Origin of the sequence: Allocatelliglobosispora scoriae (genome assembly GCF_014204945.1) — a bacterium.
In the GTDB taxonomy this organism is placed as follows: Bacteria; Actinomycetota; Actinomycetes; order Mycobacteriales; family Micromonosporaceae; genus Allocatelliglobosispora; species Allocatelliglobosispora scoriae.
The window spans coordinates 3,039,407-3,094,318 of the sequence record NZ_JACHMN010000003.1; the positions used below are offsets into that span (position 1 = coordinate 3,039,407).

Here is a 54,912-nt window from a genome sequence, read left to right on the forward strand (position 1 = left end):
ATCACCGCCCGCGACCGGCACCTGCTGCAACTGCTCGACGACCACCAGGTCCTCACCACCCCGCAGATCCACACCCTGCTCTTCGGCGCCCGCCGCACCTGCCAGGAACGCCTCGGCGAGCTCCACACCCTCGGCCTCATCGACCGGTTCCGGTTCCCCCGGCCCGGCGGCGGCAGCCAACCCTGGCACTGGACCCTCGGCCACCACGGCCACCGCTTCCAGGCCGCCGCCCACGGACTGCCCGAACCCACCGCCCGCGCCACCCGCGACCGCACCCACCGCCTGTCGGCCAACCCGCGCCTGAACCACCTCACCGCCACCAACGACTTCTTCGTCCGTCTCGCCGCCCACACCCGCACCGACCCCGCCCGGCAGCTCACCCGGTGGTGGTCCGAACGCACCGCCACCGAACGCTTCCTCGGCGTCCGCCCCGACGGCCACGGCATCTGGACCACCCCGGACACCAGCACCGGGTTCTTCCTCGAATGCGACCTCGGTACCGAGACGCTGCACCGCGTCGCCGCGAAACTCGACGGGTACGCCCGGCTCGCCGCCGGCGGCGGCCCCCGCTACCCGGTGCTGTTCTGGCTGGGCAACCCCGGCCGGGAGGAGCACCTCCATCCGCTGCTGCGCGGTCACGTCGTCGTCTCCGCGACGTCGGGCCACGACAGTGACCCGTCCGGATCGGTCTGGTTGCCCGCCGGCGGCTGGCACCGGGTCCATCTGGGCCAGCTGCCGAGCTCGCACGGCCCTGACAACGCCGTCAACCCGAACTGGCGCAACGGCGTACTGGACCTCGCCGGAGATCATCAGTGGGTTGCGAGAACGTCCATGTGATCTGCACGCCAGAGCGGGATCGTCGACGCCTGCTGCGGTCGGACACGATCGTGCCGCCTTCTGCGCTGTCCGCTGACGCCGCCGACGAGCGCGCCGCCCGGGGGGCGGCCCCGCGCGTTTCCGTCCGTCAGAACCTGGGGACGCGATGACCGGCTCACGCTGACCTCCCGGCGGGCGGGTGGCCGGTATCGGTCTCGACGGCGAGCCGGGATCCGCGGGATCGGAGCGGAGGAGATGGACAGGAGTCGGGAAACGATGGGTGGCGACCCGCTCAGGTTCGGTACCGGTCGCCGTGGCCGTGTTCGTCCCTGCGGGGGGCGCACATCGGCTCGACCGTCCGGAGTGCGTGGACCCGGCCGGGGGGCCGGGTCCGGCGCAGGGCCGACCGGCTCGAGCGACAGGGATTCTGAACGTCGGCTTCCAGCGCGAGGTGTATCTTGATCGACAACGTCCCGCCGATAAGGAACAGGTGGGAAGAGTCCGAGAGGGTCATGGCCAATCCGGGGTTCCGGTTCGCAGGCCCGGATGTCAAGATCAAAGACATATCCCGTGGATTGATGACGAACGTCGTCCCGATCTCGGTGTCTGGTACACGAGGCGCGGGGAAGTCGGACTTCTTCGACGCGCTGGTCGGAGCCGGGCCGACGGATTCCGGAATGAGCCGGGAGCTCGAATCGCACGATATCGAAGTCTCGCGCGGGGGGCGCAAGGTCACCTGCACCATCGTGGTCCCCCCGGCCCAGGACGGGCAGATCAAGAAGAAGGCCTTCGAGGGGTTCTTCGAGCACCAGCACTTCCCGAGGGGCGCGATCCATGTCGTCTCCGGCGGCTACGACCGAGTCTGGCGCGACGAAGAGCAACTCCCGCTGCTGGAGGAGCTGCGGTATGAAACGGCCCGCGAGGAGGACCGGGTCGCCGCCCTGCTCGGGCAGACCATGGCCGGAGAAGAGATCACCCAGGTCCTGATCGACAAGCACATGCCGACACCCGGTCAGCTACTGCGCAAGGTGATGCGCGTGGCCGAACTGCAGGAGTTCAAGGACGTCTGCCGGGCGCTGGCGAGCGCCTGGCGTCAGGCGGAGACCGACGAGAAGCTGTGGCTCATCATCGTGGTGACCAAGGCGGACCTGTGGTGGCAGGACCACCTCGACGAGATCAAGTCCTACTACCTGCCTCCGGCGACGGGCCCGGGGTCGCCGTTCACGGGGGCGCTGAGGGCGCTGGGGCAGGCGGTGGGAACGAAGCTGGTCAACGTCGCCGTCCTTCCGTTCGCCAGCAACAACAGCACCTTCTCGTTCGGTGACCTGATCGCTGACTCCACCGAACCTCACGTTCAGGCGTCCTGCCTGGATGACGAGTCCATCACCGCATTGCAGCAGGCCCTTCGGCACACGTTAGGGGAATTCAATGGGGTCTGAAGAAGCCGAAGAACTGGCAGCTCCGATGTCGACCGCCGACTTCTACGACACGCTTCAGCGAATCGAGTCCGTCCACCTGACCGTCGAGTCTGCGAACGAGCGGCTGCATCGATATGTCGTCGGGCAGGTGGTGGCAGGTGTCGTACTCGTCGTTGCCGCGGCGTCCGTCGTCGCTGCGGGGGCACCCGCCGCCGGTGCTGCCGCCGTCGGCCTGCTGGCCCTGGGCGGCGGGGCGGTGATCGCGATCGGCACCAGCCGGCTGCTGATCCGCCCGGTCCGCACCCAGGCGCGCAGAGACGAGGCCATGGTGGTGGAGGCCGCCAACATGCTCCGCGAGATCCTGCCGCATCTCGCCAGGCGGGAGCAGTGGGGTCCGGTCAGCTACCGGCTGGCCGAGACCAGAATCGCACGTTTTCAATTCTTCCTGGAGGACCGATGAGCGACGCCGAGCCGCTGAAGCAGAAGCGACCCACCTGGACATGGATGGAGCGCGCCCTGACGCTGGCCGCGATCGCCGAGCTGGCCTACTCCGTCACGACCTTCGTGGGCAAGGGCTCGATCCGCCTGTCGGAGTTCTTCGGAGATCACGCGGGTGTCGCCTACTCCGTCGCCGGCGTCTTCTGCGTGGTCGGCACGGTCGTGGCAGGTGTCGCCTACTGGAAGTACCGCAAGCCCTTCGTCCCGTTCGGGCCGGACCGCGGACGCCACCTGCGTCGCCTGGTCCTGTTCGGAATCTTCCTGATCGGGTCGTCGGTGCTGGCCGCCGCCCTGACCGCTGTCGCCGCCGGTTGACGGGATCCGCCGAAGAGTCGGGGCCGGCGCTGAACGGTGCCTGCCCCGGTCACATCGACCTTATCAGGGGTCGAGCAGCGCGGCCCGGCTGAGAGCACCTGCCTGTTCGGGTGCCCAGGCGTGTCGACGCTCGGCGGTCGCCGGACCTGTCGCTGCTTGCGGCGAGGGTCGCGCGCGCAGGTGTCGAGCGGACGCCACGGCGTGCGCAGTCATCGTCGACCTCGGTCGTATGGATTTCACGGCGCCGGCCGTCGGACCGGGACAGCGAGGGCTGCAGGCGTAGGTCGCCGGGGCCGATGAGCGCCGACTGGGCGGGGGCGGACATGGTGACCCGTCCGGCGCCGGGTCGACGCTCGGTTTCGTACGTGTCGCCGAGGAGCATGTCTTCGACAGCGGACTGATCTGCGCGCGCTACCGGACCCGCTGAGTACGTCGGCTGCTGCAGGACAGGCAGCCGGCTCGGCGCGCCATGGCGAACAATTGGCCTGACAGGGCCTGACACAGCGGACGTACGCCTGACAGCCCAGGTCATCGGCAGGGTCCGCCGCCTTCTGACAGGTGCCTCCTGTCAGGCGCGGTGTTTACGGTGACCGCACATCGCATCTCATCCGCCCTCGCCCGACCTGCCCGCCATCGCGGGACCACCCAGCCCACCGCACCGGTCGGCTCCTGGTCCGCCTCGGCCACAGCGCAGCGCTCGCGCGATCGGACCCCGCCTCACCGTCGAAGGAACCCCATGTCCTCACCTGTGCCTCAAGCCGTCATCATCTGCTTCCCCGCCGGCGCCGAACCCGGCCCCGCCGACGCCGTCGACCGGCTCCAGCGCCTCCTGCACTTCGGCGGGCACCTGCAGCCCCGGTTCCGGATCCGCCGTGCCGCCCTGACCGGCTGGGTCAGCCGCTGGTCAGCACGGCACCTTCTCGAGACCCGCCGCCGCAACGGGGCGGTCCGGTTCGCCGCCGGCGGCCGCGTCGGCCGTCTCGACCTCACCGCCACCGTCGCCGCCGCCCATGCGGAGGGAACCGCCGTCTGGCGGGAGTGGGACCGGACCGTCGCCAAGGGCACCCTCCGAGCGCGGGTGTGGCAGGAGTTCCTCGACCGGCACCTCGCCGACCCCAAGGCGCTCACCCGCACCGCGGCCAGGCGGGCGTTCGAAGCGCAGCCCCGCGTCGTCGCCATGATCGCCAGCCACGGCAACCCGGCCGCAGCCCTGCGGTTCGACCCTGACGAGCTCGAGGCGTTCCAGGCCGGCGAGCACGCTTTCGTGGCTGTGCGGTGGCAGCACGCCATCACCGGCGACGCCCTCATCACCGCCGACGGCCAGGTGCTCGCCCCGGTGACCGGTTCGCTCGCCGACCGGATCCGCTACCAGCAGCGTGCCGCCGCGTACATCCAGCAGGTGAAGTCCCGCGAGTACCTCGTGGCGGTGGCGACCTGACACCTTGTTCGTCTTCCGGATTCGGCGCGGTCGCCCCACCTGATGGGGCGACCGCGCCGCCACCGGCTGATGAAGGTCCGACCCGGAGCAGGAAGCGGGGCAGTGGCGCGCCGCCGCCGAGTGCCGGTTCGACCTCCTTGACGACCGCGACGTGATCACCGAGTCGTAGCCGGCCGGCCGCCAGCTCGAACGAGCGGCCGCCGCACCGACAACCCGCAGGCGTACGGCTGGCTTCGACCGCGCCTGCATATCCACGACGGACCGGACCTTCCCGAGGTCCGGCGATGACGCATGCCTGCAACCCGACCGGCCGAGCCCCACCGGCCCGGCCGAGCCACCAGGGAGACCCCCATGTTCCTCGCCGATCCCGCGCTGCGCGCGATCGCCGCAGCCACCAACGACGTCCTGCCCGAACACCTGTGGCGCCACGACACCGACGGCGGCGACTGGGCGGCCGAGTCCGCCGCCCGCCTGGACAACATCGCCACCGGCTTCAACACCAACGCCCGCCTCCTCAACACCGCCCTGGCGCAGGTCCGCGACGAGGCCGGCACCGCACTGCGCGACGCCGGCCCGCAGCACCCGCACCACATGGGCACCATCCTGCTGACCGCGGTGTCGCTGCTCGAACGCCACCAGGTGCTGCGCACCACCCTGGTCGAGGCCTACACCTACTGGCGCCGCCACCAACCGGACCCGCACGACCAGGCCGAACGCCACATCCTCGCCCAGCGGTATGTGCCTGACGCCGGCGTGCTCACCCTGCGCCGGCACGGCCGCGACACCTGGCACGTCATACCGGACCGCGCCGCCGCGATCCGCTGGGGTGTCCCGTTCGCCGACCAGCTCATCGGCGCCATCACCGAATCCGGCGACGGGTGGTACCCCGTCGCCTTCCTCCGACCGACCCGGCGGCACGCCCTGCCGCAGCCCGTCTCCCCGCTGCCCGCCGTCGACACCGACGCCGCCGCCTGCCGCTGCCTGCTGCGGTGGTGGCGGCTGCGCCTGAGCGCCCGATGGCTCGGCCGCAACCCCACCCAGCTCACCGATGCCGAGATCACCGACCTGACCGCCTGAGGAGAACCCGCCGTGCAGCACCACGACCAGATCGCCGCCATGATCACCGCGTACACCGGGCGCACCCCGGACCAGCACGCCCTCGAACCCACCCCGGCCGGCGCCGGAATCCACCCTGCCGCCCGCCGGACCGCGGACCTGCGCCGCGGACTGCAGCTCGCACTCGACATCAGCCGCGCCGTCCTCGAAGACGGCGGCGACTTCGGCGCTACGCCCGCCGCCGCCGCCGATCCCGACGGCTCCGTCGTCGACTACCACCTCACGGTGATCAAGTACTACCTCACCGCCGTCGAGGACCGTGCCCAGGCCTACCTGAACGCCAGCCGCGAGCTCAGCGCCCTGCTCCACGACGCCGACCGCATCCGCTACGCCGAGGACCACCCGCCGCGTGCCGCATACCGGCAGTACACCGCCGTCGGCGAGGACGTCCTCGTCACCGCGCCCCACAGCACGGCGTGCCTGACCCTCGGCGTCGCGGGCCGCCCCGTCTGGATCACCGTCCACACCGACACCGCCGAGCTCCTCGGCGTACCCGGCGACCTGCGCGAGCGGCTGCTGCCCCACCACGACGCAGGCGTCTACCTCGAGGCGGCCACCAACCGCCTCTACGTACTGCGCACCGACGACACCCCGACCTCGCACCAGACGATCGGCGGATAGCGGCACCGCCCCAGTCCGACACCCTCGGCAGCCATCGGCTACCAGAGTTCTCACCTGCTCCGGTACCGCACCGGACGACGCCCCGGACCGCACCCGGTGGGCCGCCGTCCGGCGGCCCACCGGGGCTTTTTCCGTTTCCGGAGGACACCATGAAACACGCCGCCACCGCAGTCGCCGTCACCATCGCCGCCTGCCTCGGCCTGCCCGTCCTGCTCGCGGGAGCGCTGCTCAGCGGCGGCACCGCCAGCGCCGGCTGCCCCGCCACCGCAACCGCCCCGACCAGCAGCCCCTGGGACACCGAGCAACTCGACAACGCGGCCACCATCGCCGACACCGGCGTGCTTAAGAACGTCCCCCGCTGGGGATGGACCATCGCCCTCGCCGTCGCCATGCAGGAGAGCCGCCTGCGCAACCGGCCCCACCTCGGCGACCGCAACGACCACGACTCCATCGGGCTGTTCCAGCAACGGCCAAGCCAGGGATGGGGGACCGCAGCCCAGCTCGCCGACCCCGCCTACCAGGCCGGGAAGTTCTACGACAAGCTCCTGGCCGTCCCCGGCTGGCAGCAGATGCCGCTCACCCGGGCGGCGCAGGCCGTACAGCGCTCGGCGTTCCCGGACGCCTACGCCAAGTGGGCCGACGACGCGACCCGGCTCCTGGAGGTGTTGACCGGCGGCAGCGAGAACTGCCTGACGGATGTCGCGCCGAGCCTGCCGGCGGGGTTCACGCTGCCGGTCGGCACACCGCCGCAGGTCGTCACCGCGATCTTCTGGGCGCTCGCGCAGCTCGGCACGCCGTACCAGTTCGGCGGGTCCTGCACCGCGCCCCGGTCCGGCGACCCCGACCGGCAGTGCGACTGCTCCTCACTGATGCAGCAGGCCTATGCCGCGGCTGGTGTCGCTCTGCACCGCACCACTGTCGGGCAGGTCCATGACGGTACTCGGATCGCTCGTCCGGACCAGCTTAAGCCGGGTGATCTGATCTTCGTTCCGGGCAGCCTCGGGACCGCGGACAACCCTCGCCATGTCGGGATGTACATCGGACAGGGCCTGCTTGTGCAGGCGCCCCGAAGCGGTGCCGTCGTGAAGATCAGCACGGTGTCGTCGTGGATCGGCAAGATCGCTGAGATCCGCCGGGTCGCGGCTTGAGACGCGGGCTCAAGCAAGGGGACCCTCGGGGCGGCCGTTCGCAATACCTCTGGTGCAGCGGCGCCTGGATCCATAAGGTTCGTAGCACGTGTGTTCGAATACGAGGGGGTCTTGTGGATAGTGGATTATTAGGCCGGAGCCCGTGGTCGGGCCGTCTTCGGCTCCTGAGTGGAGTCTTGGTCGCCGCGTTGGTGGCAGGGCTGGTGGGTTGGGTTCAGCCGGCTGCTGCCGCTGACCCGGCGGGGGGTGCGAGGGCTGTAGCACCGTCAGGCTCGCCCGCGCCGAAGGCGAAGTCGGTGCGGGAAGCGCCGGCGAAGGCGCCGACGGATGTCAACCGTTGGGTGCCGCCGAAGTCGGTGTGGCCGTCGGCCGGTGCCGCACGAGTTGACCTGGGTAAACCGAGGATCGGAACCCGACCCGGGCTGGTTACCCCCGCAGTCTCGGTCTCGGTAGGCGGTGTGCCGCTCGCTGTGAGGGCGGTGGAGAGCGCGGCCATGACAGAAGTCCAGTCGGGGCGGCTGTTGGCTGACGCGGTCGAGGGTTCGGATTTGCCGACCGAGGTGATGATCACGTCTGTCGATCATACGGTTGTGGAGGCTGCTGGGGCGGCTGCGGGGTTCGTGATCGAACGTACAGATGGCGGTTCGGAGCCTGCGACTTTGTCGGTCGAGGCCGAGTATGCGTTGTTCGCTCATGCTTCGGGTGCGGACTACGGTGCCCGGTTGCGGGCGGTGACGGCTCCGGCGTGCGCTCTGGAGACGCCGGATATGCCGGAGTGCACGGTCCGGGAGAAGCTGGCTGACAGCAATGACCAGGCCGGCCAGACGGTGACGTGGGAGGTGGAGGTCCCCGGTGATGCGGTGGCCGGTCGGCAGGGCGTCCAGTCGGAGGGCGAGGAGGGCACGGTCGTCCTTCTGGCGGCTGGTGCGTCCAGTGATACGGGGACGTTCACGAAGACTCCGCTGTCGCCGTCGATGTCGTGGCAGGCGGGTTCGTCGGGGGGCGGGTTCTCGACGTCGTATCCGTTGGCGGTGCCGCCGGTGGCGAGCGGGATGGCGCCGCTGGTGGCGTTCGAGTATTCGTCGTCGTCAGTGGATGGCCGGACGAATGCGGAGTCGGCGCAGACGTCGTGGATGGGTGAGGGCTGGTCGTATGAGCCGGGGTATATCGAGCGGTCGTACCGGTCGTGTGCGCAGGACAAGGCGACGACCCCGTACCACACCAACAACACTGGCGATGAGTGCTGGGTCGAGGCGAATGCGACGATCGCCTGGGGCGGCCGCGCCACGGAACTGGTCCTCGACGACGGCTCGAACACGTGGAGGCTCGCCGACGACGACGGGTCGAAGGTCACGAAGTACACGGGCCCGGGGAACTGGGGCAACGGCGCGGAGACCTGGAAGGTCACGGTACCGGACGGGACCGAGTACCACTTCGGGCTTAACCGGATCAAGTCGGGGTGGGTGACCGGGGATCCGGAGACGAACTCGACGTTCAACGTGCCGGTCTTCGCCAACCACTCCGGCGAGCCGTGCTTCTCCACGACGTTCGCGAACTCGTGGTGCACGATGACGTGGCGGTGGAACCTCGACTACGTCGTGGACCGCAGCGGCAACACCATGACGTATTACTACAAGAAGGAGACCCCGAAAACGGGGTGGCACGGTTCGGCGACGTCGCTGAAGAACTACGACCGGGCCGGGTACGTCGAGAAGATCGTGTACGGCACCCGCAAGGGCCAGGAGTACGTCGGCAGCCCGCCGGCCGTGGTCGAGTTCACCAACGCCGACCGGTGCCTGTCCTCGTGCTGGCTAGATTCGACCACCCCGGACGAGCCGCATTGGCCGGACACGCCCTGGGATCTGAACTGCCCCCAGGCCTGGACGTCGTGCACGGGGAACAAGTCGCCGTCGTACTGGAACTACAAACGCCTGTCCAAGGTCACCACCAAGGTCTTCGTCAGCGGCGCGTACAGCACTGTCGACGAGTGGGTCCTCGACCACGTGTTCCCCGCGACGGGGGAGCCGACGGTCGATCCGGCGCTGTGGCTGGACGACATCGTCCACACCGGCAAGGCCGTCACCCCGCCGATCACTTTGAACATGGTCCACTTCGGCGGGGCGACGATGGCCAACAGGGCCGGGTTCGAGGCTGTGAACACCGGGGTCAACGTCTACCGCGTCCGCCTGGGGTACATCACCAACGAGTACGGCGGGCAGACGAAGATCGCCTACGAGAACTCCGACTGCGGCTCGGGGATCGCCACCCCGAATCCGGCTGACAACCCCCGGCGGTGCTTCCCGCAGTACTACACCGACCCCGACGACGACAGCGACGCCGGGTGGACCTGGTGGAACAAGGTCCGCGTCACGTCCGTCACCGAGGACGACCTCGTCGGCGGGCAACCCGACGTCGTCACCAGCTACACCTACTCGATGGAAGGGTCGTCGGTCACCGCGCTGTGGCACCACACCGACAGCAACCGGTTCTCGACCCGGCTGAACAACCGGTCCTGGGCGGACTTCCGCGGCTGGCCGACGGTGACCACGGTCAAGGGCACCGGCACCGGGCACTCCACGAAGACCAAGCAGCTGTTCTTCCGCGGTATGCACGGCGACCGCACCGACTCCGGATGGGGCAACCGCACCGCGAACATCACCAACTCGGAGAACCAGCAGTACACCGACCTGTACTACCGGGCCGGGTTCCTCTACGAGGAAATAGTCGTCAACACCGACACCGCCGTGGCCGACAGCAAGAAGCTGCACTTCCCCTGGCAGTACCAGACCGGGTTCGACTCCCTCGGCGGCGGAATCATGCCGTCGGCGCTCGCGGCGAACGTGGTCAGGGAGAACACCACGATCTCCCGCACCCGGGTCACGTCCACGGGCAGCCCGGTGATGACCGACACGAAGACCACCACCACCTGGGACCCTGCCTTCGTCCGGGTCACCCAGATCACCAACAACGGGAAGGTGCTGTTCAACACCACCACCAACCCCTACGGCGACGACACCGGAACGTATGCCGGAGACGAGACCTGCACCAAGCTCGAATACGCCGCCACCACCGCAGCGTGGATGACCAACAGGGTCTCCGCCACCTTCATCAACTCCGGCCTCACCTGCACGGCGATGTCGCAGACCGCGACACTGGCCGCGACACGGACCTACTACGACAACGAAACGGTCAACGGAGCCCTGCCGACCACCGCCGCCCAGGTGCGGGGACTCCCGTCGAAGACCGAGGAACTCTCGGAGTGGACCCCTGCGGCTAGCTACACGGCCACCGGCCTCACCGCCTACGACGACCTGGGCCGCGCGACGTCGGTCACGGACACCACCAACCGGCTGACCACCACCACCTACACCCCGCAGCTCGGAAACCCGGTCACCAGCACCAAGATCACCCAGGTCGTCAACAACACGACCGGTGCCGGGCTCGACACCACCACGACCCTGGACCCGCTGCGGGGGCTGCCCTTGACGGTCACCGACGCCAACGGCAAGGTCACCACCGGCGAATACGACGCCCTCGGCAGGCTCACCAAGGTCCGGCATCCCGGCAACGCCTCAGCGTTCCCCGACGTGCAGTACACCTACCAGGTCCAGAACACGCTGCCGTCCTACATCAAAACCAGCACCCTCATCCCCAGCGGAGCCTCCGGCGACGCCCAACTCGACTCCTACGAACTGTTCGACGGCCTCGTCCGACCGCTGCAGACCCAGGCACCAGGCGCCAACGGATCCCGGGTCGTGACCTACAACAAGTACGACGCCCGCGGCGCGGTGACCGAGACCGGCCCCCAGCACCACAGCGCCGCCACGGCGTCCGGGACCCTGGTACCGCTGCAGACCAACAGCTCAATCGGGTACACGAAGCTGACCTACGACGGACTCGGCCGCAAAACCACCGAGCAGCTGTGGTCGGCGAACGGGGCGGGCCCCGGCCGAGGTGTCCCGGGTGACCTACAGCTACACCGGTGACAGCGTCACCGCCGACCACCCGACCGGCGGAACCGACATCACCACGGTCGCCGACGTCTTCGGACGCACCGTCCAGCTCAAGCAGTACACCCAGGGCAGCACCCCCACCGGCGCCGCGGACACCAGCTCCTTCAAGTACGACCGCCTCGGGCAACTCATCGAGGTCAAGGATTCGGCGTCACCCGTCAACACGTGGAAGTACACCTACGACCTGCAGGGCCGAAAGGTCAAGACGGAGGATCCCGACGCTGGCACGATGACGACCCACTACGACCCCCTCGGCCGCGCCGACTACACGATCAACGGCAACGACGACAAGACCATCACCACCTACGACGACTTCGGCCGGATCACCGCGACATACAAGGACACCCAGACAGCAGCCAACCAGCTCACCGCCTACACCTACGACCCCGTCGGCGCCCTCGGACAGCTGGCATCGGCCACCCGGTACACCGCGGGATCGACAGGGCCCGCCTACATCCAGCGGACAGCCCAGTTCGACGACGCCTACCGGCCGAAGAAGACCGAGACCGTCATCCCCGCCGGCACCACACCCGCCGAAGCGGCCCTCGCCGGGACCTACGTCACCACCGCCACCTACCGCAACAACGGGGCACCCGCCACCACCGTCTTCCCCTCCCTCAGCGCCCAGCCGACACAACCCCTGGGCGGCCTACCTGCAGAGACCCTGACCTACGGATACAACACCCTCGGCCAGCAGGCATCTGTCACCGGCAGCAGCGGGCAGGCATACGTCGCCGACACCGCCTACGAATTCGACGGACTTCTCCACCAGCAGATCCTCGGCAACTCCGGCAGCCCCAGCAAACAGGTCCGGCACACCCTCGACTACGTCCCGGGAACCCGGCGCCTCGCCACGTCCCTGGTCGAAACCGCACACCAGACCAACCCCGGAACCTGGACCAGTCGCACCACCGACGACTACACCTACGACCTCGCAGGCAACGTCGCCAGCATCGCCGGCAAGTCCGGCACCACCGCCGACCTCGAAGAGTGCTTCGGCTACGACAATCTCCGCAGGATGACCGCCGCCTGGACTCAGAGTTCTGGCAACTGCACCACACCACAGAAAACCGGTGCTGCGGCATACGCCTACTGGACCAACTGGAACTTCGGCGCCACCACCGGAAACCCCGCCGGATCCTCGGGCAACCGCAGTACCCAGACCAGCTACAACGCAGCCGGAACCCCCACCTCTACATCGACATACGACTACACCCTGCCGGGAATCGGCGGCCCCCACGCCGTCGACACCGTCACCACCAACGGCACCACCGCCACCTACACCTACGACAAAGCCGGCAACACCCTCACCCGCCCCGGCCAAACACTGAAATGGAACACCGAAGGCCGCCTCGAACGGCTCACCACAACCGCAGGCCAGACCAACTACATCTACAACGCTGACGGCACCCGGCTCCTGCGCACCGACCCCGACGGCACCGCGACCCTGACCCTGCCCGACGGCACCGAACTCTCCGCCACCACCACACCCACAACGATCACCGGCACCCGCTACATCGCCGGCGTCGCCGTTCGCACCGGCGCCACCACGCTCGCCTGGAACATCGCCGACCACCACGGCACCGGCCAGGTCACCATCGACCCCGCATACCTCACCGCCACCCGCCGCCGCAGCACCCCCTACGGCGAACCCAACCCCACCGGCACCCCCGTACCGGGCTTCGGTACCAAGGGCTTCGCCGGCGGCACCACCGACCCCACCGGACTCACCCACCTCGGCGCCCGCGAATACGACCCCACCATCGGCCGCTTCCTCAGCGTCGACCCCGCATTCGTCTCCGAAGACCCCCAGTCCTGGAACGGATACACCTACGCCAACAACACCCCCGTCACCCTCAGCGACCCCACCGGCCTAGCCCCTGTCGGGTGCTTCAACACCAACGGCTGCTCCTGGGTCCGCACTGCCAGCATCCAACCGAAACGCAGCGCAGCGCACGACATCCTCGGCGGCTTCGCCTGGCTGCCGATCATCGGCGACTTCGCCATGTACGGCGACGCCCTCCTCTACGAAGCCGAAGGCAACCAAGCAGCCGCCGACGAGCTCTACGACACCCTCGCCGTCATCGCCAACCTCACGGTCCTGGGGGCAGTCGTACCTCCAAGCGGACTAAAGTTCGGCCGACGCCTGTGGACCCTGGCCATTGAGAAGGCCGGCGTTATGGAAATTCATGCCGGGGTAGAGCTAGCCACCAAGTTCGCCGAGAAGAAGGTCCCCTACGGATCTACGGAACTCAGTAAGCTCGCTATTCAGTACCGCTTGGACAACCCTAGTGTCAAGTATGGCCAGAATGTTGCGGTCTTCGTAGTCAACGGACCCGGAGGCCAACGAGTCATCATCTCGCCCAATGTCCCTAAAGGCCCACACTCCGAATATCTCATCGACCAATACATGAAAGGTCTAACACTGCCAAAAGGAAAATCACTCGAGGTCGTTGCGGTCTACTCCGAGTGGGTGCCATGCAAGGGCGACTGCATGGCCATGGTGGAAGCATATGGGAGTGCGGTAGTGTCATGGTCATTCAAAGATGGGCAATCCGCGCGCACTCCGATCCGTGAAATGATTGAACGACTCAGATCAAGGAACAGGCCAACTGACCTATGAACTTCGACAGTCGCATACTCGCTGCGTTGACCGCTCCAATGGAGGAAGTCACCGAGGGTACAGAAGTAGAACGCGGACTTGCCGGCGTAACCGCTTCTCTAACCCACGCCGACAATGAATTCCTCACCACGTGGGGGCTACCCCGCTTCGACACCTTCCAGCCACTCGCGCCCGATGAGGTGACCATAGACAAATACGGATATTTCGCGCACGTCGCCAACCTGGGCACGGTCAGCAGTCCCATGTCCAAAATAGTCTTGTCCGACAAAGGAAAAGTACTTTCGTGCGACTTCGACCGTCCCGGCAATTTCAAGTACGTCAACACTTCCATGGTGCAATTTGCAACCACAATGTGGCGATACCACTACGTCAGCGAAATTCTGGTCGAAATGAATCAGGACGACGAGAATTTTTACCCTGGTCTGCAGCTCTTCTGGCAGTACTGCTGCGCGGTTGACCACATGGTTGACCTTGATTCCACCGTCTCGTACTGGCAAGGACGGGTTGAAACCCTCTAGCTAATCACAAGTCCGGCTCCGCCCAAATTTCTCAGCGGAGCCGGACTTGCTCCTACCGACGTGTGACCGCGACCAATTGCTAGCCTCCGCGCCGGAGGGTTGCCCACGTCATGTCATACCTCGGCAATAGCGGGACAGCGCGAGCGCCGGTCTGGCGCTCTCCCCGGGTCGCCGTCGCCGCCGAGGATTACCCAGGATTCCGGACAACCCCAAGGAACAGGCCGGCGGACCTATGATTTTCGATAAACGAATCATCACAACACTGACCGCGCCTCTGGAAGTAGTTACTAAAGGCAGGGACGCCGAACGCGGTCTCAGCGGTCGCATCTTAGGCCTTAATGAGACCGACAACGAATTCCTGTCGACCTGGGGACTGCCCCGCACCGAGATGTTCCACCCATTCCCTCCAAACGAAGTCGTCACAGACGACATGGACTACTTCACCCACTTCGGCAACTTCGGACCCGCAGATGAACCAACGACAAGAGCACAAGCCTTCAACGACGGCATGATCCTGTCGCGCACCTTCGACCAGCCAGTCCGCTACAAGATAGTCAACTCATCAATGATGCAATTCGGCACCACTATGTGGCGCTGGGTTAGCCTCAGTGAAATACTGATCGAGATGAGCGAGATGGACGAGGACTACTTCCCTGGATTGGCGCTGTTCTGGCAACACTGCCGTTCAGTCGACACTCGAATCGACCTGAACCCCGTCCTCTCGTACTGGCAGGCCCGGGTTCACAACCTATAAGGTAACTCCGGGATAGGTTGCTACATGAGATACTTCGGATCTCGTAGAACCGGCGAAATGCCGGCACCGCGAGATCCCAGGGAGACATTACGGGCCTGTCAAGTTAGCGGCTCTGGTGCGAATCGGTGATGACGGATCGGAGTCATATGGTTACGGGGATGATGTGGCAGGTCGGCCGCGCATACTACCCTTGAGTTGGCTCCTCGTTCGGCCTTTGGTTCCAGCCGTCAAGGTATACGAACCAGCATTGTGGCTGGTCAGTCGTTCAGGCAGCGGTCACTCAGCGTCACCACCGGAATCGCGACAGAGCCCACCGCAGTTCTTGTTCGAAACCTGGGGTGAAGCCTCTACAGCGGTCAGGTGTAGATCCTGTCGACTATCAGCCGTTCGAAGAGGTCACAGCCATCCGATTGGCAGAGTCCAACCGAGACCCGATCTTGATAGGCTGCATTGACTTCGTGATCAGCCAATCGCGTCGGCGACGGATCCAGAATGGACGCGCCGTTCGGCGGACTTCATCCGGGGTCGGCACGACCGAGCTATGTCGCGTCTTGGGCTCGAAACGGCTCCCGGTTCCCGTTGCCGGAGACGCAGCGACTGCACTTGATCAGCACCTGTGGCGCCGTTAGCCTCCCCTTTGTGGCGTACTTCGGCTCGATAGTCCTGACCCGGTCGAACAGGCGTGTGCCTGCCTTGCCTTCCGTCGGGCGCATCGGCTACCGGCACGTCCGGTTGCGCGAGCTCGGCGGAGGCTGGCAGGTGCTGGAGACGTCTGGCGCGAACGATCCGCCGGACCTCGTCGAAGCCGTTGCCGAACTGGCCGAGCTCTGGTCGGAACCGGTTCTCGCCGCATACGTCAACGCCGGCGACTGCGTCCAGATGCACTGGGCGGCGCCCGGCCGCGAGGTCAGCTCGGTGCACCTGCCCGGATCGCAGTCGACCGACGACTGCGGCTACCTGCACCGCCCGCAGTTCATCGCGCGCCGAGACCCGCATGACGTAGCCGAGGATCTCGCGGGCTGGGCTGCGACGGCAGGTCTAACTGTTTCGCGACGACGGCTCGAGCGTGCTGTGTCGCACGAGTACGACGGGGAGACCAGCCTGTCGGCGCATCGTCGAACCTTCGAGCTCATCCGGGCCTTCGGGTTCGCGGACATCCCCCCGTCGGTGACGTACACGGTGGACCCCTACGGCGAGCCGTTCGATCTCATCACGTTCAACATGTTCGGGCTCGCTTTCCGCGCTCGCAGCAGCGCAGCGGCGCGCAGTCAGGGCTACTCATACGCAGCCGGACCCGAGCAGCCGTGGGAGCGACAGGCGATCGAACTGGACGCGGACATATTCGCCGCGGCGTTCGCGGACGAGGTCGATCGCGGCGCTCTTTTCTCCCGTGCCTTGCGGGTTCATGAGGCGGAGCAGACCGCGAGTGCGGGGACTGCACCGCAGCCTCAGGAGGTGTCGCCCGGTGTAGCGAACCCACTCCGGCTCTCCCTCGACCTGGCCGAATCAATGATCGCCTCCCACCGACTCGGCGCCGGCTACTCCTACCCGGACCCCGCCGTCGGCACCGGCACATGGCCGGAACTCGCCGACGACGACCCGGCGGCGCCGCACCGGCAACAACCACCCGACGCTGCCCGTGCCCTGTCTGCCGAGGGCACGCCTTGAGCCGCAGCGACCGCCCGGTACAGAGCCTCCAGCGGCATGCCACCTACGGACGCGACGAAGATCAACGCACGGATCGCGCATAGCTCCGCGCTATGTCACCTGTGGTGACGGGGTTTCTCAACGTCGGTCCTGGATCGGGACCGCGCCCGATCGGGTACCGCGGATCCGTGGCCGGGTCGTGTTCCAGAAGAACCCTGGTGGTGCATTGCCCCGTAGAAGTAGTCGAGGGCCTCCTCGCGTGCCGCCAGGTCATCGTCGAGGAGCAGAGGAAAGACATGCGGGGCGGCGGTGGCCGGACCGTAGGCGTGGTCCATGGCCGCCCAGTCGATGCCGTGCAGGTGAGCGAGGGCTGGCGGCTGCGGCGCGGTCATCGGCGGATCTCGCACGACGGTACGACTCATCCGCTCCGGCATACGCCACCAGCCCAGCGCTGCCGTTTCATCCGCTGCGGTGGCATCACCGGCACAGCCTGCGCGGTTGTGGGCGTAGACCTGCGGGACATCTCGTACCTCTATCCCTTCACCGTTGGAGCGCCGGTCGAGGCCTATTACCCTGCCGCAGCCTGCGACGTCGCCGTGGCCATCACCACCCCGATCGAGGCGCGGTCTGAGCGTTGCTTCCGCAAGATCGTCGGATAAGGGCCTTGTCGGACGGTGCCAGCGGAGGCGGATCTGTCAGCACCTGGGTAATGTTCCAGAGGCCGGTGCGATCGAGCTATGGAGGCGGCCGGGCATCCCTCGATCGTTCCATGCATCCTGAGATGAACGGCGGACACAACATGACGGCGGTATCGGGCCAGCGGTTGGCTGTGTCGAATCCGGCGGTCGCTGAGGATGGGGCAGAGGACGATCTGCGGGGATTGTTCGGGCAGTCCACCGCTGTTTATGCCTCGCTCGCGGGACCGGCGCACCTGGTGGAGTCGGCAAACCCCGCGTTCTTCGCCGCCATCGGCGGAGGACGGACTCGTACCGGGGTCGCGATCGTGGACCTGATTCCCGAACTGTCAGCGCAAGGATTCCACGCCCTGCTGGAGCAGGTGTACCGCACGGGTGAACCCAGCACCGGTCGTGACCTCCGCGTCGTGCTGGGCACCGGCGCGCATGCGCGGGAGGCGTTCTTCGACCTCGCCTGTGAGCCGCGCCGAGGCGCCGAGGGCACGGTGACCGGGATCCGTGTGATCGGGGTGGAGACCACCCAGGTCAAGCACGCCCAGCAGCTGATGGCTGAGCACCGGGCACTGCTGGAGCAGATCGCCCGTCAGGCACCGCTGACGGAGGTGCTCGACGGTATGGCCCGCTGTATCGAGGACCTCTCACCGCAGGAGGTGCTCGTCTCGGTTCTGATCGCCGACGCGGATGGCCGGCACCTGCGCCACGGCGCCGCACCGAGCCTGCCCGATTTCTACAACGAGGCCATCGACGGGATCGCGACCGGTGAAGGCGTCGGCTCCTGCGGCAAGGCAGCCCACCGGCGGCAGCCGGTCATCGTCACCGACATCGTCACCGACCCGTTCTGGAGCGACTTCCGGGACCTGGCCGGCCGGGCCGGGCTGGCCGCCTGCTGGTCCACGCCGATCCTGGCCCGCGACGGCGGCCTGCTGGGCACTTTCGCCATGTACCACCGGACCCCGCGTGTCCCGCAGGACGCCGACCTCGCCCTGGCCCGGGTCTTCGCCGGCACCGCGGCCCTGGCCATCGAATGCCACCACAGCGAGCGGGCCCAGCAGATCGCCGAAGCACGCGCCAAGTCAGCCCATGACGACCTGGTGGAGGCGGTCCGCGCGGAGCAGAAACTGCGTGCCGAGGCCGAGCAGCGTGCCGCCGCCGCCGCGGAACTCGCCGCCCGGATGCGGACCGCCGCCGCCGCGCAGGCCGCATCACCGCACCCCGAGCGCTGCCAGCTCGGCGGCACCCCCGGGTGCACCGCACCAGCCGAAATCAAGGTCGCCGATCCATGGGGCGACGCGGCATGGGGCTGCACCAGCCACGTCGAGGAAGCCCTCATCAACGTGCGGTCGGTCTTCATCGCCAATCAAGACCTCGGCGGTTTGGCCGCGTACCGCAACCGCTGAAGACCCAGCAGGCGCCGGGCTCGACATCGTCTGCATGAATGGTTGTTTCGTCCTGGCGGGCAGAGAGCTCAGTTCTTCGATCGGCGATCTCGTCGGGACGGACATCTGAGCCTTCGTGCAGACGGCCAGTACTTGGTAGGTGCTCGCCGCCAACCGGCATCGCAAGATCAAAATTGAGCAGCTCGGGCCGCTGCGGAGCCTAGCGGACGCGACCGCCCTAATCAGGCTTGTGCCGCTCGGCCGTTATCCCCGCCTCGACGAGATCGCCGAGGCGGCGATCATGCTCGCCTCCGGAGCGCTCGACTGCGCCAACGGCCACACGATCACCCTGGACGGCGGCCTCACTGTTCAGCTTCGTCCGGTCGACGTCGAGCGCGCACCGGCTTGAAACGGACACGGCGAATAACCGTTTGAACCAGCCGCCCATAGATCGGGTACCATCACAGCACTTGGTCGGTGTCATCCAGGCATCGTGCTGCGGTACCCGCACCCGATTCATTCCTTGGTGAGGACCGCAGTGATGACCGATTTCAGCACCATTCGCCAGCAGCGGCCATGATCGCAACGCAGGACAACGACTTTCGTCTCCGCGTTGCTGGGACCGAGAACATGCCCCTGAGCGTGGTGGTGCCGATCCGCAACCGTGCCTTCGTGATCAACCGTGTCCTGGACGCCATCGCTGCGAGCAAAAGCGTCGACCTGGAGGTCATCGTCGTTGATGACGCCAGCGACGACGACGGGGCCTTTCGAGCAGCCGCCCACCCTTGTAGTCCAACTGTGGTCAGGTTGGCGAAGCCGATCGGCTCGTCGGTCGCCCGCAACGTGGGCACGATCCTCGCCTCCGCGCAGACGGTCGCCTACGTCGACGGCGACATGCTCCTGCCGCCACTAACCCTGCACGAGCTGGCCGCCCGAGCTGCCGACGACCTCGTTCTGCTGGGTTTCCGCCAGCACGTGCCCGCTGCGGCGATCGATGCCGGACCGCTCACGCCCACGAGCGTCGACCTCGACCAGGACCCTCGGGTGAGTACCATCTTCCCGGTCGGCATCCTGCCGTTCAGCGGCGCGATCCTGGACGGCCCGGAGTACTGCCGGCTATTGGAGGAGACCGATGACCTGCGCACGCTCGGCCACGGGCGGTGGATCCTCGACTGGGCGCTGCCACGGACCGTGATCACCGCTCTCGTTGCCATGCCCCGGGATGCGGTCATCGACGTCGGCGGCTTCCATCCCGGCTTCCACGGCCTGTGGGGCGCCGAGGACGCGTATGTCGGGGCCAAGCTGATCGCCGCAGGCTGCAAGGTGGCGCCAGTGCGAAGCGCGGTCGGGCTGCACGTCGACCCGCCCGAGGCGCAGCCGGAAAACGGCAAGAAGCAGAGCAGCCTGCCCCGTACCGTGGCGTTCTACCGCTCGCTGCTGGCACAACCGATGCCGGTCGGCGGCGACACGTGGCTGCGTGAGCACGCGCGGGCACACCTTGACCAGGCCACCGTGATCCGCGGTGACCGCGCACTGATCCGTTCCGTGAGCTGACCGAACCGAGGTGACATCCGTGACCGACCTGACCATGCAGGACGCGCTATCCCGGCTCTCCGCCTACTGGGGTGGACTGGGCTGCCTGACCGTCCAACCGATGAACACCGAGGTCGGAGCGGGCACCCTCAACCCGGCGACCGCGCTGCGGGTCCTCGGCCCAGAGCCGTGGAAGGTCGCCTACGTCGAGCCGTCAGTGCGGCCGGACGACGCCCGCTACGGGCAGAACCCCAACCGGATCCAGTGCCACACCCAGTTCCAGGTGATCCTCAAGCCTGATCCCGGCAACCCGCAGGAGCTCTATCTTGGCTCGCTGGTGGCGCTCGGCGTCGACATCACCAAGCACGACGTGCGGTTCGTAGAAGACAACTGGGCCTCTCCAGCTCTGGGTGCGTGGGGTCTGGGCTGGGAGGTATGGCTGGACGGTCTGGAGATCACCCAGTTCACCTACTTCCAGCAGGCCGGCGGCATCACGCTCAACCCCGTCTCGGTGGAGATCACCTACGGCATGGAGCGCATCCTCATGGCGCTGCAGGGCGTACGCCATTTCAAGGACATCGAGTACGCCCCCGGGATCAGCTACGGCGAGGTGTTCGGGCAGACCGAGTACGAGATGTCGCGCTACTACCTCGACGACGCCGACGTGCCGACCAACCGCGAGCTGCTGTCGGCGTACGCCGCCGAGGCCCAGCGGATGATCGACGCCGGACTGCCCATCCCGGCGCACTCGTTCGTCCTGAAGATGTCGCACGCCTTCAACGTCCTCGACGCCCGCGGCGCCGTATCCACAGCCGACCGGACCAACGAGTTCGCCCGAATGCGCCGCCTGTCCAACGCCGTCGCCAAACTGTGGATCGCGACTCGCGAAAAGGAAGGCTTCCCGCTCGGGCAGGTCGCACCGCCACCGATGACGGCCACCACCTGGTGCGAGCAGCCAGAGCAGGTCGGGCCGCAGCTGCTCGTCTTCGAAATCGGCGTCGAGGAGATGCCGCCCGCCGAGGCCCGCGACGCGCGCCAGCAGATCGAGACCGCGCTGACCACGCGGCTCGAAGCCGGTCGGCTCACCTACGGCACGGTCCAAGTCCGGGCCACACCCCGGAGGATCGCCGCCATCGTTACCGACGTATCCGACCGCGAGACCGATGCGGTCACGACGGTTCGCGGCCCTCGGGCCTCAGCCGCCTTCAAGGACGGTATGCCCACGGCCGCTGCGCTCGGCTTCGCGCGCTCCAACGGTGTCAGCCCGGACGACCTGGCAACCGTCACCGCCGACGGCGTGGCCTACGTCTGCGTACAGCGCGAGGAGCCTGGCCGTCCAGCCGTCGATGCGCTGGTTGAGGCGCTGTCCATAGTCGTCGGCGGCCTGCGATCGGCGAAGAACATGCGCTGGAGCGATCCGGAGCTGGTGTTCACCCGGCCGATCCGATGGGTGTTGGCGATGTGGGGCAACGAGCTGGTTCCGGTGACAGTCTCCCGCCTGTCGCCAGGTGCCTCGACGCGGGTGCATCGCAACGCCGACCAACCAAGCGTGTCCGTCAGCTCCGCGAACGAGTATCTTCCGGCACTCGCAGCTGCAGGCATCCTGCTCGATGAGACCGTCCGCAGGAAGGTCATCATCGACGCGGCCCGCGCGGAGGCTGACAAGGTAAATGGCAGCATCGATGCAGACGGGGAGGCATCCCTGCTCGACCAGATCACGTTCCTAGTCGAGCAACCGACTGCCATACTGGGCGACTTCGACCCGCGCTACCTGGGCCTACCCGATGCCATCCTCACCACCGTTATGCGCAAGCACCAGCGCTACCTGCCGGTACGCGACGGCCAAGGCCAGCTTCTGCCCCACTTCGTCGTGATCGCCAACGGCGTGATCGACTCGGCAACCGTCCAGGCAGGCAACGAGGCTGTGCTGCGGGCACGGTTCGAGGACGCGGCGTTCTTCTACCGTGCCGACCAGACAATCCCGATCGCAACCATGCGCGAACGCCTGCATCGGCTCACGTTCACCGACAAGCTCGGCTCCATGGCCGACCGTGCCGACCGCATCGCAGCTCTCGCCCAGGTGCTCACCTCCGGCATACCCCTGGGGGAGAGAGAGAAGGCGACGCTGGAGCGAGCCGCGCAGATTGTCAAGTTCGACCTCGGGTCTCAGATGGTTACCGAGATGACCAGCCTCGCGGGCGTCATGGGTCGCGAGTACGCGCTGTACGCCGACGAGACTACTGACGTCGGCGCTGCCATATTCGAGGCCGAGCTGCCCCGCCACTCGGGCGACCAGCTCCCGCAGAGCACGCCGGGTGCCTTGCTGGCCTTGGCGGACAAGCTGGACTCTCTGATCGGCCTGGCCGCGACGGTGGGCCTGCCCACCGGCAGCAGCGACCCGTTCGCGCTACGTCGGGCCGCAGTCGGGACGATCGCGATCCACCGCGGCACGCCCGCCCTCGCTGGGTTGTCGTTGCGCGATGCCCTCGCTGAAGCGGCCCGGCTCCAGCCGGTGCCCGTTGCTAGCGAGACGATAGGCGCGGTCGGTGAGTTCCTGGCCCGGCGGTTGGAGCAGCAGTTCCTCGAGGAGGGGCACGCCGTCGACAGGGTACGCGCGGTCATCATCCACGCTGACCGACCCAGCACCGCCGACCGCGTGCTCCGCCAACTCACCGACCTCATCGAGACCCCGGACTTCCGGCGGCTCGCCGCTGCCCTGCAACGAGCGAGGCGCATCTCGACGACTGGCGGCCCTGCGTACAACCCAGTGACGTTGACGGAACCGGCGGAGCAGTACTTGCATGAAGCAGCCAGCAGAACCGCCAACGACCTGCCCGAACATCCGGATCTTGGTGACCTCGTTGCCGCCGGCGGTGATCTGCCTGCTGCTGTAGACACGTTCTTTGACGACATCCTCGTAATGGCGGACGACCCTGAGGTTCGAGCACGCCGCCTGGCCCTGGTCGGGGCGGTCGCCGCGCTTGGTGAAGGAGTGCTCGACTGGCAGGCCCTAAAGCTGTAGCGCCGAGAGCGAGGAGGGCCAACGGTAGACCGCAGAGTCGCTGCCGCGGCCCGCCTCGCCCGGCTACGCCTGGTTAGCTTATGGGCGTGGTGCTGTTCAGCCCTGAGGGCGAGGTTGACCGCCGCGTTGCGGTCCGCCTGGTACCCGCATGCGTCGTACGCGAACACCCGCTAGTCCAGGGATACCGCGGGTGCCAGGGTGCGGCACGCGCTACAGGTTTTGGTATACGGGTACCACCGGTCGACCAGGACCACCCGCCCGTAGTGCCAGGTCTGTAGGTGATCTGGCGGGCGAGTTCACCCCAGGCGGTGTCGGCGATCGCGGCAGCGAGGCGGTAATTGCCCAGCATGCCGGTGATGTTCAGGGTCTCCAGAGCGAGCCGGTCGTGGGTATTGACCAGCTGGTTAGAGACCTCATGCAGGAACCGCGCCCGGACCGCCTCCACGTGTTGAACGCGTTGATCAGGTCGAAGCCGGTCCACGGCACTTTCACCACACCATCACGGGCCTTAGCGTCCAGGGGTTGCTTGACCAGGCGCAGGCACTGGTTGTACCCGAACCGGGATGCACCCGCGTGCCGCCGCAGCAGGTCTTCCTGCTGGGGCGTGGGGTCCGTAGCGAACCGGAAATGGTGAAACGAGTCACGACCCGCACCATTCCACGCGCCACCGGACGACCAGGCACGAACGTCTTACGCATGTCTGCTGTTGCTAGCGATCGCGCTGCTACGCCGAGGTGCTCGCCATGGAACGCAGCCAGTCCCCGACCCGCGAGCGCAGCCCAGGCGTAGCGTCGACGGCGATCCGGCCGGTCTGCAGCACCCACCAGATGACCACCGAAGCCAGGTACAGACCGATCATGGTCTCCTGCAGTTGCCAGGTGTAGATGAGGGCGCCACCGAAGCCGATGATGACGGCGAGCCCGATGCGGGGGAGCGGGGTGGTAGCGAGCGTGAAGGCGATAGCGACCCCCAATGCCAGCATCCCGCCGCGTCCCCCGACGAGGCCGATGATCCACGGCGCGACGTAGTCCTGGAGCTCACGGGCCGAGCCGGTGGACTCAACCGACATCGAGAGTGTCCCGGCGGTCGCCAGGATGACGGGGGTCATCGGGTAGCGCAGCCGCTCGCTCCACCGGGTGCCCTGCAGTGCCGCGATGTGGGGTGCGACGAGCCCGATCAGGACGGTCGGCACGACCACGAGGATCGAGGCGAGCAGGACGTGGTCCATAAACGGCGGGGTGGAGCCCGGTGCGGCGATCACCGTGTCGGCGAGCTGCTGGTGGATGAACGCGAACGCGAGCCCGCCGAACGCCCCGCCGGCCAGGATCCGGCCGGCCCGGCGCGCGCTGCCGGTGTCGCCGGTGGCCGCTGCGTGGTCGAGGAGCGCGGTGGCGCCGAGCCGCCCGGCGCCGATCATGGCGAGGGTCGCGAACAGGCAGGCCATGGCGAGGGCGCCGGAGTTGAACAGGACAGGGAGTTTCAGGTAGTCGTAGACGGCGCCGGGTCCGATGATGTCCAGTCCGTCGTCGAGTGCCCGCCACAGCAGCAGCCAGGCGGCGGCGAGGGGGATGCCGAGCGCGATGAGCTGCCAGATCCGCGCCCATCCGCGGCCGAGCACGCGCAGCGGATCGGCGGCGCCGTCGGCTGCCGCTGTCCCGCCGGTGCGTAGGGCGGCGGCGGGCAGGACCCGGTCGGCGGGTTGCGGCGTGTGCGGGGTCAGGGCGTAGTGCTCGTGCAGTTCCGGCGCGAGGCCGAGGGACGCGGCGGCGCCGCCGAGGACGGCGACGGCGGCGAGGTGGTCGTCGCTGATGTCGGCGGCGACGACTGCGTCGACCGCCGCGGCGGTGATCCGCTGGCGGATCGCGGTGCCTGCGGTGTGGACGTGGTCGGCGGTGAGGATGGCCGGGGGGTGCGGGTCGGGCATGACGACCGCTACCCGGTCGGTGCCGGCGAGCGCGTGCCGTGCCGCGCGGACCCGTCCGGTCAGCGCGGTGGTCTGGTCCGGGCTCAGCCCGGCCGCGGGTACTGCGGCCGAGGCGAGCAGCGCGGTGGTGAGCGACCGGTCCAGGTCGTCGCCGCCGCAGCCGGGTGGTTCCTGCATCGACAGCACCTGCCAGCCTGCGGCGGTGCGTTCGACGACCGCGATGTCGGCGGCTGCGGCGCCGACGTCGCAGACGAGCACGCAGCCGCCGTCCGGGACCGCCGGCCCGGCCGCGGCGAGCTCCGTCGCGGCCGCGACGGGAGCCGCGAGCAGCTCCACGCCCGGCAGCCCGGCGCGTCCGGCGGCCTCACGCAGCAGCGCGTGGCGGCGCGGCCCCCACCCGGCCGGTACGAGCAGGACCGCACCGGTGATCCGGTCGCCGCCGGCGGCTGTGGCGGCGACGTGGCCGAGCAGCACCGAGACCGCCTCGACCGGGTCCACCGCGTTGGCCGTGCCCGAGTTCCCGGTGGCCAGCAGCCGGTACGGGTCGGCCAGCCACGCCGCCCCGCCCGGGCCGGTGCGCCCGGCGGACAGGGCGCCGCCCGCGTGCACCCACACCCCTGACGGCAGCGTCGGCTCGCCGTCGAACAGCACCGGCACCGCCCGCCCGGCCATGCTGACAGCGGCTTTGGTCGTGGCCGTGCCGACGTCGATCGCGATTCTCATGATTGCCCCCAGCGGTGCAGTCTGCTGAACGCACGGCGCTCCCGCTGCCCCGGGCCGCACCGGTGTTCAGATGATGAAAGATCAGACCCATAGACGGGAGCCAACCGGTCATGGTTGCGCGTCAAACTGGAACACATTGCCAGCGGCTGATACGACCGACCCGGGGGACCACCGTGGACACAGCACCACCCGCACCCATCCGACCGCTGTCGGCGACCGCGGAGCAGGGCCGATGATCGCCGGGCTGTGGCGGGCCGCGGTGTCCCTGGCCGGGCTGGGCGTCATCCTCGTCGGCGTCCCCGCGGCCCTGGTCAGGTTCGCCGGGCGGCCGATCCCCGACACGTGGCCCACCGCCGCCCAATGGGAGGCGTGGGCCGCCGCCCCCGTCACCATGGCCCTGCTGCGCGACTACATGACCTGCGCGGCATGGCTCGCCTGGGCCGCGATCACCGCCGCGATCGTCCTGGAGGCCGCCGCCGCGATCACCCGGGCCAAGGCGCCCCGCCTGCGGCTGCCCGCACCGCTGCACGCCGTCGCCGCGTCGCTGGTGGGCACCGCCGTCGTCGCCATGGCCGGGCCCGCCGCCCGGGCCAGCGCCCCGCCCGCCGCCGTCGCCGACGCGACCCCCAGCACCGTGCGCGCGGCCACCGCGCCGCAGACCACCGCGCACGCCGCGCACGTCACCCTCGTCATCGGCGACTGCTCCTACCGCTACCGGGTCCACCGCGGCGACACCCTGTCGAAGATCGCCCGCACCTGCCTGGGCAAAGCCGGCCGGTGGCCCGAGATCTGGCACCTCAACAAGAACAAGTACTGGCCCAACGTCTCCGGCAAGACCCGGTTCCGCGACCCCGACGTCATCTTCCCCGGCTGGGTCCTCACCCTGCCCGCCGACGCCGTACCGCCCCCCGGCGCCACCATCGTCACGCCCCCGGCGACCAAACCCGCCCCGGCACCCAAGACCGACGCCAGTCCGGCGCCCACCGCCACCACGGCGTCCCCCCACCAGCAACCGGCCCCGAGCGTCCAGGCAACCAGCACCGACGACGGGATCACACTGCCGGGCGGATCGTTCCTGCCCTGGACCCTCGCCGCCGCCGTCCTCACCGCCTGGACCATGGTCATCGCCCACCGCCGCCGCCGCTACCGGCCCGGCGACCCCGCCACCGCCACGCCCCTGGACACACCGGCACTCATCCACACCATCCGCCGGGCGGTCCACCGCCACCAGCGACCCGACGACCCGCACACCGCGATCCCGCTCGACGACCACCCGCCGCAGACCAGCCCAGACACCCCGGCACCGGCCACACCGGACCCCGACGCGGCGAACCACACCGGACCCGCGACCCTGCCCGCCGCCCGCGGCGTACTCGTCGACACCCTCACCACCCGACACGACACCCGCGTCATCGTCACCGCCGGCACCCTCATCGCGCTGCTCGGCACCGACGCCGTCGCCCTGCAGCCATGGCCGCGCCTCACCGTCACCAACGACCTCGACCACGCCCTCAACCAGATCGAGATCCACCTCCTCGCCGTCGCCCGCCAGCACTACGACACCGACGGGCAACCCCACCCACAACCAGCGCCCGACACCGAGGCGATCCTGCTCATCGCCGACCCGCCCACCCCCGCGCAACACACCCGCGCGCACATCCTCACCGGCCTCGGCGCCACCGCAGGAGTCACCGCCCTCTGGCTCGACGACACCGCCGCCCACGACCACGACCAGCACCACCGGTCGGCCAGCCTCGACCAGGACACCGCCGCCCAACTGCTCGCCACCCTCCGCGAAGCCCACACCGGCGAACCCACACCGCACACCGACCAAGCGCCGCCGCCCGCGGCCGACGAACCGCTCGATGACGGCGACACCGACCGCCCCGACGACCACGAGGCGGACACCGCCCCGGTCGGCATACCCGTCACCACCGCTCGGCTGCGGGTCCTCGGGCGTCCCGGCATCGACGACGTCACCGCACCCGGCCGACCGCTACGCGCCAAAGCACTCGAGCTCGCCGTCTACCTCGCCTGCCACCCCAACGGGCACCGCACCCGGCAGATCGCCGAAGACCTCGACCCCGACGCCCGCGTCCACGCCGCCGACCAGCGAACCCACACCAACGTCAGCAACCTGCGCCACGTCCTCGCCCGAGCAGCCGGACCCCGCGAACGCGGCTACGTCACCCAGACCCGCGACGGCCGCTACCGGCTCGACCCCGCCACCGTCACCGTCGACCTCTGGGACTTCCACAACCTCCTGCGCCAAGCCAAGGTGGCCGAGCCCGCCGACCGGCGCCAGCTCCTGCAGCAGGCCTGCGACCTCTACCAGGGGCCGCTCGCAGACGACCACGATTACGACTGGATCGAACCCCACCGCGAAACCGTCCGCAGACGAGCCGTCGACGCACACGTCCTACTCGCACAGGAGCTCGCCGAGGACGACCTAGGGGCCGCGGCCGCTGTGATCGACAAAGCCATCACCATCGACCCCTACAACGAGAGCCTTTACCAGATGGCCATGCAGCTGAGCCACCACATCGGCGACACCGGCAACGTCGCAGTACTTCTACAACAGCTCGCTCGCCGACTTGTAGAGCTCGGAATGAGACCCACCTCAGAGATCAGAGACCTGGCAGGCAGACTCTCAACGACTACTACCGCAGCCAGCTGATCAGGATCCGGTGCCGTGTCGGCAGCCAGTCGAGTGTTCGAGGGGGGACGTGAACCCCCACACACCGCAGATCTGCGGTACCCGAGTGTTCGAGTGGTACCGCATAGGAACGATCGTTGCTGCTCAGCGGGGTGCTGTCAAAGTATATCGATGTGAGGCCGATTACGGTTTCGCGGAGGCTATTTGCCATGGTTTGGAACTTGTAGCCCAGTGAGCTGCCCTTTCATATGTCGTCAGTCGTGTTCAAGTAGCAGGGACTCGCAATGGCGATGAGTGGCCTCAGTTCAGACTCGGGTCCATGTCTGTTGGCCAGATTCGCGGACGGAGCTCGGTCCGACTGCCTCCCACGTGCCGACCATCTCCCGCGTGGTGGAGTACCGTGCACGGACGGTTCGCAGATGGGGGTGTGGAGTGGCGAAGCTTGCGGTACAGCGGCCTTTGCCGGGAGTGGAGATCCGGCTGATTGATCTGGTTTTCGGGTCGCATCCGGTAGACGAGCGGATCGTCGCCCGCTACCAGGGCCGGGGCGGCGAGGTCTTTGTGCATTGCTTAACCCACGACACACTGTTGCCGGGCCACTCGTGGAACTGGGCCCAGTCCACTGCGGCCGAGCCTCAGACATGGTGCGACGGATGCAAGCCGGTCGCCGCGGCGCAGCAGGACGCCGCAGACGAGGGCCGGCGCCAGGCCCCGCTGGTGAAGGCGTTTCGCGAGTCCGATGCACAGCTGCAGGAGCGCGTGCGGCGGTATCGGGCGATGGCGCGCCGTCGGTATCCGGCCGACATCGATGCCGCCCTGGAGCGGGCTACCGACCTGCAGATCAACGCCGCACACGGCGTGTGCGAGTCTGCGACCTCTGTAATCCTGGCGATGATCGAAGCGCGGTACGGGCAGCAGGATCGTGAGCTGGTCACGGCGCTCGTCGATCGGCGCCTTGTCACCCGCGCAAACCGTGCACCGGCCGCAGCGATCGAAGCAGTCCAAGCCGCGGACGACCTCGGTACGAATGTCTACGCGGCGGCCGACCGCGTCGCCGCCATGCTCCGTCGGGCGGAGGTTCCCGTGCCTCTGGTCGAACTCGGCCTTGTCGGCGCCTCATACCACAGCCTCCAGGCTGGCAGCGGCACCTACGCTCCGTCGGACACAGGCCCGTGGACGGGCGAGACCGTACGCAAGCTCAGCAGACTGCTGCAGTTGTCGGGGCGGGCGCGGGCCACGATGGACCCGGCGATCCTGCCTTAACTGCCTCAACCGCTGCCAGGTCGCGGATACCGCGCTGTCGAGTTCGCTCGCGCAAGATCGGTAACCACTTCCCCGCCCCCCGGGGTAGTGGTCCTGGCAGTACTGGCAAGCCATCGCTGTGTCGGGTCAATAGCCGTGCTGCCCGGTCCTGGTGAACTCGTCGATCGGCCAACGCTGGCAGCGCGTCCGGCGAAGCGACGGCAGGGCCAGTGCGCCATCTCGCCGAGGTATGGGTCACTACGCTGTAGCGGTGGCTGCACCGGTCAAGCTGAGCAGACTCCGCGCGGAGATTGCGGGGGCGCTGTCTGCCAACGTGAAATCGTATGACCTTCCCGGAGTCTGCCGGCGTTACGGCTTGACCACCCACGACAGCGACGAGACCCGGCAGAGCGCTTTCCGGAGCAAGAGCGTCTTCGTCAACCTGCTGACCAGCGAGCTGGATCTCGCACAGTTACTCACCCTCGCCCACCGCATCGTCGAAGACTACGAAGTACCCGACCTGGAGGAACTCCTCGACGCCAACGGCGTGGGCGTCACCGGCGAGTTCAAGAACCTGATCTTTGGGGCCAATGGTCCGAAGCCGCAGATCATCTTTCGGGACGCCATCAACAATGACATCGAAGTAGTCAGGAACGCGCAGTATTGCCTGATCTTCGACCGACCGCTGGGCCCGCAAGGGCTGACTTGGTCGGAGCTGGTGTCGTGGTGGATGGCCTTCCATGGCCGTGGCGAGGCGGCCGATCTCAAGCCGGCGGCTCGAACGCTCTACAAGCGGCTTGCCGAGTCGTTGGATTCCCCTCCGGAGAGGCTGCTCTTCAAGGCCTATTGCGCGCTGTACGAGACCCATGGGTTCCACATTCCGGCCCTGATCCCGCAGGTTTACCTTCATTACGATCCGTACGTCAGGCGGGACCTTATGTTCAGTGGAGACATCGGGCGCCAGCGAATGGACTTCCTCCTTCTCCTGCCTGGCCGCGTTCGCGTCGTGCTGGAAGTGGATGGGGTCCAGCACTACGCGCGGCCAGACGGGCAAGCAAACCCGCAGCTGTATAGCGAGATGGTCGCCGAAGACCGGAACTTGCGACTGGCCGGTTATGAGTTGTATCGGTTCGGCGGTTACGAACTCAGCCCCGCTGCGGGTGGCGCTGAGATGCTGACGAAGTTCTTCCAGGCGCTCCTGCAACGTCACAATGCGATAAGTGGCGGGGTCTTGTGAATCATCCCAGGTCGGCGGTTGGCGGCTCGCCGTCGACGTGTCGGTCGTGGTGAGTATGGTCGGTTCGTGGCTGTTCGTGGCAGCATCCCGTCCCAGGCGCGAGTCGCCGTTCCATCCTGGCTGTGGGGCGGAGCGCCCGACGACTACTTCGCCCGCGCCAGCCTGCATGCGCGCCAGGATCCCTCGTCATCCATGCTGCTGGTGCAGACGGATGAAAGGTACCGCCGCGTCAAACCAGAACTCGTGGAGTCCTACTACATCGGCGGACCGGCTAAACGCCGACCGGATTTCGACCTTCTCGCGAGGCACGCCGCCAAGAACACTGTCGACTCTGGCGTGCCCGACGCTGTGACACGTGCGCAGCTCGCCGACGTCGAGGGCAGGTTCCAGCAGACGCAGGATCTCGTTGACAGGTTCTACTTTCACCAGCTTCAAACCATGGTCGCAGGCAAGGATGAGGTCGCAGACGTCGTGGCCACCCTCCATGCGACGCTAATCGCCCTGGAGTCGGCCTCAGATCCAGCCCACAAGCCATTCCAGGATGCCAGCGTTCACCTGGTGCGCAGATCGGACGCGCTGCTGCATCGCGCCAAGCTCATCGCTGTGCTACTGCGGATCGAGCATGACGATCTGCTACGCAGCGGCGACATCGCGAACCTGAAGGTGCAGAGCGCGGCCGGGGACGTCGTGTTCGCCAGCGGCGACGGCCTACTGGAAGGCTTGATCTTGTTCGACGCCTATCTAGGCCCGCTCCTCGGCGCGCTCACACCTGCCGTATGGGGATTCTCCGTCCACCGAGCGTCGGGCACCGTCATCTACAACCTCGGCCGCACAGTGTCCGGCACCCGCCAGGGCGCGGCCGAAATGCTCCAACTTCTACCCAGCCACAGCCCGGGTCTCCAGACCTGGAAATCGCCCGAGACCAGCCACGAAGCGTATGCGCAGGCGATCACCTGGTGGACCGACCAACTGAACAAGATCTTCGGAGTACTCACCGACCCCGCAGTCTTTACCGACAGCGCGGGAGCCTACTCCCCAGCGAAGCATCAACAGGCGCTACTGACGATCGAGCAGCTGTTCCGCCGCGTCAGCTCGATCCAGACCTCACACCGCGACGGCCACGCACGCCGCGTCCTGCTGTTCACGGTGCTCGACACGATCGAGCGCCTCACCGGCCGTCCGATCGAGAAGAATTGCGCAGCGTCCTTCGCCGCCAAGACCCTCGACCGCATCCGGAGCACCTTGCCACCAGCCGCCGCACCCGTCCTGCTGTCAGCAGCCGAGCGTGCCGTCAGGGCGCTGGAGGAAGTTCAGCAAGGGTTCTTCATCAAGCCTTCGTCTAACAGGGGTCTGCTGCACCGATAGGTGACAGGTGTAGTCACGCGGCCTGACTGGCCTGTGGGGTCATGATGGTCTCGAACTCGATAGGGGTCAACTTGCCTAGCGGGCGCTGGCGTCGACGGCGGTGGTAGGTGCGCTCGATCCAGGTCACGATCGCGGTGCGCAGCTGTTCACGGGTGGCCCAGGTGCGGCGGTCCAGGACGTTGTTCTGCAGCAGGCCGAAGAACGACTCCATGGCCGCGTTGTCGCCGGCGGCTCCGACCCGGCCCATCGAGCCGAGCATCCGGTGCCGGTGCAGCGCGCCGACGAACTTCCTTGATCGGAATTGGCTGCCGCGGTCGGTGTGCAGAACGCATCCGGCCACGCCGTTGCGGCGGGCGACGGCGTTGTTCAGCGCGTTCACGGCCAGCCGGGACTTCATGCGCGAGTCGATCGAGTAGCCGACGATCCGGTTGGACCAGACGTCCTTGACCGCGCACAGGTACAGCTTGCCCTCGCCGGTGCGATGTTCGGTGATGTCGGCAAGCCACAGCCGGTTCGGCCCGGCGGCGGTGAAGTCCCGGCGCACGAGGTCGTCGTGGACCGGCGGACCGACCTTGCGGCCCTTGCCACGCCGTTTGCGGGCGAAGGCGCTGAACCAGCCACCGCTGGAGCAGATCTTCCACGCGGTCCTGTCGGCCATCGGCTGCCCGGCCGCGGCGGCCTCGTCGGCCAGGAACCGGTACCCGAACTCCGGATCGTCGCGGTGAGCGTCGAACAGCGCGTCGGCTCGCCACGCCTGCGTGTACTCAGCCAGGGTGACCGGTTCGGCAAGCCACCGGTAGTAGTGCTGGCGGGAGATCTTCAGTACCCGGCACGTCACCGCGACGGGGATGCCGTCGGCGGCCAGATCCTTCACGAGCGGGTAGATCCTTTTCCCGGCAGGTGCGCCTGCGACAGGTAGGCCGCAGCCCGGCGCAGGACCTCGTTCTCCTGTTCGAGGAGCCTGATCCGCTTGCGCGCCTCGCGGAGCTCTGCAGACTCGGTGCTGCTCACGCCGGGTCTGGTCCCGGCGTCGACGTCGGCGGCGCGCAGCCACTTGAACAACGTCATCGGATGCACGCCGAAGTCATTGGCGATCTGCTCAACCGTCACGCCGGCATCACGGTTTTGCGCGACCCGCACGACATCGTCACGGAACTCACGGGGGTAGGGCTTGGGCACAGCGACATCCTTCCAGCCTGCCCACAGGGCAAGCCATCTCGAATGTCACCTATCGGTGCAGCAGACCCCAGCGGCGCTGCGTCGGCGCATGAAGTTGCCGGCTTGTCTCTGCCCGACGCGGCGGCCAGGTATATCAAGATCCTGCGCGACGCCACTCACGGCCACGGCAGCAACAGAGCGGCCAACACCGTGATCACAAACACGCTGCTCGCACACCACGACGGCCAGCTATCCCACGACCTGCCGCTCCTGGGATACCTTTACCTGCTCGACATCCTGACACGGCCAAACGACCTTGCCCCTACCTTCTACCGCAACGGCAGCATATGACCGCCGATGACGTAGGCGAGAACCCGGACTGATCGGTGACCGTGCTAGGTGTTGATTTCAGGTAGTAGTCGCCATGGCCCCTTCCGGGAAACTTTCCCCCCGACGTGCTGGGTGTGCGTGTTTGCATCAACCAGGGCGATGCGGTTGCCGTCGTACAGGAAGGTCGCGGAGTAGGAGCGACTGAACGGTTCACCTGTGTCAGGCCATTCGTGATTCCGCATGGTGGTGTGCTTCTCGGCCAGAATCGTCCAGAGCAGGCACTGGCCGTTGGCCTTCAGGGCCGACCCTAGGGTCGATGCCTTGATGTGGACGGAGTCTGGGCCGATCGTGCGCGCGGCGAAAGCCTCAACCTCGGTTTCGCTGGTGATGCCCCATCGGAAATCGCCGACACGCTGTAGGCCGATGACACGGCAGAACTCGGTCGATGGCATGAAGGTGAAGAGGTGCTTGCTATGTGACTGGTCCCAGTCCGTGGCGACCCCGCCGTACCTGGTGGTCGTGATAGTGAATTCGCCGGGCGGACGCTTGCGGCCGTGCAACCGACCGTGGCGGCCCTCGAGCAGCGGCCAGTCCGAGCGGTACGGGTGGTCGGCGAGGAGCAGGCCGGTAGGACTGCCCGATTCGGGCATCCAGCGGCCGTCGAAATCTTGGCCCTTCGCCCATTGCTTCCATCGCTCTAGCTGGTCAGTGCTGACGAGGTAGGAGCGGATCTGTGCCCACGTGACGTGATGAGGGCTTCTAACGGCCTCGTCCTCGGGCAGCTGAACCTGCGACCATTGGTAATGACCTTCCAAAACAAGCCACTTCTGGCCCGAGTCGTCGGTACTGGCCAGCAGCTGGTCCACGGGCGGACTGTGGTCGTCATGGGTGGGCCAGGCGGCGTCGAGGTGGACAGGGAACGTGGCCTTAGCTGGGGCAAACCATGTGCTCGGAGTATCCGCGTAGACGCGGTTTTCGCTGCGCTGCAACAGCATTGTGGGGTCGATGTCGTGGCCGTAGACGTCGAGGGGCGTGTCGTAGGCCGTTCGATGGTCGTCGCGGTTTCCCGGGTCCAGGCCGAAGCGGTCCGTCATGCGGCCGGCGATCTGGCGAAGGGCTATCCAGGTGTACTTCTGGGCGTAGCCCTCGTGCTTCTTGCCGTCGGCGGACGACGGCCGGGGAAGGTTCCTGTCGATGGCGTTGAAGAGTTCCGGTGTCCAGCCGAGTTCCAGTACGCGGTCGAAGACCATTCGGGCAAGGTGATCGGCGTCGAACTCGCTGCGGAGGTTGAAGCTGCGGATCACGGAGCTGATGACGTATTTTCGGAAGTCGTCGAAGTCTGACATCACCAGGTGGCTGACGGTGCTGTACTTGTAGTCAGGGCCGTCGGACAGGGCGTCGATCTCGGCTTCGCTGCGGCATGCGGTTTGCCACGTGGAGGCGTACGGCGGGGTGATGAGCTGTTCGATGTCGTCGACGCCGCCGGTCCAGCCGTGGGTGAGCGCCGCTTGCAGGGTGCGCCGGGCGTAGTCGCGGCTCAGGAGGTTCTCTGGCCAGTATCGGCGCGCGAGGGTGAAGTCCTGTACGGCTTGGGCGACGGCGAAGGCGGTTGCCGGCTCGAGGCTTCGCTGGGCGATGCCGCAGCCGACGGCGAGGAGGCGTTCCTCGATGTAGTCGTCGTCAACGGTTTGGAAGTCCTTCATAACCTGGGCGTATACGTGCGGTGCGCGATCCAGGAGTGCTGTGAGGGCTTTCGTGCTGTTGTCGCGGGTCGGTCGGTGCGACGAGGAAAGTGCCCAGGTGAGGATGAGCGCCACCAGGTGCCGTATCTCGTCGGTTGCTGCGGTGCTGGCATCGGACCATGCCCAGTCGATCAGCACCGGCAGGTGGCCGCCGAACTCGTCCTGACGGTCGCAGAAGAACGACCATGTTGCGTCGCGATCGGGCATCGGCATGGCCGATAGGTATTGGTGCAGCCATTGTGCGTTCAGGGCGTGGCCAGGTAGCGCCGCGATCTGTAGGAACGTGTTGAAGGTGGCGTCGTCGAAGTCCACGTTGTCTTTGATGGCCAGGACGAGTTCGACGGTGCGGTCGCTGATGGCGGAAGGGTTGCGCCAGGCGAGGCTGAGCAGGAAGTCGTTGTGTGCCGCATAGTGGAATTCGGTCGGTTCGATCCCTGCCAGGTCGATGGCTTCGACGCCGTGGGTTTCGGGCAGCACGGACGCCAACGCCTGCAGCACTCCGGAGTGCTGGTACCAGCGGTCGGCGAGCGTCTGGACCTCGGTCTTGATGTCGGGTAGGTCTTTGGACGCTATGAGTCGAGCTAGGGCGATGTCGCCCAGACGCTCATAGCCGAACCTGATGAATGAGTTGCGTTCGACGAGCAGTTCGGCGAAGACCGCCTCTTTCAGCAGCCCGTTGAGAAGGCTCCGGCTCCACGTCCTACCTGGTAGCAGGGTGGAGGTGATCGCCTCCACGTCAGGCTTGGGCAGCCGCCTTCCGGCCTCCTGCATCCTGGCCGCGACCAGTTCTGCGGACTTGCGAGCCAGCTCGGTGGACGGGTCGTAGTCGCATCGGGTGTCGGCACTGAGCCGAGCGTCCATCGCGTCGAGGAAGCTGTCGTAGATCCAGGTCGTTCCGATACCTGTCCGTGGGAAACGATGCTCGCCGCGCTGCTGCAGGGTGGTGCAGAGAAGCTTGAGGAAGAACGGGTTGGTGAACTCCGGGTCCAGCAACGGGAACGTGGGACGTTCGATGCCGTACCAGTCGAGAAACTGCCGTATCGCGCTTGGCGCGACTTCTTCGAAACCTACGTGCCGGAACTGCTGGAAACGGTCTTGAAGCTCACCGGGCAGCGTTTCCGCAAGGAATTCGGTCCGACATGACAGGACGAGCCGCAAGCGAGGGCGCCCGCTGATCTCGTTGAGCAGACTGCCCAGGTACTTGCGCCATAAAGCGCGGTCAGTCGACTCGTTGACAGCGTCGATGATCACCAGACCTATCTCGTCCACCGCCTGGCAGGCCGCGTCGAAGGTCGCCAGAAGGTGCGGGGCGGGGCCGTCGAAGCCGATGATCCGGCACAAATCTGCGTCGATCGGCCCTTTCTCGAACTGCTCACCCAGGACGACCAGCGTCGGCAGCCCTCTGGCAACCCGTTGCTTGGCGACATCGCAGAGGAGGTGGGTTTTGCCAGATCCCCCGGTCCCGGTAATGAGCACCGCTGAGCTTTCCCAGCTGCGCCAGGCACGACCTACGTGCAGGTCGCGAATTGCATCGACCGCCTCTCGGATCCTCGAAGCTTGAGAGTAGAGACTGGCGGCATTGCCGGTGTAAAGGTGATCCCGAAGGCTATGGCGCTGCAACAGGACATCCACCTGCCCCAGAGCTTCCGCCGCCGCGGATATGGGGGGCCGCAGGTCTGGCAGGTCACCGGTTGGCTCGCGTGACTTGTTCACCGCCTCCGCAACCGCACCATCGAGTTGATCGAGGGCGGCGTCGAGGTGTCGAAGGGCGGGCTCGAACAGGTCCGGGCGTTCGGAGGGGACCGACGGGCCATAGGCCCCCCGTGCCGCCCGCAGCCCGCCGAGGCCGCGCCGGAGGAGAGTCTCGAACTCCGTCGTGTGCCCGAGTCCCTCAAATGCCTCGGCTAGGGGTAGTTCCACGTTGAGCTCGGGCGTGTACCGGCCTCCCGCGTCGGCCTCCGCGCGGGCGGCGATCTCCGTATAGCGTTGCGGAGAGAACCCGTCGAGATCAAACCAGTAGTGCAAGTGGCCCACAAGAGACGGCTGCATAAGCCGCTGTTTCAACTGGAGCTCACCGAGATACTCGAACTCCACGGACAGTCCCGCCTCCAGCGCGGCGGCCCGCCATTCTTCGACGTGTTCGGTCCATTTGGTGAACGCGCTCTTGACTGGGCTGCCCTTCCGTTCGGTATCGCCAGCCGGCCGGTCGTACGGCAGGACCACGTAGTAGCGAGAGAGCGTCGGCTCCCTGGTGAGGGCACGTCTGACAGATTTGTCGATCTGAGAAAACTCACTGTCACCAAGTTCGAACAGGTACTTGGCCTGCCAGCACCACGTTGAGCCGTCCAGCAGCAAGCCTCGCCCTTCCCGCCCACCGTCCGGATTGCCGAAGGTTTGAAACGTCGTCCCCTCGGGCCAGACGACCAACCCGCCGTCGATCATCATCAGCGACGTGAAATCCTCGAATCCGTCGGCCTGCGAGCCTGATGGCGCCTTGCCACGGATCCGGCGAAAGTCGATCTCTGGAAGAGGCATCAGCGAATCACCTCAGACGCAAGATGTGAGACGGCCTGCGCATGAGCAACCTTGATAGCCCAGCCCCGGTCGACGTCCTTACCGTAGATGGCGACCGGCTCCACAAGGACACACCCTTGGCCGATGCACAGGAAGGCAGCCGCAGATACGAGGAGGCAACGCACCGCCGCAGCTTACCTTCGAAAATACAAAGCTCCCCTGCTCGAGACATGGCCTAACGACATTCGAGATACGGCCTAACGCCAGTCGATCAGCCCGAACGGCTGCCCGGAGCGGAACAGGTCAACGCCGGCGACGGTGTACGGGACGGTGTTGTGCGGGAGCATGTCGAGGGGAAACCATTCGATCTTCGCGCACTTGTGCGGTTCGGCGTTGAACGGTTCGCCCTGCCGCTCGGGTGCGGATTCGGCGGTGAAGATGATTCCGATTCGGCGTGCGCCTTCGGGGTTGCGGCAGTGGACCGTGGCCGTGTGGTGGATCTCGGCCGGGTCGAGTCGGATGCCGATCTCTTCGTGGGTTTCGCGGATGAGGGCGTCGATGAGGGTTTCGTCGGCTTCGAGTTTGCCGCTGGGGAGGTTGTACTGGCCGTCGGCGTAGCCGGTGCCGTCGCGTAGTGCCAGCAGGACGTGATCGCCTCGGGTGAGGATGAGGAGTACGTCGACGATGCTGGTGTACGGCATCCGCCGACCTTAACGTGCGCCCCCACGCAGTAGCGGATCGACGCGCTCGGCGACCCAGGCGACCCGTTGGGCGACGCTCAGGCCGAGCGGCAGGTCCAGGACGGGTGCCCCGGACGAGGTACACGCGTTGTGGACTGCTCGCGCGGTTTCGTCCTGGAGGTGGGCGACCTTGGCCCGGAAGGGGTCGTTGGGCTGGTCGTATCGGTCCGGGCAGTAGACGACGGCGTCGTAGGTGTAGGACCATGCGGCGCAGAATGCCGTCATGGCCCCCACCACCGCTGCCTCCCGGGTACCCGGTTCTGGTTTGAGGAGCATGTCGGCGTACGCGGCGACGTTCATGATCGTTTTGTCGCAGATGAGGAGTTCGTGGTGGCGGGCCGCCCGGAGCTGGGTGGTGAGTTGGGCGCCGAACAGGTCGACCTCGAACGGCAGATCGAACTCGCCGCGCTTGAAGATCACGGTTTCTTCGGCGAAAGGGCTGGTGCGGGCGGGTTCGCCGGTGCAGGCGACGTTGACGCCGCGTTCGCGGTAGTTGGCGGTGAGGGCGTGGACGAGGGTGGTCTTGCCGCAGGCGTGGGTTCCTTCGATGGCGACGATGATGCAGTCACGCATCGGCATGGGGGCTCCTCAGCAACTGTTGGAAGGTGGGGGTGGTGATCCAGTCGAACTCGCCGCGGAGCTGGTCGGAGAGCATCTGGTTGGTGTTGAGCGTGCTGGTCCAGGTGCCGTGGTCGCGGGCGCGCAGGGCCACCAGGGCGGTGGAGAGGCTGTGGCGGAGGTTGAGGACGGTGACGCGCTCGCGTGCCTCTGTGTCGCGGGTGGTGAGCCAGTCGCGGTGTAGTGCGGTCATGGATTTGCGGGCGAGTTCGGGTTGGGTGACGTCGAGGTCGAGTTCGGTGCACACGTCGACGAGGCGGCGGGACTGGCCGGTGAGGATGGCTCCGGCGTCGTAGCGGGTGTCGGTGACCTTGTGGTCGGTGCGCCGGTCGCGCCACGCCTGCTGGGCGGTGCGGATCGCTTGCGGGACGTTGTCGGTGTTGGCGGCGAGGACCGCGAGGTCGCTGGAGAGCTGGTGCCCGGTGACGAAGTCGGCATGGCTGAGCGCCGCGCTGAGGTCGTGGGCGGCGAGGTCGATCAAGTCAGGGCGTTCGGTGTCGTCGTCGAGGTAGACGCTGGTGTACCCCCAGCGCGCTGCGGTGAGGTCGGCGGCGGTGCGGCGGTGGGGGATTTCGACCCAGGCGATCGAGTAGCAGAACGGCCGGTTCCCATTTTTGATCTTGTAGTTTTTGGACCACTCGACGTCCACCGACGCGGCCAGGAGGGTCCGGGCGCGGCGGGTGAGGGTGGCGCCGGGTCCGCCGACGTTGCTGCGCACGATCATCGTCTTCTCCCTCTACGGTCATGTCCGCCACCATGCTGTTGATGGCGGACATGACGCTAACGGGGCCGGTCAGGCGGCCGGTGCGCGACCCGCCGCCGGTTCCAGCAGGTCCCACGCGGCATGGTCGACCGCAGCTGGCACCTTGAAGGTTCCCGGCCAGCGAAATCGGCCTGCGTGTACGGCCGCGACCAGGCCGATCGCCAGGCACCGGGCCAGACTGGCCGCGGCCAGCCGGGATGCCGCGCCGGGGTCGATGGGGCCGGTCAGGATTGGCGGGTCGAGGGGTACGTCCAGGGTGGGCCGGTTGGCGGGGTCGACGTCGTGGCAGGTGTCCACCATCCGGGTGACTCCGCGTTCCCGTACGGTCCGGTCGGCCCACGCCTCGCTGACGCCCTCCACCCCCGGCTGCCGCCGGTCGGCGAGTTTGACGGCTGTGAGGAGGTCTGCCTCGAAGTGGTGCCCGGCGAGGATCGACGCGTGCCGCCGAGCCCCGACCAGCACCTGGTCCAAGTGCCGCAGCTGGTCCCCGGTCCCGTCGGCGGACTCGATCACGGTAGTCCAGAACCCGATGGTCAGCGACTGCTCGTCCACGTCCAGGACGGCGGCAGGGCGAATGCGCAGGTGCACCACCGACACCGACACCGGTATCGTCGGTTCGCCGACGGCCCAGTCGACTGCGACGGCTGTGAGCAGGTGCTGTTTCGTGCCGAAGGGTCGGAACTCTGCTCCGTAGGCGCCGTCGGGCCAGGACAGGTTAGTGAAGCTGCGCATCGCCGGCCCCGGTGTGCTCGACGGTCTTGATGCTGGCGCCGAGGTATTTCGCGTAGTGGTTGCGCTTGAACCGGTACCGCTGCCAGATCTGCGTGATCGGTTCTTCCAGGACGTTGCCGAGGGGTTCGAGGAGGTCCTTGCCGTCGTAGACCGGCCATGCGCTGGCGTTGCCGTTGACCTCCACCAGGATCATGTGCCCCTCGGTGTGCTCGTTCCACACCGTCATCCGCAGCGCCGGCCGCCAGTCGTGGACCATGCGTAGGTTCGTCAGCCGGTCGAAGGTCTGGTTCGCCTCCGCCTCGGTGATGAACTCGTTCTCCGCGAGGTCCAGGGCGTTGCCCTTGCGCAAGGGCAGGATCATCTTGACCTTGCCCGCGCCGAGCACGTCGGCGATCTGGCACGTGAACGGCAGTGCGTCCAGGGTGGAGCGGTACACCACCGCCGACAGCGACAGCGGGATACCCGCCTGCTGGAACGCCCGCACCCCGGCCATCACCTCGTCGTAGTCACCCCGCACCCGGTTGGTCGTCGAGCGCGGCCCTTCCAAGCCGACGTTCACGTAGGCGACCTTCCCAGCCATGCGTTGGGCATGCTGCAGACCGCGGGTCGCGTTGGTCGGGATGCCGAGGATGAATCCCTGGTACATGTCCACGATGTCGCCGAAGTCCCGACGCAGCAGCGGTTCACCGCCGGACAGGAACACCCGCTGCGCTCCCGCGAGATTCCCCCGGATCGTGTCGAGCTGGGCCAGGGTCGGGTCGGGCAGCTGCAGCGTCTCGGAGCAGAACGAGCAGTCGAAGTTGCACCGCTTCGTTACCTGCAAGATCACCGACAGTGGCGCCTTCGACGCCGCGACCAGGTCGTCGAGGGACTCGCCGGGTTTGAGGGCGAAATGATGCCCAGCGCCGAAGACGACCGGGCCAGTGGTTTCCGGGTTACGCGGCGGGACGACGGGGGTCCCGAGGATCGTGGGCATCGCTTCCTCCATGGGTGCATACCGCACCACGGTGTGGCGGGCGGCGGGTTGAGGTGCCTGATCGTGCGTGGGTGGTGATGGTTCCCGGCCCTACCGAGTGCGCCGAACGGCCGGACTGGCGCAGCGGAGCTCTTTTACTCGTCGTGCTGGGAGAAGTCCCTGCTCTTCTGTTCATCTCCTTCCGTCGGATCCCTCGCCCCATGGCGCGGCAGGCCGCCAGGACGCTGCGTCTGCGACTCCGAACCCGCATGCCCTTGGGTAGCCGGGCGATGGGGCCAGCGGGTGACCGGGGACCACGGAGTCATGTCTATTGAGCCGCTCGTACATCGATGTCGAACAGTGCCTGGGGCCGCTCCTGACATTTCACTGACGGACCGGATGCGCGCACACATCCGGCGACAGCGTCAGTCGACGGCGGCCTCGTCCTGGCCTGCCGCGACTGGCCCGATCTGTCGGCTCTGCTACCGCGGAACGCCCGTCGTGGATGTCGGCCAGGGGCATGAGGTAACTCCGACAATCTGCTGACATCCCTACTCGCCGCTTGGTGCCGTTGACCAGGGGCGGGAGCAGTGTCGTCTGAAGGGTGAAGGTTGTCTGACGGCCATCGGTCGTGTCACAGTGCGATCACGTAGAGCGAAAGGGGGAGGCTGGTCGATGTACCCGGATGTGGAACACGAGGCCCGGGTCGCTCTCGGCAAGGGCTTGCGCGGTCTGCGCGAGCCGGCCTTCACCCAGCAGACCCTCGCGTTGGCGATCAACTATTCGCGGTCGACCGTGGCGAATGTGGAAACCGCCCGGCAGCGGGTGCCGCGGGAGTTCTGGATCGCCTGCGACGCGGTGCTGGCCACGGATGGTCTGCTCACGCGGGCGCACGATGACATGGAGCGGTCCCGGCAGGACCGGCAACGAGCCGCCGCTGCCATCGGCTTCCGGCAGCAAGGCCTGGTGGACTCTCCGCCCGGTCGCGGGCAGCACCTGGTGCACCCATCGGTGACCGGCGGCCAGGCCTTCCACGCACCCGACGTCGATCAGATCGCGGCGATTGTGTGGACGCTGGCGGCGGCGGATACGGCTGGGCTGGACCGGTCGACCATCGCGGATGCGCTGGCGGATCTCACCGATCTGTCCCATGCCTACGGAGTGCAGCACCGCTCGGTCACGATCGCCCAGGGTGCGCAGACGTTCGCCGAGCTGCAAACGCTTCTCAAGCAGGCTCCCCGGCGCACCGATCGGTCGGACGTTCACCTGGCGATGGCGTTGACGTCGGCGCTGATGGCGTCAGCGGCGTTCGACCTGTCCCATGCGGCTGCGGCGACTCGGCTGGTCCGCGCTGCGCGGTTGTTCGCGGACCAGTGCGGTGAACCGGCGGTGCTCGCGTGGGTACTGGGCTTGACCGCGTCGTTCCACAACTGGCAGGGCCGACCCTCGCAGGCGCTGCGCGAGACTGAGCGCGGTCTCGCCCTGCCGATCGGGACCGCGGCACGGTTCCGGCTGGTACACATCGCCGCCCGGTCGCAGGCGCTGCTGGGCAACAACGACGGCGTCGCAGATCTCCTCCGGACGGACGCAGACCTGGACCTCTCGGCGGCGGATCCGGTCGAGCAGTTCGCCGGCGAGTTCGCGTTCGGCGCCGGGCGAGCCGCCGCCTGCGCGGGAGCCGCGTGGCTCGACTTGGGCGACGGCACCGCGGCAGCGGGAGCGCTGCGGCACGCGATCCGCTGGTATCGCGACTCCACGGACACTGCCCAGGCGCCCTTGCTGGGCGCCCAGCTGGACCTCGTTTCCGCGCACGTGCTGGCCGACCGGCCCGATGCTGCCCTCCAGGCGCTGTCTCAGATCACGCAGCCGGGGGTCCAGCACCAGATCGCCGTCGTACGAGCCCGCTCCGGTGCGTTGCAGCAGCGCATCCGATCCCGCCCATGGCGAGACTCCAGCCAAGCTCAGCAACTGGGGGACGCGCTGCAGCAGTGGGATGACGAGACGCGCGCTGATCTAGAGCCGGTGGCGGGCTAGCAGCTGCTGTTCGTGGGCGCGCGTCAGGCCTAGCTCGGCGGAGCGTTCATGCCCTGCCGTAGGCGGGGCGTCGCGCATCCACTGCCAGGTGTCGTGCACCGTGTGCTGGACAGGCCGGCAGGTCAACCCGCTGCCGAGCGCGCGTGCGGCGTCGAGCTGCCACACTCCCTCGTGGGTCCGCCACAGCGGAAGCTCCGACCACTGCCGCACACCGGCCGCCACCAGCTCCTCGTCATCGACCCAGACCAGCCTGGCGTCGGACCCAGTGACGTCGCGACATGCCTCCAGCAGCTGAGCGAAGGTGACGGTCCCCGACGGCGCCGCGACGTTGAACGCGCCGCTGACCTCGGCGCGGATCGTGTGCAGCGCGAAGTCGGCCACGTCGCGGACGTCGACCGGCTGGATGAAACGGCCGGGCGCACCGGGGGCGACGACAGCACCACCAGCTTGGATCCGCGACAGCCACCACGGCAACCTGCCCACATACTCACCAGGACCTAGCACCACACCCGGCCGCAGAACCGCCGACCGCCCCAGGCCGAAGGCCTCCTCGACCGCGACCTCGCACCCGGCTTTCAACCGGCCGTACCGGGTCGGCCCGTCCTCCACATCATCAGGCCCGTATCCCGGACCGGCATCTGGCGGGCAGTCCAGCCGCGGCGACGCCTCGGTCAGCGGCCGGACGGGCCAATCGGCGTAGATACTGACCGTCGACACCAGCACGTACCGCTGGCACACCGGCTCCAGCAGCCGGGCAATCCCTAGGGTGTTGACAGGCACGAAGGCGGTGCAGTCGATCACCGCATCGAACTCGCCCAGCCGGGCCAGCCTCGCGGTATCCGCTCCGACGTTGCGGTCGCCGCGTACCGCGGTGACACCGCTGACGTCCGGAGCAGCCTGACCCCGGTTGAACGTGACCACCTCCCAGCGCCGGTTCACGGCTGCCTGGACTATCGCTCGGCCCAGAAACTGTGTCCCACCAAGGACGAGGATGCGCACCTGGCCATTGTCCGTCACCTGGCCAAGCCGCAACGACGGACCCGCCCGGCTAGAGCTCGGGGCGACCAGCCTGCAGGGTGCTCGGCTGATCAGCCTAGCGCTGAGGCAAAACGTACACAGTGTCCTAGTATCGGCTAGGGCACCGGCGTGTCGCAAAACCGTGTGCCCTATATCCACTATGGGCAATTGGTGTTGGCGACGGAAGGCTTTCCTGCTGGAACGTTTTCGGCGAGGGCGGCTGCACGGCGAGGTGGAAGACCTCGGCCGGACCGTCCTGTCCTGGCTCGGCTGGCGGTTCTGACCTGGCCGAACTGCCATCACAAACAACCTAGGATGCTTTAGGGAATGTGATCCACCCGACGAGGGCGCGCTCCACCGCTCTCCAGTCGGCGCAGCTGACGGCAGCAGGCCCGCGTCCTGAGTGCAGCCCAGAACTCGCCAGGGAGCCGCGCCCGTAACCCTGCGGGCCCGCCTCCGCGTTCGCCGCGAGGGCCTCGGGGGTGAAGTAGGCGACGGCGTGGATGGGCTCGAATCGGGCCCACATCTGACCTGCGGCGTGCGGATTTATGGAGTTCCTCGACGAGAATGCGGGCAGGCCCCACCTGTTGTGCTCGTTGACCGGCACTCTACGGGGCGTGGTCCGGGTACTCGCCTGGGCGGGTGACCTGGAGTTTTATGTCGACTATTGAATTGCCCCAGAAGGTGCCGTGCTCGACGGCCGGCGGATCCACCGCAGTCATGACGGCGACGGACTCGTCCAGGCTCATCAATGATCACTGGTAGGTGTAGCGGGTGTCCGGTGCGGTCGAGGTTGTTGTAGCCATCGCAGGTGTAGACCCGGCGAGGGTGGCCGTGGGTGATCACCACGTCGGGTAGTGCGATGAGGAGCGTTGTGGCGATCTGCCGGTGGTCGGCGTGGATGTCGCCGGTGCCGTGAGTGATGATCACGTCTGGGCGGACACGCACCAGGTGCTCGGCCAGCAGTTCGGGGTCCAGCCGCTCAAGCAGTATGAGATCGGCGCCGCTGACCGCAGCGCCTGCTGCGGCTTCACGATCACGTATAGAGTCGGCGGCGGGTGTGAGGATTGTGATCTTCGAACCCCGCCGCGCGTGCTCGATCAGCGTCCCGCCGGCCCAGAGTTCCGCATCGTCGGCGTGACCCATGACCGTCATGATCGAGGGTGCGGTCACCAGAGTCCCAGCTCCTCGATGATGTCAGTCGGTTTCGGAAGTGCCGCGCTCGGCCGCCCGGTGGGCGATGACGGCGGGTCGAGTTCGGCGTCGAGCCTGATCATGTCTCGCCATTTGCGGGCGAGTCGTGGTCTGGGTGGACCCGGGTGATGAGTTCCGCCGGCGTCCGGCGCTGCCGTTGCGGTCATGCGTGGGATGGCCGCGTGGAAGTCCGCCTGGTTCTGCGGTGGGGTCGACGAGGGTCGGGCAGCGGCATCGCCTTGACCTCGTAATACATGCTGGCAGCGATGCTCACGCCGTGGTCGGTCAGGACCCGGCAGATCGGCTCGATACCGCCGAAGCATGCTTTGTGCTCGTCGATGACCCTCACGAGCGTGGGTGGCCGGTCGCGTCCGCCGTCCGTAGGACCTCGGTCGTGAAGAAAGCCGCTTTCAAGACTTCATTCGCATTCCGAGGTTGGCCGTGATCGACCCGATCGCCTTCCACTCGGTGGCGTAATCGCCGCGGTGTTCGAGCACCAGAGAGACGCGGGACACATATGCCGGTGTTGTGTGGCTGTTTAGCAGCAGCAGAAGGGGACTTCTCAGGGGTATGTCAGGAGGTCGGAGTCAGTTGGAGCATCATCGTGTCGAGCATGGGGGCGTCGTCGTTGGGCTGTGATGTGGCGATGTGGTGCCACCCCCAGTGTTCGTAGATGTCGCGAGCCGGCGCCGAAGGCATGGCGCTGAGAATGGCGTATGGCTCGGTGCGGGTGTTGAGCAGGGTCGTGAGCAGTGTCCGTCCCAGTCCGCGCTCGCGGTGTGGCCTGCGGACGACGAGTTCGATGACGGCGAACTTCGCTGCGGCGCGGATCTGTTCGGGCGGTTCGGTGAGGGAGTTGGCCCACCATTTTCCCGCGTCGATGGTGAGTCCGAAGGTGAATCCGCAGAGCGTGCCGTCGTGGTCGTCGGCGGTGACGAGGGTGAACCCCTCCCGTGCGGCCTGGTTGTGCGTGCGGTTGAGGAACGCGTCCTTGTGCCACAGCGGCCCGGAGTTGTAGGGCGGTTCCGCGTACACCTCCAAGTACAGGTCGGTGAGTTCGTCGAGCCGTTCGAGGGCGGATGGGCCGCTGGCGATGGAGATCGTGCTCTGGTGTGGCATGGATGTCTCCTCGCAGGTCAGTCGGCGGATGTCTGGAGCAGTTCGCGGTACTGCACGACTTGCGGGCGTCGCTGTTCGCGGAGGGGGACGGCTTCGACGACGCGGGCGGCGACGGTGAGCGCGATTCGTTTCCGGCGGTGGGTGGGCAGTCGGCTGACGGCGCCATCGGCCTGAGTGATGCCTTCGGTGATGTGTCCTTCGCGGATGAGGCAATAGGCGCGGTGGAGCCTGATCTGGCAGTGGCTGACGATCTGGGCCGCTGGGTAGAGCTGGAGTGCTCGGTCCTGGGCCGTGTAGGCGTCGCGGATGCGGCCGCTGTGGGTGAGCACGAACGATTCGGTATGGCGTAGGGACTGTTCGGGCCAACCGAATACGGATTCGGTGAGGGAGCGGACTTCGTCGGGCAGTGCGTTGAACATCGTTCGCGTTTCGTCGAGGGCGGCTAGCGCGGCTTCGTGGTGCCCCATCATGGCCAGGGTCTGTGCTTTGCCGCCGAGCAGTTCGATCCGGCCGGCGGTGGGGGAGTCTGGTGTGGTGGCGAGGCCGCGGAGGGCGAGTTCGAGGACGACTGGCAGCGGCCTGTTCTGATATAGGCCGCCGACGGACTCATGTCCTCGCACCCAGGAGCGGATGGACTCGTCGCCGGATTCGTCGGCGAGGCGGCGGGCGTGCCGCCAGGCGTGACGTGATTCACGGGCGTAGCCGAGGTCGGTGCATGCCTTGGCGGTGAGAGCGCCGAGGTGGGCGGCGGGTCCGGCGAGTTGGCGGCGGTCCGCGGCCGAGGACCGGCGCATCTGGTCGATTATCGTGGTGAAGTCGCCGACCAGGTCAAGGAGTAGGTCCTGGCGTGGGGTGGTGAAGTAGGCGTAGCCGTACTCCCAAACGGCTTCATGCCAGCCGTCCACTGCGGCGGGCGACCGGAGGCCGCCGCCGTCGACTGTCAGCGCGGTGATCCCTTCGGACGCTTGTCCGGTCACAACAGTCGCTAGTGCGGTGATAACCGTTCGTCGCAACATTTCTTCAGTCTCACTCACTGGGAGCCGGGGGTCGATCTCCCGGCTGGGCTTCGCTGTGGCGTACGGATCCTGGTCTGACCGGTCTGGCGTCCGACATGCGCAGGGGGCGGCGTTCGCCGGGTGTCGTGTGCCGCTGACGGCGTCTCTCTTCGCCGCAAAGACCGCTGCTGTGATCTGAGACCGGTACCGGTTGGCCAGGGAGTCGACGAGGGCGTGCTCGCCGGTGAGCCGGGTCCCGGTGTTGAGGATCTGGTCGCAGTCCTGCCAGAACCGTCGGGGGGCGTTCTGCCTGCCCGTCTCGACGTTCGCCACGGAGCTGCGACCGTAGTTGATCGCACGGGCCAGGCTGTGCTGGCTGAGCCCGGCGGCCTTGCGCGCGGCTGTGAGCGCCACACCCAACGCCTCCCGCGCAATGCGTACCTCATCCTCGCTGACCACGAGCCCCTCCACCCGATTCCCAGCAATCGCGTCGTACCCGATCGATCAACCTGGCGCGCTGTTACAGCTTAATGTGGCGGCGGCCGGTATCGACCATGATCGGCGTTCATGGGTGTCATTGGATTGTCAATGAATGCCACGCATGGCGCAGGTTCCTCGACCTCTAGATCATGGATGGGCGGAGCGGTCTCGGGAATGCCAGAAATCGGCTGCTCATCCGGCGGCTCACCGGTTTCCGCAATGGTGTGACGGGTCCGGACGTGCCTGCGGTGGCTGACGGCGGGGCTGTGGTTCGTCGGTATGTGCCGCCACAGTGATCCGCGCGGATCTGGGGGTTGTGACTGTGCTGTCGGCGGGTGCCAGGGCTGGACTGAGGTGCCGGTGGCGGCTGGCTCGCTATGGTGGGTTCACTCCCGACACTCCCAACTGGTCAAGTCTTTGACTGGTCAAAACGTTGACCGTAGGGTGTGGGGGTGACCGACCCCGAAGCCGTCCCCGAGCTCATTCGGGTAAGAACCGCCGTGACGTCGTTCCGGGATGCCAAGTCTGAGCTGTTGACCTCGTTGCGGGTTGCGAAGCTGGCGGGGGTGTCGGCCAATCAGTTGGCTCGTGAGTGCGATGGTGTGATGTCGCGGCCGACGGTGCTGGATGTGCTGAAGTCAGAGGACGGGGAGGCGGCCGGAGATGAGTGATGCTCAGCAGTTTGTGCACCTGCATGTGCACACCGAGTATTCGATCCTGGACGGTGCCGCCCGGATCAAGGACATGGTGACCGAGGCGGTCCGGCTGGGGATGCCGGCGGTGGCGATTACCGACCACGGGAACTTGCACGGGCTGGCGGACTTCTACAAGGCCACGACGAAAGCCGGCCTAACGCCGGTGCTGGGGATCGAGGCGTATCTCGCGCCGTCGGACCGGTTCCACAAGAAGACCGTGCGGTGGGGTCGGGACGATCAGCGCGGTGATGACGTCTCCGGCAGCGGCCGGTTCACCCACGCGACGTTGTGGGCGCAGAACCACACCGGTCTGCGGAACCTTTTCCGGTTGTCGTCGCTGGCGTCGATCGAAGGCCAGTACGGTAAGCCGCGTATGGACCGTGACCTGCTGTCCAAGTACGCGGACGGGATCATGGCGACGACGGGGTGCCCGTCCGGTGAGGTGCAGACCCGGCTGCGGCTCGGGCAGCCCGAGGCCGCGTTGGAAGCGGCGGGGGCGTTCCGGGACATCTTCGGACCGGACAACTACTTCGTCGAGATCATGGACCACGGTCTGGAGATCGAGCGGCGGGTTCGCGACGGCCTGATCGACATCGCGCGCAAGCTCAACCTGCCTCCGGTGGTCACCAACGACTCGCACTACACCCTGCCCGAGCAGGCCGAGGCGCACGATGCGCTGCTGTGCGTGCAGACCGGCGCCAACATCTCCGACACCAACCGGTTCCGGTTCGACGGCAAGGGCTACTACCTGCGGTCCGCCGAGGAGATGTACGCCATCGACGGGTCCGACATCTGGCAGCAGGGGTGTGCGAACACGCTGCTGATCGCCGAGCGGGTCGACACCGCGGGGATGTTCTCCTCGACGAACCTGATGCCGACGTTCCCCGTACCGGACGGGCACACCGAGCAGACGTGGTTCGACGTGGAGGTGTGGGCGGGGATGGCCCGCCGCTACCCGGACGGGATCCCCGACGACCGGCGGGCCCAGTGCGAGTACGAGATGGGCGTCATCAGCCAGATGGGGTTCTGCGGGTACTTCCTGATCGTCTCGGACTTCGTGATGTGGGCGAAGATCAACGGCGGTGCCAATCGGGTCGGGCCGGGCCGCGGGTCGGCGGCCGGGTCGATGGTCGCGTACGCGATGGGGATCACCGAGCTGGACCCGATCACCCATGGGCTGATCTTCGAACGGTTCCTCAACCCCGAGCGTGTCCAGATGCCCGACATCGACATGGACTTCGACGAGCGTCTGCGCATGGACGCGATCCGCTACGTCACCCAGAAGTACGGTGCCGACAGGGTCGCGATGATCGGCACGTTCGGCACGATCAAGGCGAAGGCCGCGATCAAGGACGCCGCCCGGGTCCTGGGCTACCCGTACGCGGTGGGGGACCGGATCACCAAGGCGATGCCGCCGGCGGTGATGGGCAAGGACATCCCGCTGTCGGGGATCTTCGACCCGCAGCACCCCCGCTATGCCGAGGCCACCGAGATCCGCACCCTGCACGACACGGACGCGGACGTGGCCCGGGTCATCGGCGTCGCGCGAGGCCTGGAGGGCCTGGTCCGCCAGACCGGTGTGCACGCCGCAGGCATCATCATGTCCGCCGAACCGTTGATCGACCACGTGCCGCTGATGCGTCGCGAGGCCGACGACGCGACGATCACCCAATGGGACTACCCGACGTGTGAGTCCATCGGCCTGATCAAGATGGACTTCCTGGGGCTGCGGAACCTGAGCATCCTCGACGACGCGCTGCGCTACGTCGAGATGACCTCGGGCCGCAAGATCGACCTCAACTCGCTGTCGCTGGAAGACATCCCCACCTACGAACTGCTCGCCCGGGGCGACACGCTCGGGGTGTTCCAGCTCGACGGCGGCCCGATGCGCGACCTGCTCAGGTTGATGAAACCGGACTCGTTCGACGACATCTCCGCCGCGCTCGCGCTGTACCGGCCCGGCCCGATGGGCGCTAACTCCCACACGAACTACGCGCTGCGCAAGACCGGACTGCAGCCGGTCACGCCGATCCACCCGGAGCTGGAAAAGCCTCTGGAGAAGATCCTCGGCCCGACTTACGGCCTGATCGTGTATCAGGAGCAGGTCCAGATGGCGGCCGTGGAGCTCGCGGGTTACAACCTTGGCCAGGCCGACAACCTGCGCAAAGCCATGGGTAAGAAGATCAAGGCGGTCCTGGACAAGGAGTTCAAGCCGTTCCAGGACGGGATGCGCGAGCGCGGCTACTCCGATGAGGCGATCCAGACGCTGTGGGACATCCTGGTCCCCTTCGCCGACTACGCCTTCAACAAGGCCCACACCGCCAGTTACGGACTGGTGTCGTTCTGGACGGCGTACCTCAAGGCGAACTACCCCGCCGAGTACATGGCGGCGCTGCTGACCTCTGTCGGCGACGACAAGGACAAGATGGCCGTCTACCTCGCCGAGTGCAAGCGCATGGGCATCCAGGTACTGCTGCCGGACGTGAACGCCTCGATCGCACCGTTCGCGCCGGTCGGCGGCGACATCCGGTTCGGGCTGACCGCAGTGCGCAACGTCGGCGCCAACGTCGTCGAATCGATCATCGAGGCCCGCAAGGAGAAAGGCGCCTTCACCTCGTTCGCCGACTTCATGACCAAGGTCGGGCTCGTCGTCTGCAACAAGCGCACCATCGAGTCCCTGATCAAAGCCGGCGCGTTCGACTCCCTCGGCCACACCCGACGCGGACTGCTCGACATCCACGAAACCGCCGTCGAAGCGGTCACCGGCATCAAGAAGCAGGAAGCCGCCGGGCAGTTCGACCTGTTCGGCACGGTCCAGGCCGAAGACACCGTCATCGGCTTGGACCTGACGATCCGCGAACACGAATGGAACCGCAAAGACCTCCTCGCGCTCGAACGCGAGATGCTCGGCCTCTACGTCTCCTCGCACCCCCTGGCCGGCACCGAGAAGATCCTGCGCGCCAACTCCGACCGGCCGATCATCCAGATCTTCGACGAGGGCCTGCAGGACGGTGCGATGGTCAGCGTTGCTGGAATGCTCGTCGGGGTCTCCCGGCGCACCACCAAGCAGGGCAAGATGTGGGCGTCGGCGACCCTGGAAGACCTCGGCGGCAGCATCGAGGTGCTGTTCTTCCCGAACTCCTACGAAGTGGTCGGTCCGTACCTCATCGAGGACGCGATCGTCGCGGTCAAGGGTCGGGTCAGCCAACGCGATACCGGCGCCACGTCGATCATCGGCATGGACCTCGCCGCGCTGCACGTCACCGAAGCCGACCTCGACGCCCACCCGGCCGTCATCCTGTCGATGCCCATCGACCGCGTCTACGACCTGACCGACCCCCTGGCCCGCATCGTCAACTCCCACCCCGGCAAACACCCCGTGCACCTGCGGCTGCGGGGCCGACCCAAGGACGTGGTCCTCGACCTCAAGGTCACCGTCGACCCCGGCGTCGGGTTCCGCTCCGAGGTCAAAGGCATCCTCGGCGCCACCGCGTTTGCGTGACCACCGTCGACCTGATGGGAGGAGCCCAGCTCCCCCCATGCCACCGGTGCACGAGCGAGCTCTACCTCACCGCCCGCACACCGCACCCCACGATGCCCGGCAGCCGCATCGTGGGACTGTGCCCCCGCTGCGACGCCCGCGACCCCCACGCCCAGCCCCTGCTGGCCTACCTCGCCATCCACGACGGAGTCCAACCCGGGGACGAACGCACCGTCGCCGCCCTGCTGCACGACTGGACCGTCACGGCCGCCACCCGCATACCCGACCCGGCCGCCTTCGACGACGACCTGCACACCTGGTCCGCCGGCGACCTATAACAATGCCGATGTCGGCAGAATGTCGGCGAACCCCAACAACGTAGAAGACGATCTATGCGCGTGGTTACGGTAAGCCGGTGAATGGGGGTTCACGAAGGGAAACGACATGACAGCACCGACCACCATCCATCCCGCAGCCCTGCTGCCCGACGGCGCGCTCGACATCCTCACCGGCCGCCTCCACAAAGACCACCCCGATCTCGACCTCGACCTCTGCGCGCGCATCCAGCGGCAGTCCCTGGAGTTCCTGGCCGCATGCGCGAGCAACCCCGGTACCAGCCTCACCCCCTCGGTGATGGTCGACCTCGGCTGGCACAACCTCATCCTGCATACCGAGATGTATGCAGCGTTCTGCGACGCAGTCGCAGGCCGGTTCATCCACCACTACCCCTACGACGGCGGACAGAACGACCCGAGCGTTCTCGACCGCACCAAGAACCTCATCACCGCCGCCGGCTACACCATCGACGAGCCGCTGTGGGCCCTGAACGCCGCCGACTGCGGCAACGACGCCCCCTGCGGCTCGCACGCCCGCTGACCACACCCACCCGCACGCTGAGAGCCAGCGTCATCAAGGTACTCGGCTTCACCATCGGCATACCCCAGCGACAAGCGTTTTCGGATGTCTGCTGAATCAGCCGACGTCGACAGGCAGTCGGCATCTTCCCGCCATACGTCACCGCTGACAGGCTACGAGTTGGGGTGACCTCGGCTCCTGGCACTCAACACACTCACCGCGACCGAACCAACAACCCCATTCACTCGGCCGCAGATGAGGGGTGCGCCGTCGGCAGCTCCCTGCTACCGGCGGCGTACCCCTTCTCGCAAGATTCTGCGGACCGAGAAGGGTTCTGGCCGGGCTGATCTTGTTCTCGCCCATCCGGTTAATGATCAGATGTGGGCTTGACTGGCGTGCGGCCAAAACTGCATATCAATGACGATGCCGCCCTCGCCGACGTGACGGTGACCGACGCGCACGGCCTGAACCCGAAGGTCATCCACACGACGCAGGAGCACCCCTTCTGGAGCATTGATCAGCGGAAATGGGTTTTGGCTGCAGACTGGTCCCGGGTACTCAGCTGCAGGAGGTTGAGCCGGAACTCGGCCTTACCGTGACCTCGGTCGTGACATGGCGCGGCAGCCGGGTCGTGTACAACCTGACGATTCAGGACATTCATACCTACTATGTGCTCGCCGGTAACACGCCCATCTTGGTTCACGACACGGGCGGTGGAAATACTCCTCCGATTGCCGTCATTGGGCCGAGCGGCGAAATTATTCCCGCAGTCCCGGCTGGAGCGATAGGCAC

The 54,912-nt window shown here is 67.1% G+C and carries 40 protein-coding genes and 1 pseudogene (1 of these 41 running past the window's edge); 29 read left to right on the top strand and 12 right to left on the bottom strand.

Going from position 1 to position 54,912, the window contains the following annotated elements:
- From F4553_RS39715 to F4553_RS39800, 18 genes are all read left to right on the top strand, one after another.
- Positions 1-837, top strand: partial view of a replication-relaxation family protein gene (locus F4553_RS39715; protein ID WP_184846876.1) — the 3' portion only. It extends 45 nt beyond the left edge of the window; the window shows 837 of its 882 coding nt (coding positions 46-882); its start codon lies off the left edge, out of view; the stop codon is at positions 835-837.
- A 437-nt stretch (positions 838-1,274) separates the two neighbouring features.
- On the top strand, positions 1,275-2,255 hold the full coding sequence (locus F4553_RS39720) for a hypothetical protein (protein WP_184846878.1): 981 nt from the start codon (positions 1,275-1,277) through the stop codon (positions 2,253-2,255).
- Positions 2,245-2,694 carry a hypothetical protein gene (locus F4553_RS39725; protein WP_221470666.1) on the top strand — a complete coding sequence of 150 codons (450 nt, stop codon included), beginning with the start codon at positions 2,245-2,247 and terminating at the stop codon, positions 2,692-2,694. The genes F4553_RS39720 and F4553_RS39725 overlap by 11 nt, the downstream gene beginning before the upstream one ends.
- Positions 2,691-3,047, top strand: coding sequence for a hypothetical protein (locus tag F4553_RS39730; RefSeq protein ID WP_184846882.1), 357 nt, complete (start codon positions 2,691-2,693; stop codon positions 3,045-3,047). Before F4553_RS39725 ends, F4553_RS39730 begins: the two co-directional genes overlap by 4 nt.
- A 736-nt stretch (positions 3,048-3,783) precedes the next feature.
- Positions 3,784-4,485: a hypothetical protein gene (locus F4553_RS39735; protein ID WP_184846884.1), complete on the top strand. Its 702-nt coding sequence runs from the start codon at positions 3,784-3,786 to the stop codon at positions 4,483-4,485.
- 351 nt (positions 4,486-4,836) lie between these two features.
- The gene (locus tag F4553_RS39740; RefSeq protein ID WP_184846886.1) at positions 4,837-5,562 is read left to right on the top strand and encodes a hypothetical protein; all 726 of its coding nucleotides are present in this window, start codon (positions 4,837-4,839) and stop codon (positions 5,560-5,562) included.
- A gap of 12 nt (positions 5,563-5,574) precedes the next feature.
- Positions 5,575-6,222: a hypothetical protein gene (locus F4553_RS39745; RefSeq protein WP_184846888.1), complete on the top strand. Its 648-nt coding sequence runs from the start codon at positions 5,575-5,577 to the stop codon at positions 6,220-6,222.
- A 149-nt stretch (positions 6,223-6,371) separates the two neighbouring features.
- Positions 6,372-7,370, top strand: a complete 999-nt coding sequence (locus F4553_RS39750; RefSeq protein WP_184846889.1) for a C40 family peptidase — start codon at positions 6,372-6,374, stop codon at positions 7,368-7,370.
- Positions 7,371-8,029: 659 nt separating this feature from the next.
- On the top strand, positions 8,030-11,356 hold the full coding sequence (locus tag F4553_RS39755) for an RHS repeat domain-containing protein (RefSeq protein ID WP_184846891.1): 3,327 nt from the start codon (positions 8,030-8,032) through the stop codon (positions 11,354-11,356).
- The gene (locus F4553_RS41605; protein WP_184846893.1) at positions 11,334-14,006 is read left to right on the top strand and encodes an RHS repeat-associated core domain-containing protein; all 2,673 of its coding nucleotides are present in this window, start codon (positions 11,334-11,336) and stop codon (positions 14,004-14,006) included. The genes F4553_RS39755 and F4553_RS41605 overlap by 23 nt, the downstream gene beginning before the upstream one ends.
- Positions 14,007-14,032: 26 nt before the next feature.
- Positions 14,033-14,524, top strand: coding sequence for an SUKH-4 family immunity protein (locus F4553_RS39765; protein ID WP_184846895.1), 492 nt, complete (start codon positions 14,033-14,035; stop codon positions 14,522-14,524).
- A 232-nt stretch (positions 14,525-14,756) separates the two neighbouring features.
- On the top strand, positions 14,757-15,278 hold the full coding sequence (locus F4553_RS39770) for a hypothetical protein (protein WP_184846897.1): 522 nt from the start codon (positions 14,757-14,759) through the stop codon (positions 15,276-15,278).
- Positions 15,279-15,917: 639 nt separating this feature from the next.
- The gene (locus tag F4553_RS39775; RefSeq protein ID WP_184846899.1) at positions 15,918-16,946 is read left to right on the top strand and encodes a hypothetical protein; all 1,029 of its coding nucleotides are present in this window, start codon (positions 15,918-15,920) and stop codon (positions 16,944-16,946) included.
- Between the two features lie 197 nt (positions 16,947-17,143).
- Positions 17,144-17,584, top strand: coding sequence for a hypothetical protein (locus F4553_RS39780; protein ID WP_184846901.1), 441 nt, complete (start codon positions 17,144-17,146; stop codon positions 17,582-17,584).
- Positions 17,585-17,724: 140 nt separating this feature from the next.
- Positions 17,725-19,017 (top strand): GAF domain-containing protein, encoded by a 1,293-nt coding sequence (locus F4553_RS39785; RefSeq protein ID WP_184846902.1) that lies wholly within the window; start codon positions 17,725-17,727, stop codon positions 19,015-19,017.
- A gap of 139 nt (positions 19,018-19,156) precedes the next feature.
- Positions 19,157-19,405 carry a hypothetical protein gene (locus F4553_RS39790; RefSeq protein ID WP_246467624.1) on the top strand — a complete coding sequence of 83 codons (249 nt, stop codon included), beginning with the start codon at positions 19,157-19,159 and terminating at the stop codon, positions 19,403-19,405.
- A gap of 167 nt (positions 19,406-19,572) precedes the next feature.
- A complete protein-coding gene (locus F4553_RS39795; protein ID WP_184846904.1) occupies positions 19,573-20,550 on the top strand; it encodes a glycosyltransferase in 978 nt (325 codons plus the stop codon).
- Between the two features lie 19 nt (positions 20,551-20,569).
- Positions 20,570-23,551 (top strand): glycine--tRNA ligase, encoded by a 2,982-nt coding sequence (locus tag F4553_RS39800; protein ID WP_184846906.1) that lies wholly within the window; start codon positions 20,570-20,572, stop codon positions 23,549-23,551.
- A gap of 360 nt (positions 23,552-23,911) precedes the next feature.
- Here F4553_RS39800 and F4553_RS43085 read toward each other — a convergent pair.
- Both F4553_RS43085 and F4553_RS39810 read right to left on the bottom strand, forming a co-directional pair.
- A pseudogene (locus tag F4553_RS43085) lies at positions 23,912-24,166 on the bottom strand (helix-turn-helix domain-containing protein); the annotation flags it as partial.
- Positions 24,167-24,275: 109 nt separating this feature from the next.
- Positions 24,276-26,198 (bottom strand): Hsp70 family protein, encoded by a 1,923-nt coding sequence (locus F4553_RS39810; RefSeq protein WP_184846908.1) that lies wholly within the window; start codon positions 26,196-26,198, stop codon positions 24,276-24,278.
- 232 nt (positions 26,199-26,430) lie between these two features.
- Here F4553_RS39810 and F4553_RS39815 point away from each other — a divergent pair, with 232 nt between their 5' ends.
- The 4 genes from F4553_RS39815 (at position 26,431) to F4553_RS39830 (ending at position 32,698) form a co-directional block, all read left to right on the top strand.
- Positions 26,431-28,875, top strand: a complete 2,445-nt coding sequence (locus F4553_RS39815) for a BTAD domain-containing putative transcriptional regulator (RefSeq protein ID WP_184846910.1) — start codon at positions 26,431-26,433, stop codon at positions 28,873-28,875.
- A gap of 411 nt (positions 28,876-29,286) precedes the next feature.
- Positions 29,287-30,117 carry a hypothetical protein gene (locus F4553_RS39820; protein WP_184846912.1) on the top strand — a complete coding sequence of 277 codons (831 nt, stop codon included), beginning with the start codon at positions 29,287-29,289 and terminating at the stop codon, positions 30,115-30,117.
- Positions 30,118-30,367: 250 nt separating this feature from the next.
- The gene (locus F4553_RS39825; RefSeq protein ID WP_184846914.1) at positions 30,368-31,333 is read left to right on the top strand and encodes a hypothetical protein; all 966 of its coding nucleotides are present in this window, start codon (positions 30,368-30,370) and stop codon (positions 31,331-31,333) included.
- 66 nt (positions 31,334-31,399) lie between these two features.
- Entirely contained in the window at positions 31,400-32,698 is a 1,299-nt protein-coding gene (locus tag F4553_RS39830; RefSeq protein ID WP_184846916.1) for a hypothetical protein, read from the top strand.
- 13 nt (positions 32,699-32,711) lie between these two features.
- On the opposite strand, the gene F4553_RS39835 is transcribed toward F4553_RS39830, so the two are convergent.
- Positions 32,712-33,877, bottom strand: a protein-coding gene (locus tag F4553_RS39835; RefSeq protein ID WP_184830570.1) for an IS3 family transposase whose coding sequence is annotated in 2 segments (ribosomal slippage) — positions 32,712-33,590 and positions 33,593-33,877 — 1,164 coding nt in all. Because the reading frame shifts where the segments join, the coding sequence is not laid out codon by codon here.
- Here F4553_RS39835 and F4553_RS42740 point away from each other — a divergent pair.
- Positions 33,770-34,207 (top strand): hypothetical protein, encoded by a 438-nt coding sequence (locus F4553_RS42740; protein ID WP_184847540.1) that lies wholly within the window; start codon positions 33,770-33,772, stop codon positions 34,205-34,207. The genes F4553_RS39835 and F4553_RS42740 overlap by 108 nt on opposite strands.
- A gap of 44 nt (positions 34,208-34,251) precedes the next feature.
- Here F4553_RS42740 and F4553_RS39845 read toward each other — a convergent pair whose 3' ends face one another.
- The 6 genes from F4553_RS39845 to F4553_RS39870 all read right to left on the bottom strand — a co-directional run bounded on the left by F4553_RS39845 (position 34,252) and on the right by F4553_RS39870 (position 42,271).
- Positions 34,252-38,463, bottom strand: a complete 4,212-nt coding sequence (locus tag F4553_RS39845; RefSeq protein ID WP_184846918.1) for an NACHT domain-containing protein — start codon at positions 38,461-38,463, stop codon at positions 34,252-34,254.
- A 236-nt stretch (positions 38,464-38,699) separates the two neighbouring features.
- Positions 38,700-39,143: an NUDIX hydrolase gene (locus F4553_RS39850; protein ID WP_184846920.1), complete on the bottom strand. Its 444-nt coding sequence runs from the start codon at positions 39,141-39,143 to the stop codon at positions 38,700-38,702.
- A gap of 9 nt (positions 39,144-39,152) precedes the next feature.
- A complete protein-coding gene (locus F4553_RS39855; protein WP_184846922.1) occupies positions 39,153-39,761 on the bottom strand; it encodes an AAA family ATPase in 609 nt (202 codons plus the stop codon).
- The gene (locus tag F4553_RS39860; RefSeq protein WP_184846924.1) at positions 39,748-40,524 is read right to left on the bottom strand and encodes a hypothetical protein; all 777 of its coding nucleotides are present in this window, start codon (positions 40,522-40,524) and stop codon (positions 39,748-39,750) included. The genes F4553_RS39855 and F4553_RS39860 overlap by 14 nt, the downstream gene beginning before the upstream one ends.
- 69 nt (positions 40,525-40,593) lie before the next feature.
- Entirely contained in the window at positions 40,594-41,295 is a 702-nt protein-coding gene (locus F4553_RS39865) for a hypothetical protein (RefSeq protein WP_184846926.1), read from the bottom strand.
- Positions 41,279-42,271: a radical SAM protein gene (locus F4553_RS39870; protein ID WP_184846928.1), complete on the bottom strand. Its 993-nt coding sequence runs from the start codon at positions 42,269-42,271 to the stop codon at positions 41,279-41,281. Before F4553_RS39870 ends, F4553_RS39865 begins: the two co-directional genes overlap by 17 nt.
- A gap of 666 nt (positions 42,272-42,937) precedes the next feature.
- Between F4553_RS39870 and F4553_RS39875 the strand changes: the two genes are divergently transcribed.
- Entirely contained in the window at positions 42,938-44,284 is a 1,347-nt protein-coding gene (locus tag F4553_RS39875; RefSeq protein WP_184846930.1) for a helix-turn-helix domain-containing protein, read from the top strand.
- Here F4553_RS39875 and F4553_RS39880 read toward each other — a convergent pair.
- Positions 44,264-45,301, bottom strand: a complete 1,038-nt coding sequence (locus F4553_RS39880; RefSeq protein WP_376776346.1) for an NAD-dependent epimerase/dehydratase family protein — start codon at positions 45,299-45,301, stop codon at positions 44,264-44,266. The genes F4553_RS39875 and F4553_RS39880 overlap by 21 nt on opposite strands.
- Before the next feature lie 897 nt (positions 45,302-46,198).
- On the opposite strand from F4553_RS39880, the gene F4553_RS40410 reads away from it, so the two are divergent.
- A complete protein-coding gene (locus F4553_RS40410; RefSeq protein ID WP_221470668.1) occupies positions 46,199-46,624 on the top strand; it encodes a hypothetical protein in 426 nt (141 codons plus the stop codon).
- A gap of 444 nt (positions 46,625-47,068) precedes the next feature.
- Here the strand turns inward: F4553_RS40410 and F4553_RS39890 are convergent, their stop codons facing one another.
- Entirely contained in the window at positions 47,069-47,614 is a 546-nt protein-coding gene (locus tag F4553_RS39890) for a GNAT family N-acetyltransferase (RefSeq protein WP_184846936.1), read from the bottom strand.
- A gap of 17 nt (positions 47,615-47,631) precedes the next feature.
- Entirely contained in the window at positions 47,632-49,068 is a 1,437-nt protein-coding gene (locus tag F4553_RS39895) for a helix-turn-helix domain-containing protein (protein ID WP_184846938.1), read from the bottom strand.
- A 473-nt stretch (positions 49,069-49,541) separates the two neighbouring features.
- Here F4553_RS39895 and F4553_RS39900 point away from each other — a divergent pair, with 473 nt between their 5' ends.
- The 4 genes from F4553_RS39900 (at position 49,542) to F4553_RS39915 (ending at position 54,141) form a co-directional block, all read left to right on the top strand.
- Positions 49,542-49,760, top strand: a complete 219-nt coding sequence (locus tag F4553_RS39900) for a hypothetical protein (RefSeq protein WP_184846940.1) — start codon at positions 49,542-49,544, stop codon at positions 49,758-49,760.
- The gene (gene dnaE / locus F4553_RS39905) at positions 49,753-53,286 is read left to right on the top strand and encodes a DNA polymerase III subunit alpha (protein WP_184846941.1); all 3,534 of its coding nucleotides are present in this window, start codon (positions 49,753-49,755) and stop codon (positions 53,284-53,286) included. The genes F4553_RS39900 and dnaE overlap by 8 nt, the downstream gene beginning before the upstream one ends.
- Positions 53,283-53,603: a DUF6300 family protein gene (locus F4553_RS39910; protein WP_184846943.1), complete on the top strand. Its 321-nt coding sequence runs from the start codon at positions 53,283-53,285 to the stop codon at positions 53,601-53,603. The genes dnaE and F4553_RS39910 overlap by 4 nt, the downstream gene beginning before the upstream one ends.
- A 106-nt stretch (positions 53,604-53,709) precedes the next feature.
- The gene (locus tag F4553_RS39915) at positions 53,710-54,141 is read left to right on the top strand and encodes a glycine-rich domain-containing protein (protein WP_184830560.1); all 432 of its coding nucleotides are present in this window, start codon (positions 53,710-53,712) and stop codon (positions 54,139-54,141) included.
- The last annotated feature ends 771 nt before the right edge of the window (positions 54,142-54,912 follow it).

Bases quoted from the DNA above. Each gene is read 5' to 3' on its own strand.
- F4553_RS39725 (WP_221470666.1), top strand. From the start codon at position 2,245: ATGGGGTCTGAAGAAGCCGAAGAACTGGCAGCTCCGATGTCGACCGCC.
- F4553_RS39730 (WP_184846882.1), top strand. From the start codon at position 2,691: ATGAGCGACGCCGAGCCGCTGAAGCAGAAGCGACCCACCTGGACATGG.
- F4553_RS39735 (WP_184846884.1), top strand. From the start codon at position 3,784: ATGTCCTCACCTGTGCCTCAAGCCGTCATCATCTGCTTCCCCGCCGGC.
- F4553_RS39740 (WP_184846886.1), top strand. From the start codon at position 4,837: ATGTTCCTCGCCGATCCCGCGCTGCGCGCGATCGCCGCAGCCACCAAC.
- F4553_RS39750 (WP_184846889.1), top strand. From the start codon at position 6,372: ATGAAACACGCCGCCACCGCAGTCGCCGTCACCATCGCCGCCTGCCTC.
- F4553_RS39770 (WP_184846897.1), top strand. From the start codon at position 14,757: ATGATTTTCGATAAACGAATCATCACAACACTGACCGCGCCTCTGGAA.
- F4553_RS39785 (WP_184846902.1), top strand. From the start codon at position 17,725: ATGACGGCGGTATCGGGCCAGCGGTTGGCTGTGTCGAATCCGGCGGTC.
- F4553_RS39795 (WP_184846904.1), top strand. From the start codon at position 19,573: ATGATCGCAACGCAGGACAACGACTTTCGTCTCCGCGTTGCTGGGACC.
- F4553_RS39810 (WP_184846908.1), bottom strand. From the start codon at position 26,198: ATGAGAATCGCGATCGACGTCGGCACGGCCACGACCAAAGCCGCTGTC.
- F4553_RS39815 (WP_184846910.1), top strand. From the start codon at position 26,431: ATGATCGCCGGGCTGTGGCGGGCCGCGGTGTCCCTGGCCGGGCTGGGC.
- F4553_RS42740 (WP_184847540.1), top strand. From the start codon at position 33,770: ATGCACGCCGAAGTCATTGGCGATCTGCTCAACCGTCACGCCGGCATC.
- F4553_RS39845 (WP_184846918.1), bottom strand. From the start codon at position 38,463: ATGCCTCTTCCAGAGATCGACTTTCGCCGGATCCGTGGCAAGGCGCCA.
- F4553_RS39850 (WP_184846920.1), bottom strand. From the start codon at position 39,143: ATGCCGTACACCAGCATCGTCGACGTACTCCTCATCCTCACCCGAGGC.
- F4553_RS39855 (WP_184846922.1), bottom strand. From the start codon at position 39,761: ATGCCGATGCGTGACTGCATCATCGTCGCCATCGAAGGAACCCACGCC.
- F4553_RS39860 (WP_184846924.1), bottom strand. From the start codon at position 40,524: ATGATCGTGCGCAGCAACGTCGGCGGACCCGGCGCCACCCTCACCCGC.
- F4553_RS39865 (WP_184846926.1), bottom strand. From the start codon at position 41,295: ATGCGCAGCTTCACTAACCTGTCCTGGCCCGACGGCGCCTACGGAGCA.
- F4553_RS39870 (WP_184846928.1), bottom strand. From the start codon at position 42,271: ATGCCCACGATCCTCGGGACCCCCGTCGTCCCGCCGCGTAACCCGGAA.
- F4553_RS39890 (WP_184846936.1), bottom strand. From the start codon at position 47,614: ATGCCACACCAGAGCACGATCTCCATCGCCAGCGGCCCATCCGCCCTC.
- dnaE (WP_184846941.1), top strand. From the start codon at position 49,753: ATGAGTGATGCTCAGCAGTTTGTGCACCTGCATGTGCACACCGAGTAT.
- F4553_RS39915 (WP_184830560.1), top strand. From the start codon at position 53,710: ATGACAGCACCGACCACCATCCATCCCGCAGCCCTGCTGCCCGACGGC.